This window comes from Sphingomonas phyllosphaerae FA2, from assembly GCF_000427645.1.
Taxonomy (GTDB): Bacteria; Pseudomonadota; Alphaproteobacteria; order Sphingomonadales; family Sphingomonadaceae; genus Sphingomonas; species Sphingomonas phyllosphaerae.
In genome coordinates, this window is sequence record NZ_KE386571.1 from 981,676 (window position 1) to 1,039,346 (window position 57,671).

Annotated in this window: 43 protein-coding genes and 1 pseudogene (1 of these 44 running past the window's edge); 23 read left to right on the forward strand and 21 right to left on the reverse strand. The window is 65.4% G+C overall.

Translation table 11 applies throughout. From position 1 onward, the window contains the following. Positions 1–18 precede the first annotated feature (18 nt). Positions 19–1,184 (reverse strand): IS3 family transposase gene (locus SPHPH_RS0105140; protein ID WP_420329280.1). Its coding sequence is split into 2 segments (ribosomal slippage): positions 19–923 and positions 923–1,184, totalling 1,167 coding nucleotides; the frame shifts between segments, so codons are not numbered across the junction. Positions 1,185–1,248: 64 nt separating this feature from the next. On the opposite strand from SPHPH_RS0105140, the pseudogene SPHPH_RS21765 reads away from it, so the two are divergent. From SPHPH_RS21765 to SPHPH_RS0105155, 3 genes and pseudogenes are all read left to right on the forward strand, one after another. Continuing rightward, positions 1,249–1,353: pseudogene (locus tag SPHPH_RS21765) on the forward strand (cytochrome c oxidase assembly protein); the annotation flags it as partial. A 28-nt stretch (positions 1,354–1,381) separates the two neighbouring features. After that, positions 1,382–1,639, forward strand: a complete 258-nt coding sequence (locus SPHPH_RS20405; RefSeq protein ID WP_028965729.1) for a cytochrome c oxidase assembly protein — start codon at positions 1,382–1,384, stop codon at positions 1,637–1,639. Next, positions 1,629–2,036, forward strand: coding sequence for a c-type cytochrome (locus SPHPH_RS0105155; RefSeq protein ID WP_028965730.1), 408 nt, complete (start codon positions 1,629–1,631; stop codon positions 2,034–2,036). Before SPHPH_RS20405 ends, SPHPH_RS0105155 begins: the two co-directional genes overlap by 11 nt. A gap of 76 nt (positions 2,037–2,112) precedes the next feature. Here the strand turns inward: SPHPH_RS0105155 and mgrA are convergent, their stop codons facing one another. Then, positions 2,113–3,192: an L-glyceraldehyde 3-phosphate reductase gene (gene mgrA / locus SPHPH_RS0105160; protein ID WP_037488124.1), complete on the reverse strand. Its 1,080-nt coding sequence runs from the start codon at positions 3,190–3,192 to the stop codon at positions 2,113–2,115. A gap of 289 nt (positions 3,193–3,481) precedes the next feature. On the opposite strand from mgrA, the gene SPHPH_RS0105165 reads away from it, so the two are divergent. Further along, entirely contained in the window at positions 3,482–8,554 is a 5,073-nt protein-coding gene (locus SPHPH_RS0105165; RefSeq protein WP_028965732.1) for a M10 family metallopeptidase C-terminal domain-containing protein, read from the forward strand. Between the two features lie 509 nt (positions 8,555–9,063). Here SPHPH_RS0105165 and SPHPH_RS21530 read toward each other — a convergent pair. The 3 genes from SPHPH_RS21530 to SPHPH_RS0105180 all read right to left on the reverse strand — a co-directional run bounded on the left by SPHPH_RS21530 (position 9,064) and on the right by SPHPH_RS0105180 (position 13,741). Then, positions 9,064–9,603: a PEPxxWA-CTERM sorting domain-containing protein gene (locus tag SPHPH_RS21530; protein ID WP_238302906.1), complete on the reverse strand. Its 540-nt coding sequence runs from the start codon at positions 9,601–9,603 to the stop codon at positions 9,064–9,066. Positions 9,604–9,761: 158 nt separating this feature from the next. Beyond that, positions 9,762–11,870, reverse strand: coding sequence for a putative bifunctional diguanylate cyclase/phosphodiesterase (locus SPHPH_RS18970; RefSeq protein WP_051272844.1), 2,109 nt, complete (start codon positions 11,868–11,870; stop codon positions 9,762–9,764). A 590-nt stretch (positions 11,871–12,460) separates the two neighbouring features. Further along, positions 12,461–13,741 (reverse strand): MFS transporter, encoded by a 1,281-nt coding sequence (locus SPHPH_RS0105180; protein WP_028965734.1) that lies wholly within the window; start codon positions 13,739–13,741, stop codon positions 12,461–12,463. A gap of 95 nt (positions 13,742–13,836) precedes the next feature. Between SPHPH_RS0105180 and SPHPH_RS18975 the strand changes: the two genes are divergently transcribed. From SPHPH_RS18975 to SPHPH_RS0105200, 4 genes are all read left to right on the forward strand, one after another. Continuing rightward, on the forward strand, positions 13,837–14,949 hold the full coding sequence (locus SPHPH_RS18975) for an ROK family transcriptional regulator (RefSeq protein WP_238302909.1): 1,113 nt from the start codon (positions 13,837–13,839) through the stop codon (positions 14,947–14,949). 72 nt (positions 14,950–15,021) lie between these two features. After that, a complete protein-coding gene (locus SPHPH_RS0105190) occupies positions 15,022–17,532 on the forward strand; it encodes a TonB-dependent receptor (RefSeq protein WP_238302911.1) in 2,511 nt (836 codons plus the stop codon). Positions 17,533–17,618: 86 nt separating this feature from the next. Beyond that, positions 17,619–18,557 (forward strand): glycerophosphodiester phosphodiesterase family protein, encoded by a 939-nt coding sequence (locus tag SPHPH_RS0105195; protein ID WP_028965736.1) that lies wholly within the window; start codon positions 17,619–17,621, stop codon positions 18,555–18,557. Between the two features lie 406 nt (positions 18,558–18,963). Continuing rightward, positions 18,964–20,151 carry a DUF2252 family protein gene (locus SPHPH_RS0105200; protein WP_028965737.1) on the forward strand — a complete coding sequence of 396 codons (1,188 nt, stop codon included), beginning with the start codon at positions 18,964–18,966 and terminating at the stop codon, positions 20,149–20,151. Between the two features lie 34 nt (positions 20,152–20,185). On the opposite strand, the gene SPHPH_RS0105205 is transcribed toward SPHPH_RS0105200, so the two are convergent. Together SPHPH_RS0105205 and SPHPH_RS0105210 are read right to left on the reverse strand one after the other, a co-directional pair. Continuing rightward, a complete protein-coding gene (locus SPHPH_RS0105205; protein ID WP_028965738.1) occupies positions 20,186–21,037 on the reverse strand; it encodes an MBL fold metallo-hydrolase in 852 nt (283 codons plus the stop codon). A 67-nt stretch (positions 21,038–21,104) separates the two neighbouring features. Continuing rightward, positions 21,105–21,959, reverse strand: coding sequence for a manganese catalase family protein (locus SPHPH_RS0105210; RefSeq protein WP_028965739.1), 855 nt, complete (start codon positions 21,957–21,959; stop codon positions 21,105–21,107). 269 nt (positions 21,960–22,228) lie between these two features. Here SPHPH_RS0105210 and SPHPH_RS0105215 point away from each other — a divergent pair, with 269 nt between their 5' ends. Beyond that, complete coding sequence (locus tag SPHPH_RS0105215) at positions 22,229–23,314, forward strand: SPL family radical SAM protein (RefSeq protein ID WP_051272846.1); 1,086 nt, start codon at positions 22,229–22,231, stop codon at positions 23,312–23,314. A gap of 12 nt (positions 23,315–23,326) precedes the next feature. Here the strand turns inward: SPHPH_RS0105215 and SPHPH_RS0105220 are convergent, their stop codons facing one another. Further along, positions 23,327–23,992: an HAD family hydrolase gene (locus SPHPH_RS0105220; RefSeq protein WP_051272847.1), complete on the reverse strand. Its 666-nt coding sequence runs from the start codon at positions 23,990–23,992 to the stop codon at positions 23,327–23,329. Between the two features lie 146 nt (positions 23,993–24,138). On the opposite strand from SPHPH_RS0105220, the gene SPHPH_RS0105225 reads away from it, so the two are divergent. The 4 genes from SPHPH_RS0105225 to SPHPH_RS0105240 all read left to right on the forward strand — a co-directional run bounded on the left by SPHPH_RS0105225 (position 24,139) and on the right by SPHPH_RS0105240 (position 26,607). Further along, positions 24,139–24,459: a hypothetical protein gene (locus SPHPH_RS0105225; RefSeq protein ID WP_028965742.1), complete on the forward strand. Its 321-nt coding sequence runs from the start codon at positions 24,139–24,141 to the stop codon at positions 24,457–24,459. Between the two features lie 130 nt (positions 24,460–24,589). Continuing rightward, on the forward strand, positions 24,590–25,150 hold the full coding sequence (locus SPHPH_RS0105230) for an alpha-ketoglutarate-dependent dioxygenase AlkB (protein ID WP_028965743.1): 561 nt from the start codon (positions 24,590–24,592) through the stop codon (positions 25,148–25,150). Then, positions 25,147–26,004 (forward strand): 3'-5' exonuclease, encoded by an 858-nt coding sequence (locus SPHPH_RS0105235; protein WP_028965744.1) that lies wholly within the window; start codon positions 25,147–25,149, stop codon positions 26,002–26,004. The genes SPHPH_RS0105230 and SPHPH_RS0105235 overlap by 4 nt, the downstream gene beginning before the upstream one ends. 99 nt (positions 26,005–26,103) lie before the next feature. Continuing rightward, a complete protein-coding gene (locus SPHPH_RS0105240) occupies positions 26,104–26,607 on the forward strand; it encodes a cupin domain-containing protein (RefSeq protein WP_028965745.1) in 504 nt (167 codons plus the stop codon). A 4-nt stretch (positions 26,608–26,611) separates the two neighbouring features. On the opposite strand, the gene SPHPH_RS18980 is transcribed toward SPHPH_RS0105240, so the two are convergent. The 4 genes from SPHPH_RS18980 to SPHPH_RS0105260 all read right to left on the reverse strand — a co-directional run bounded on the left by SPHPH_RS18980 (position 26,612) and on the right by SPHPH_RS0105260 (position 32,060). Then, on the reverse strand, positions 26,612–28,909 hold the full coding sequence (locus SPHPH_RS18980; RefSeq protein ID WP_051272848.1) for a putative bifunctional diguanylate cyclase/phosphodiesterase: 2,298 nt from the start codon (positions 28,907–28,909) through the stop codon (positions 26,612–26,614). A gap of 122 nt (positions 28,910–29,031) precedes the next feature. Continuing rightward, positions 29,032–29,868: a hydroxypyruvate isomerase family protein gene (locus SPHPH_RS0105250; protein WP_028965746.1), complete on the reverse strand. Its 837-nt coding sequence runs from the start codon at positions 29,866–29,868 to the stop codon at positions 29,032–29,034. 68 nt (positions 29,869–29,936) lie between these two features. Continuing rightward, positions 29,937–30,965: a hypothetical protein gene (locus SPHPH_RS0105255; RefSeq protein ID WP_028965747.1), complete on the reverse strand. Its 1,029-nt coding sequence runs from the start codon at positions 30,963–30,965 to the stop codon at positions 29,937–29,939. An 87-nt stretch (positions 30,966–31,052) separates the two neighbouring features. Further along, positions 31,053–32,060, reverse strand: a complete 1,008-nt coding sequence (locus tag SPHPH_RS0105260) for a zinc-dependent alcohol dehydrogenase family protein (protein WP_028965748.1) — start codon at positions 32,058–32,060, stop codon at positions 31,053–31,055. A gap of 243 nt (positions 32,061–32,303) precedes the next feature. Here SPHPH_RS0105260 and SPHPH_RS18985 point away from each other — a divergent pair, with 243 nt between their 5' ends. Together SPHPH_RS18985 and SPHPH_RS0105275 are read left to right on the forward strand one after the other, a co-directional pair. Continuing rightward, positions 32,304–33,122, forward strand: coding sequence for a peptidoglycan-binding protein (locus SPHPH_RS18985; RefSeq protein WP_051272849.1), 819 nt, complete (start codon positions 32,304–32,306; stop codon positions 33,120–33,122). Further along, entirely contained in the window at positions 33,119–34,624 is a 1,506-nt protein-coding gene (locus SPHPH_RS0105275; RefSeq protein WP_028965749.1) for a pYEATS domain-containing protein, read from the forward strand. The genes SPHPH_RS18985 and SPHPH_RS0105275 overlap by 4 nt, the downstream gene beginning before the upstream one ends. 53 nt (positions 34,625–34,677) lie before the next feature. On the opposite strand, the gene SPHPH_RS0105280 is transcribed toward SPHPH_RS0105275, so the two are convergent. Together SPHPH_RS0105280 and SPHPH_RS0105285 are read right to left on the reverse strand one after the other, a co-directional pair. Further along, entirely contained in the window at positions 34,678–35,439 is a 762-nt protein-coding gene (locus SPHPH_RS0105280) for a porin family protein (RefSeq protein WP_028965750.1), read from the reverse strand. Between the two features lie 73 nt (positions 35,440–35,512). Next, the gene (locus SPHPH_RS0105285) at positions 35,513–37,540 is read right to left on the reverse strand and encodes a M13 family metallopeptidase (protein ID WP_028965751.1); all 2,028 of its coding nucleotides are present in this window, start codon (positions 37,538–37,540) and stop codon (positions 35,513–35,515) included. A 262-nt stretch (positions 37,541–37,802) separates the two neighbouring features. Here SPHPH_RS0105285 and SPHPH_RS0105290 point away from each other — a divergent pair, with 262 nt between their 5' ends. Next, complete coding sequence (locus tag SPHPH_RS0105290) at positions 37,803–39,962, forward strand: prolyl oligopeptidase family serine peptidase (RefSeq protein WP_037488135.1); 2,160 nt, start codon at positions 37,803–37,805, stop codon at positions 39,960–39,962. Between the two features lie 3 nt (positions 39,963–39,965). Here the strand turns inward: SPHPH_RS0105290 and SPHPH_RS0105295 are convergent, their stop codons facing one another. Continuing rightward, complete coding sequence (locus SPHPH_RS0105295; protein WP_202900641.1) at positions 39,966–40,667, reverse strand: helix-turn-helix transcriptional regulator; 702 nt, start codon at positions 40,665–40,667, stop codon at positions 39,966–39,968. 91 nt (positions 40,668–40,758) lie between these two features. Between SPHPH_RS0105295 and SPHPH_RS0105300 the strand changes: the two genes are divergently transcribed. Then, positions 40,759–41,331 carry a glutathione S-transferase family protein gene (locus SPHPH_RS0105300; RefSeq protein ID WP_028965754.1) on the forward strand — a complete coding sequence of 191 codons (573 nt, stop codon included), beginning with the start codon at positions 40,759–40,761 and terminating at the stop codon, positions 41,329–41,331. Positions 41,332–41,376: 45 nt separating this feature from the next. Here SPHPH_RS0105300 and SPHPH_RS0105305 read toward each other — a convergent pair whose 3' ends face one another. Together SPHPH_RS0105305 and SPHPH_RS0105310 are read right to left on the reverse strand one after the other, a co-directional pair. Next, positions 41,377–43,905, reverse strand: a complete 2,529-nt coding sequence (locus SPHPH_RS0105305) for a TonB-dependent receptor (protein ID WP_028965755.1) — start codon at positions 43,903–43,905, stop codon at positions 41,377–41,379. Positions 43,906–44,014: 109 nt separating this feature from the next. Further along, positions 44,015–45,607: a tetratricopeptide repeat-containing sulfotransferase family protein gene (locus SPHPH_RS0105310; RefSeq protein ID WP_028965756.1), complete on the reverse strand. Its 1,593-nt coding sequence runs from the start codon at positions 45,605–45,607 to the stop codon at positions 44,015–44,017. Between the two features lie 49 nt (positions 45,608–45,656). Between SPHPH_RS0105310 and SPHPH_RS0105315 the strand changes: the two genes are divergently transcribed. After that, positions 45,657–46,937, forward strand: a complete 1,281-nt coding sequence (locus SPHPH_RS0105315) for an amino acid permease (protein WP_028965757.1) — start codon at positions 45,657–45,659, stop codon at positions 46,935–46,937. Here the strand turns inward: SPHPH_RS0105315 and SPHPH_RS0105320 are convergent. Continuing rightward, positions 46,909–48,522, reverse strand: a complete 1,614-nt coding sequence (locus tag SPHPH_RS0105320) for a phytoene desaturase family protein (protein WP_028965758.1) — start codon at positions 48,520–48,522, stop codon at positions 46,909–46,911. The genes SPHPH_RS0105315 and SPHPH_RS0105320 overlap by 29 nt on opposite strands. A 143-nt stretch (positions 48,523–48,665) precedes the next feature. Next, positions 48,666–49,841, reverse strand: coding sequence for an aromatic ring-hydroxylating oxygenase subunit alpha (locus SPHPH_RS0105325; protein WP_028965759.1), 1,176 nt, complete (start codon positions 49,839–49,841; stop codon positions 48,666–48,668). Positions 49,842–49,883: 42 nt separating this feature from the next. Between SPHPH_RS0105325 and SPHPH_RS18990 the strand changes: the two genes are divergently transcribed. Beyond that, entirely contained in the window at positions 49,884–50,507 is a 624-nt protein-coding gene (locus tag SPHPH_RS18990; RefSeq protein ID WP_156025840.1) for a TetR family transcriptional regulator C-terminal domain-containing protein, read from the forward strand. An 85-nt stretch (positions 50,508–50,592) separates the two neighbouring features. Here SPHPH_RS18990 and SPHPH_RS0105335 read toward each other — a convergent pair whose 3' ends face one another. After that, positions 50,593–51,978 (reverse strand): M20/M25/M40 family metallo-hydrolase, encoded by a 1,386-nt coding sequence (locus tag SPHPH_RS0105335; protein WP_081668725.1) that lies wholly within the window; start codon positions 51,976–51,978, stop codon positions 50,593–50,595. Positions 51,979–52,042: 64 nt separating this feature from the next. Next, positions 52,043–53,065 carry an oxidoreductase gene (locus tag SPHPH_RS0105340; protein ID WP_028965761.1) on the reverse strand — a complete coding sequence of 341 codons (1,023 nt, stop codon included), beginning with the start codon at positions 53,063–53,065 and terminating at the stop codon, positions 52,043–52,045. 100 nt (positions 53,066–53,165) lie between these two features. Between SPHPH_RS0105340 and SPHPH_RS0105345 the strand changes: the two genes are divergently transcribed. The 4 genes from SPHPH_RS0105345 to SPHPH_RS0105360 all read left to right on the forward strand — a co-directional run. Continuing rightward, positions 53,166–54,299, forward strand: a complete 1,134-nt coding sequence (locus tag SPHPH_RS0105345; RefSeq protein ID WP_028965762.1) for a Gfo/Idh/MocA family protein — start codon at positions 53,166–53,168, stop codon at positions 54,297–54,299. Positions 54,300–54,328: 29 nt separating this feature from the next. Then, complete coding sequence (locus SPHPH_RS0105350) at positions 54,329–55,141, forward strand: glucose 1-dehydrogenase (RefSeq protein WP_037488140.1); 813 nt, start codon at positions 54,329–54,331, stop codon at positions 55,139–55,141. Next, entirely contained in the window at positions 55,134–56,945 is a 1,812-nt protein-coding gene (locus tag SPHPH_RS0105355) for a glycoside hydrolase family 15 protein (protein ID WP_028965764.1), read from the forward strand. Before SPHPH_RS0105350 ends, SPHPH_RS0105355 begins: the two co-directional genes overlap by 8 nt. 134 nt (positions 56,946–57,079) lie before the next feature. Continuing rightward, a protein-coding gene (locus tag SPHPH_RS0105360) for a GntP family permease (RefSeq protein ID WP_028965765.1) crosses the window boundary here: on the forward strand, positions 57,080–57,671 show its 5' end (the start). It continues 728 nt past the right edge of the window; only the first 592 of its 1,320 coding nucleotides appear in the window; the start codon lies at positions 57,080–57,082; its stop codon lies beyond the right edge, outside the window.

Below are 57,671 nucleotides of genomic sequence, written 5' to 3' on the forward strand. Positions count from 1 at the left end.
TGACGTGACCCCAGTCTTTCATCCAGCGGCAACCAGAGACCGACCGGTGTTGTTGCGCATGAGCGCAGGTGAAGCAACGGACGGGGTTAACCCCGTCCGTTGCTGTTCGAGCCCGGCAGCGAACGCAGCCGGGGTAGCGTAGCCGAGCGACGAGTGCAGCCGCTCGGTGTTGTAGTCGTCGACCCAGCGCGCCAGGATCGAGCGGGCCTGACCGATGGTGAAGAACAGCGTCTCGTTGAGCAGTTCGTCGCGCATGCGACCATTGAAGCTCTCGACGAACCCGTTCTGCGTCGGCTTGCCCGGCGCGATGTAATGCCACTCGACGCCAACCTCACCGGACCAGGCGAGCACCGCGTTCGACGTCAGCTCGGTCCCGTTGTCGCTGACGATCATCGTCGGTTTGCCACGCTCGGCGATCAGAGCGGTCAACTCGCGCACGACCCGCCGGCCTGAGATCGACGTATCGGCCACCGCCCGGAGGCATTCGCGCGTCACGTCGTCGACGATGTTGAGCACGCGGAAGCGCCGGCCGGTGACGAGCTGGTCGTGCACGAAGTCCAGGCTCCAGCGCTGATTGGGGAGCGCCAGCACCGGCGCGGGCGCCCGTGCGCCAACCGCTCGCCTTCGCCCCTTCCGACGCCTGACCGTCAGCCCTTCCTCGCGATAGAGCCGCTGGGTCTTCTTGCGGTTGATCGTGATGCCATCCCGGCGAAGCAGGATGTGCAGCCGACGATAGCCGAACCGCCGGCGCTGCTGCGCCAGCTCACGCAAACGCGACCGCAGGTCGCCATCATCCGCCCGGCACGAGCGATACCGCATGCTCGTGCGGTTCGCTCCGATGACCATGCACGCCCGCCGCTCGCTCATCCCCAGCGTCGCCTGGAGATGGGCGACCGCTTGCCGCTTCGCGGCGGGCGTCACCACTTTTTTGACAGCAGGTCTTTCAACCCCGCATTGTCCAGCATCGTGTCCGCGAGCAGCCGCTTCAGTCGAGCATTCTCCTCCTCGAGCGACCGCAGACGCTTCGCGTCGGATACCTCCAGGCCGCCGAACTTCGCCTTCCAGGCATAGTACGTCGCGCTCGACATACCGTGCTTGCGGCAAAGCTCCGTCACCACTGCACCCGCCTCGGCCTCCTTCAGGATGCCGATGATCTGCTCTTCCAAAAACTGCTTCCGCTTCATTCCGTCCGTCCCTTCAAGGGCCGGTCTCTAGCTCCAACTGGATGAAGAAACGGGGGTCACGTCACTGTGGCACGCCCCCGCGCTATTCAACCGCGCACTTGCGAAGGAAGGATGGCACGTGGCGCAGCACCTGTCCTTCCTCATCGCGGCGCTGCTGTTCTGGACCGCGATGCTGCATCGGCGCACGCCGGGGGGGTGTGGCGGCATTGTGCCTCGTCGCGACCGCCATCGTGTCGGGCGCGCTGGGGGCGTTGATGGCGTTCGCTACCAGCCCTTGGTACGATGGCTATGCCAGCATGGGAATGGCGCCGTTTGGACTGACGCCGGCCGAGGACCAGCAATTCGCCGGGCTGTTGATGTGGGTGCCGGGCGGGCTGGTTCATGCCGGCGCGGCGCTGGTGCTGTTGCGCCGATTGCTCATCGACCAGGCAGCAGGCGCACGCCATGCCGGCTAGCCTCAAGTGGCTCGCTTTGCTGTTCGGCGCCACCGCGCTGGCGGCGCTTATCGCGGGCATTGCGATGTATGCCGAAACGCGCACCCGCAGCCGGATCATGGCGGAGCAGGTGAGCGGCGGCGACAGTAAGGCGGGCCGCCTCGCGATCGCCGCCTATGGCTGCGGAAGCTGCCACGTCATTCCGGGCGTCCCCGGCGCGACGGGGGTCGTGGGGCCGAGTCTCGACAAGCTGGCGATACGCGCGACGATCGCTGGGCGGCTTCCCAATGCTCCTGCGGCGATGGAGCACTGGCTGCGCCATCCGCAGACGGTGGTGCCCGGCAACGGCATGCCCGAGCAGGATGTCACGGCGCGGGACGCCCGAGACATGACTGCGTATCTCTACACGCTCGACTGAACCGGCGTGAGGTGCCCGGAGGTGACCGGCTCTTGCGGCGCCGATCACCTGGCGTGGACGTGTTGATCGATCGGTCCTACGAAGCTGGCACACCCTGCGCCGCGGGCAGTGTGACGATATCGGAGGATTCTGCCCAGAGGTTGATCCCGCCATCCGCGGCCGCCTTGTCAATGGCGAAGAGTTCGTCGGTGGAGAAGTCGAGGGTCCGCACCGCGTCGAGCGAGTCGTCGAGCTGCTCGACAGTGCGCGCGCCGATCAGCGCCGACGTGACGCGCGAATCCCGCAATACCCACGCGATCGCCATCTGCGCCAGCGTTTGGCCACGCGCATTCGCAATTTCGTTGAGCGCCCGAATGGCGGCGAGGTTCTGCTCGGTGAGCATCGTCGTCGACAGCGATCCGCCGCGACCGGCGCGCGTACCCTCGGGTACGCCGTTCAGGTACTTGTCGGTCAGCATGCCCTGCGCCAGCGGAGAAAAGGCGATGCAGCCGGTGCCAAGATCTTCCAGCGTGGCGAGCAGCTCGCGTTCGATCCAGCGGTTCAGGATCGAATAACTGGGCTGGTGGATAAACAGCGGCACCTTCTCGGCAGCGAGGATTTGCGCCGCCTCGCGGGTCAGCCCGGGTTCGTAGGACGAAATGCCGACGTACAGCGCCTTCCCCTGCCGGTGTAACTGTACCAGCGCGCCCATCGTCTCTTCGAGCGGAGTATCCGGATCGACGCGGTGCGAATAGAAAATGTCGACATAGTCGAGCCCCATGCGCTTCAGGCTCTGGTCGCAACTGGCAATCAGATATTTTCGCGACGATCCGATGTCACCGTAGGGGCCAGGCCACATGTCCCATCCCGCCTTGGTCGAAATAATCAGCTCGTCACGGTGCGTGCGAAAATCGGTGGCGAGCACGCGACCGAAGTTTTCCTCGGCCGATCCGTAGGGCGGGCCATAGTTGTTGGCGAGATCGAAGTGGGTGACGCCACGATCAAACGCACGACGCAGGATCGCACGCCCGGTCTCGAACACGTCGCTGCCGCCGAAATTCTGCCAAAGGCCGAGACTGACGGCCGGAAGCCGCAGACCGCTTCGGCCCGTGCGTCGGTAGGGCATCTGGTCATCGTATCGTTGGGGCGAGGCGACATAGGGAGGATTGGACGGCATGAACGCTCCTTTCGTGCCCGTCCAACGCGTGACGATCGCAGCGTTTCATTTCCGCGGGGCGAACTCGTTATCTTGTGTGCATCAGCCGGCGCGGTCCGGTGCAACCAGCCCGTGTAAGCTTCGAGCGTCTGAGCGATCCGGCTGTAACCAACTCGTCTCAATTTGGATCATTTAACGGGCGCCCATCGTGGCCGTGGCTTAACCCTGTTTGACAAGGCATTAGCCTTGTTACAAACTAACACTAATACGGCAATAACAGGTCGCCGCTGCATGCGGTTGGGGGACAACGATGAGCAACGTGACGATCACCGACAATCTGACGAACTTCGGTACGGCCGGGACGACCGACGCCGTGACGGGTTGCGGATGCGCCTTCTGTGCGGCGATGGCGGGTAGCGGGTCCTCGACACCACACGTCACGAGCGACGCGGCGATCGCGCGCAGCGGCGCGGAAATGCTCACCCAGCATTATTCGGACCAGGGCTTCTATTACTACAGCGGCGACCGGAACATCGACGCGGTCCTGATCGGCTCGCGCTGGACCGCGACCACGCTCACCTTCTCGTTCCCTGGCAGCGGCGACGTGTACGGCGCCAATTACGATGCGGGGGAGAATACCCGGCATCTGCCGTTCAACGCCGCCCAGCAGGCGGCGGCGCGGCAGGCGTTCGATCTCGTTTCGGGCTATACCGGGCTGAAGTTCGTCGAGGTGGCGGCCGACGGCCCGGAGCGGCCGACCTTCCGCCTGTCGTCTACAGCGTCGGCCGGCGTCGGATCGGCGATGGGCTATTTCCCGCACACCGTCGACAACCTTGGCGGCGACATCTGGTTCGGGCGAACGGCTCAGCCTTATTACGAGGCGCCGCAACGCGGCAACTGGGGCTTCGTCACGATCATGCACGAGATCGGGCACACGCTCGGCCTCAAGCATGGTCATTCGGATTACACCGACGAGGATCTCGGCTCGTTCTTCGGTCTCGACGAAGCGTTCCACGGCACCCGCGCGCTGGAATATGATCGCGACGGACAGCCTTGGTCGATCATGTCGTACACGACCTCGCCCAACACCACCTCGACCTTCAACGGCGATCAGCAGAACCAGGCGCAGACGTACATGATGTACGACATCGCCGCGCTCCAATATCTCTACGGCGCCAATTACGCGACCAACGCCGGCGACACCGTCTACCGTTGGGACCCGAATACCGGGGCGCTGTCGGTGAACGGCGTGTGGCGCGATGCGCCTGCTGGCAACAAGGTGCTGGAGACCGTCTGGGACGGCGGCGGCAACGACACCTACGACTTCAGCAACTACACCGGCGACCTGTCGATCGACCTGCGGCCGGGCGGCTTTTCAACGCTGTCGAGCGCGCAGGTGGCCAACGCGCTCGCTTATGTGGATGGCGACGCGCCGATGATCGGCAACGTCGCCAATGCCCTCTTGTATCAAGGCAATACGGCGTCGTTGATTGAAAATGCGATCGGCGGCACCGGGAACGACCGGATCGTCGGCAACCAGGCCAACAACCGGCTGGAAGGCGGCGCGGGCGACGATCTGCTCGCCGGTGGCGCGGGCAGCGATATGCTGATCGGCGGCGCGGGCAACGACGTCGCCGATTTTTCGGATGCCAAGTCCGCGATCAGCATCACCTTCAACAACAACACCGCCGACATCATCGTCGCGAATGGTGACGATCGCGACGTGCTGCGTCAGGTTGAGGGCGCGATCGGCACCGCGTTCACCGATACGCTGATCGGCGATCGTTCGGACAATTTCCTGTCGGGCGGCAGCGGCGGTCGCGACTATCTGAACGGCGGCGCGGGCAACGATACGCTGGTCGGCGGCGGTGATACGATCGTCTATACCGATCGTCCCGACCTGATCGAGACGACGCCGTGGAATAACCAGTCGGCTGCGGGGGCGGTCAAGCTCGACGGCTCGTTCGATCTGGTGCGTTCGAACATCGTCACGCAATCGACCGAACTGCCGCACGCGACGGTGCGTGCGACCGGGCCCGGCGGCGGCGCGGATTACTACAGCTTCACCGCCGCTGCAGGCTCGAAGCTGATCCTCGACCTCGACAACGTGCCGCCGTCGATGACCGCAATCGAGCTGATCGATGCGCGCGGCAACGTGCTCGCGAGCAACTTCGGCGTTGATCGCACCGACGCCGGCAGCCGCTCTGGCGGAGCGCCGTGGCTGGAAGCGCTGATCCCGGCCGACGGCGTCTACTACGTGCACGTCGGCGGGATCTACGTCAGCTATGACGATCAGGGCGTGCCGGCCGATGCCTTGGGCGGCTTCGCCTACGACATGCCCTATATCCTCAATGTCTCATTAGAAAATGCGGCAGTACCGAGCGACGTTACGGCGGTCGGCTCGGCGCGCCTCTACGGCGGCGAAGGCGACGACCTGATGGTCGCGGCGAGCGGCGATGACCTGATCTCGGGCGGCGCCGGCAATGACACCCTGTCCTATGCCAAGGCCCGTGCCGGCGTGTCGGTCGACCTGACCGTCACAAAGGCGCAGAACACGGGTGGTTCGGGTACCGACACGATCAACGGCGTCGAAAACCTGATCGGGTCGCATTTCAACGATGTCCTGACCGGCACCGGGGGCGACAACGTAATCGCCGGCGGCGGTGGACACGATATCCTGAACGGTGGCGCAGGGCGCGATACCATTTCCTTCGCCGGGCTGGACCGCGGCGTGTCGTTCAGCCTCGGCGCGCAGGCGCGCGACCAATTCCTCCAGCCGGGATCGTCGGTGCTGGCGACCGGGTTCGAGGACATTCTGGGCAGCGCGGGCAACGACACGCTGATGGGCGACGCGAAGGCGAACGCGATCAGGGGCGGTGCGGGCGACGACGTGCTGATCGACAGCGCCAACGGCCAGTCGAACGGCACCGATACGATCGATGGCGGCGCGGGCTTCGACACGGTCAGCTTCTACACCCATGACACCGGCGTCTGGGCACGCTTGACCGGGCAGGGCAGCGGCGTGGTGACCGCGCGGGCGGACGGCGCGACGCTGGCGACCTTCAGCAATGTCGAGGCGGTCGAAGGCGGCTACGGCGACGACATGCTGATCGGCGATGCCGGGAACAACGCCTTCAGTGGTCGCGAAGGCTCCGATCTGCTGGTCGGCGGCGCTGGCGACGACACGCTGGACGGCGGCTTCGGCGACGACGTCATCGACGGCGGCACGGGCAACGACACCGCTGTTTTCGGCGGCAACGTCAGCCACTTCGTGGATCTGACTCGGACCGATCCCTACGATACCGGCGAGGGGACCGACCTGCTGTTCGGCATCGAGAACCTGCGCGGCGGAGCCGCCGACGACAGCTTCTTCGGCGACGCCAACGACAACATCTTCTACGATGCGGGTGGCGACGATCTCTACGTGGGACGCGGCGGTAGCGACACCGTCGATTACGCAAAGACTGGGGGTCTGCTGAGAGTCGATCTGACCGTCACGTCGCAGCAGAATACAGGGAGCGGCGGCTACGATCTGTTCGACGGGATCGAGAATGTCGTCGGCGGTGATCACGGCAACGTCCTGTCCGGCACCACCGCTGCCAACCGCTTGATCGGCGGCAGCGATGTCGACGTGCTGGTCGGCGGGCAAGGCGACGACTGGCTGGAGGGCGGCGACGGGGACGATATGCTGGTCGGCGACGAGAAGCTGCGGATCTCCAACGCCGTCGCGACGTCGAACAACGATACGCTGATCGGCGGGCGCGGCGCGGACCGGCTGATCGGCGGTGAGGGGGACGACCTGCTGCTCGGTGGCTCGGGTAACGACGTCCTGATCGGCGGATCAGCGATCGTTTCTCAATATGGCGACCATTTCGTCATCGATGGTCTGGTGCTGATGGACGGCGGGTTCGACACGCTGGACGGCGGCGAGGGCAACGACCTGGGCGTGCTCTATTATGACGGCCGCCGTGAGGCGATCCATCTCAACATGCAGGATCCGCAAGCGACGAACGTCGTCTACGCCGATGGCGTAGCGCACGGATCGGTGACCAGCATCGAGGCTTTGCGCTTCTACGGCGGCAATGGCGACGATTGGGTCGAAACCGCCGACGGCTATGACGTGCTGCAAGGCGGGGCGGGCAACGATCACCTGTCGGCGGGCGCCGGCGACGACATCGTGAGCGGCGGCGCGGGGGATGACTGGCTTGACGGCGGGATCGGCAACGACACCGTCAGCTACGCCAGCGCGACCTCCGGCGTGACCGTCGCCCTGCGGCGCACCGATGCGCAGGACACCGGCGGTGCCGGGATCGATACGATCCGCAACTTCGAAAACGTGACCACCAGCGCCTTCAGCGACACGATCTACGGCAACGATCAGGCCAATCTGATCCGCGACGGACTTGGCGGCGATGATCGCATCTATGGCTTCGGCGGCGATGACATTCTCGGTGTCGCGCGCACTTATGGTCAGGCACCGCAGATGGTGTATGTCGATGGTGGCGAGGGCAACGACCTGGTCGAATATTTCTCGATCCCGACCTTCAGCCGCTTCGTCGCGCCGCGTTTCTATCGCCAGACCGATACCGTGACGCTGATTGGCGGCATTGGTGACGATCGGATCAATATCGTCGGGCAGAAGACCGGCCACGTCGATGCGGGGGCGGGAGACGACATCGTCGCGATCGGGATCGGCGGTCTCAATCCGTCGACGCTGGAAGTGACGCTGGGGGCAGGGCGCGACACGCTGTCGATCCTCTACGCGGACAACTTCACCGGCGAGTTGGACCGGACGAACATCATCCACGATTTCGAGGCGGGTGCCGGCGGTGACAAGGTCGATCTGTCGTATATCCTCGGTGGCTGGTTCACCGGGCTCAATCCGTTCTCGATCGATCAGATGAAGCTGGTGCAGGACGGAACGAGCGTGCAGCTTCAGGTCGACATGGATCGGGCCGGAACGTACTTCCAGTGGCGCACGATGCTGACCTTCGAAAACACGAAGGTCGAGGATTTCACCGCCGACAATTTCTACCGCGTCGATGGCGACGGTGTGTTCACGCCGATCGTCGTGACCCCGTATGATCCGAAGGGTGGAGCGGCGACGCCGATCACCGGCGCGACCGACATCGTGCCGTTGTCGAACGCCATTCCCGATCTCTGGACGTCCGCCGATACGCTGGAGGGGCAGGCGGCAACGAGGCAGACCGACGCGGCACCGGTGACGGGCGCGGCCTTGACCGATCCGTGGATCGACGCTTCTGCCGTCACGCAGGCGACCCCGGCGGCGGCCTCGCCCGACTATGGTCTGGTCGCGGAAACCTTCGACCCGACGCAGCATTGGGCGCGCTTCGCAATGGATGCGCACCTGCATATCGCTTAAGGGTGAGCGGCCCCGGCATCACGCCGGGGCCGCCTTACATGTGGCGGCAGTGGCAACTGATTGGTGGGTGATCGGTGATCGCGCTCGTACCGGACGGTGCGCCAGAGCAGCATTTGCGACAGATCCCTGAACAAGGCCCGCCGAGTGCTCGCTCGCCCCGATGCCAATTGGGTGAGCTATCGCCCGTTCTACAGCCTAGTTGCCCGCTCGACCTGCAAGGCCGAGGTTCAGCTGTACTTACCGAGACGAGCGCGATGGCCTCGCCGGCAGGAAACGCCTATCTCGAGTTCAGTGGGGCGGGTGCGCGTTCACCGCTGGCCAGCGGTGGGCAGATGAAATGCAAGTGAGTGCCCAAGCAAACGGCCGCGAGTGGTCGCTTAAGCTAGTTTGAGCCGGGAGCGGTTAGTCGCGGTGTCGCCATTTGCTGTCCGCCCCGACAAAATCGCCTGTAATAGAAAAGGGATCGCGCGCAATGCCTGCGCGCGATCCCTTTCTTGTCTTACCGGTGATCAGGCGTGCTGCGCCTGCGGTGCTGCGCGACGGCGGGAGCGTAGCGCGGCGCCGGCCATGCCAAACCCCACGATCATCATCGCCCAAGTCGCCGGCTCCGGCACTGCCGCCGCCGTCGAGATCGTCAGCCGTGACGGCGTGCCGCCGGACACGGGCGTCAGGTCGAAGTTGCCGGTGTTGAAACGGATCGCGCTGCCCGCGATGCTGTACAGTGTCGCGCCGGAGAAAGCCGAGATGTCGCCCGAGTCGGCGTCGGTCAAACGCAGGCCACCGTTCTTCGAATCTGAAAAGAAGTCGATGTCAAAGGTCGGGCCGGTCGTACCTGACTGAAGCGAAGCGATGCCCGCATACACCAAGCCATCAGTGTCGTTCTGGTAAGGCGCGTCATCGCTGTCGATCGACCAGGAATAGTCACCGAACTGGAAGTCGAACTGCGCTGCCTCGGCCGGGATCGCCGCCAGGCTCGCCAGCGCGGCGACGCTTATCATCTGCCACTTTGTCATTACAAACCCCCCATTTCCATCAGCCCCTTCGATCAAGGCGCTAGAGTTATTATCTCAATATAACACCTCCGCACCGGTCAAGCATGATGCTGCCTTCCGTGGCGCTTTAATCGACGAACTGTCCGGTTTTGAGACGCGACGTTGTTTGCACGCAGCGTCGCTGCCTCATCCTCGCGATGAGGCCCGCGGTCCCATCAAGTCGGCCAAAAATTGGCGGACGGAAGCCGATCGTCCTTCATGGTTCCGACCGAGGGCGGATCGACATGGACGACCACCGGATGAGGCTTGAGCGACATGATCTTGCGTGTTTGCTCAGGATCGGCGAGCGACCGTGAAGGCTTGCCGATAAGATATCCCTGGATGGCGGAGCATCCCTCGCGCGCGACGATCGCCAATTGTGCCGGTTCCTCGATCCCCTCCGCGAGCACCGACATGTTCAGTGTGAGGCCCAGCGTCGCGACCGATCGTAGAATGGAGACGGCCTGCTCGTCGTGCTCGATCTCCGCAACGAACGAGGCGTCGAGCTTTATGCGGTCGAACGGGAACGACCGCAGCACATCAAGTGATGAATACCCGACCCCGAAGTCGTCGAGCGCGATGCCGATACCCATCGCTTTCAACGCCTTCAATTGCTCGAGCGCGAGGCGACGGTCATGGATGATCGCGCTTTCGGTCAGTTCGAGCGACAGTCGTTCCGGTGCAAGGCCGCTGTCGGCGAGGGCGGCGCGGACCGTCTCGATCAGGCGTGGGTCCGCCAGATGCATGGGGGACAGGTTGACGGCAACCGGATGCGTGTTCGGCCACAACGCCGCCTCGAAGCATACCCGTCGCAAGATCCAGATGCTCAACGCGACGATATCGCCGCTCTCTTCCGCCAGCGGGATGAACAATCCGGGCGGCACCATGCCTCGTGTCGGATGATGCCAGCGAACCAGCGCTTCATAGCCGGTAATGTCGCCTGACGGGATCGCTGCCTGAACCTGATAATGCATCTCGAACGCCGCAGCATCAAGCGCATGGCGCAGGTCTGCGATCAACTCGCGTCGTTCGCGAACCGCATCATCCATCTGTGGGTCGTAAAAACAGGGTTGCGACAAATGCGCGGACTTCGCCCGGTACATGGCGAGATCGGCCTTGGCGAGCAGCGCATCGGCGTCCCTACCATCGCAAATGGTCAGCGCGACGCCGATGTTCGCGCGGATGGATGCGGTAAAACGGTCGAGTTCGAACGGTTCGACGAAGGCGTGGCTGAGCCGGGCGAGAAAGTGCGTGAGGTGATCGGGATCGTCGTACGACATGACGGCGGCGAACTCGTCTCCACCGAGCCGTGCTACGAGCGCTCGGTCGTCCAGGATCGTACCCAGTCGCGCGGCCAAGGCGACGAGCAGCCGGTCGCCTGCTTGATGGCCATAGGTGTCGTTCACGACCTTGAACCGCGAAAGATCCAGCATCACCACTGCCATGCGAGGGTACCCGCCCTCCACCAGCAGCCGCCGCTCAAGTTCTTCGATGAAGCTCGTTCGGTTTGGCAGGTCCGTCAGTCCGTCGTGCATCGCCATCTGGCGAAGACGACGATAGGACTCGCTTTGCGTGTGTCCGTCGATCAGCGCGCTGATCGCGGCACAGCCGACGATGATGCAGGTGGCAACGGCAGTGGTGACCGCCAGCGCCTCCATCGTCAGGTCCGACAATCCGCTGCCAAGCTTCAATACCGTGATGTGCATCGCGGCCATGCCGGTGAAATGTAGCGCTGCGACGGCCAGGCTGAGCAGGCCGACCGCCCGGATGTTGGCCGCGCGCGTCGATGAGGTGAGGCTGTGGAAAGCGGCTGCGGTAAGCCCGCAGGAAAGCGCCACCGAGGCGGCGATGTAGCGCCCGTCCCAGGCGACGATACCATCCACCCGGTATGCCGCCATGCCGATATAGTGCATGAGCGCGATGCCGCCGCCGATCACAAAGCCGCCCAGCGCGCCGGACCATGAACAATGTCGCGCTGCGAGCGCGATCCCGGGTATGGCAAGGCACATGACCGCCAGCAGCGAAGCCAACGTCAATAAGGGATCAAGCACCACTGGCGCTGTCGCGCGGTAGGCCATCATCGCAACGAAATGGGTCGCCCAGACCATCGTTGCAGCACTGACGGCCGCGAGGATCACCCACCCAAGGCGGCTGTGGCCCGATGCGGCCCGCACGCGGCTGAACAATTGCACCGACGCAGCGGAGCCGATCAGGCAGATCAGCAGCGCCAACGCCACCAGCCGCAGATCGTGCTCCCGCGCGATACAAAGTGCGACGCTCGTCATCGAAGATCGTCCCGGGTCAATTGTTTCGTCCCACGAGGCAACGCAATGAATGCGCGTCGCGCCGAAGCCGTACGGCGCATTGCCTTGGCATTTAATGGTTTGCTAGTTCGAACGAACATGCAAAATTACAAAGACTTACAGACTATAATCTGCAAGGGAGGGAAGCTCTGCGCTACTTTGTTTGCCACACATTGCGCTCCTAATATGACGTGTGGGTCACCAGCAAGGCAAAGAGTTCGGCGGGCTGTTGTAAAAAATAGCTATAATAAAATGTGTTCTGCTGTCTAGACGTGATGAAGGCGTCGACTACATTGTTGTTTTCGTTGGCAATATCTTCCTCTGATCACCGGCAATGCTTGAGTTGAAGAACGCTTAGGATGGATGGTAAACGTCAATACTTTAGTAATTGATCCATGTTTTGCACACGAAGTGCGGCCGTGCGCGTGTCCGCCTTGGGTGGTGTGAAAGGGCTCGCGTTGATGACGGGTGCGGGTAAGGTCGGCGACCGGGTTTCCTGCACGAAGCGCGGCAAGGTGAGGTAGGGGCAGAGGACACGCACCACCTTTGCGTAAGCCGGTGTGCCGACGGCTTTACATCTCGTTGCGGAGCAGAAGTAGCGCAGCACAGCAGCCGAGCAGCGGCAGCAAGGTCGCACTTAGCGGAAGCAGTGGCCAGTCGGCGACGATCGCTCCAGAAGAGCGATCCACTCCCAGCGCGACCACGCTGGCCCACAACAAATTTCCGAGCGCCGCGGCGCTCTTCAGCACTGCCAGGAACAAACCGACCGGCGTGGCCTCTCCGTCTGCTGCGCCGGACAGTTCCCGATGTACCGTTTCGGTCAGTAGGGCCCAGATCGCAAGGTTCATCCCGGCCAGCCCGACACCGAAGATCGCTATCATGATCGTGCCCGCCGTCCCGATCGAAGCGATCGTCAGGCCAGCCATTCCGATGATTGCCATTGCGTAAGCCATGATCGCGATAGTGCGCGATGGCCGGCGTCGCGCGATCGCCATCCAGCCGGGCAGCGCCAGCGATTGGGCCAGGGTCAGCGTCAACAGCGCGGGTCCGGCCCAGCCAGCATCGGCGCGTACCGCCTGCCCATAGAAGGGCAAGGCACGTTGGAAGATCGGCACGAAACTCGCCTGGATTGCGATCAGCAGCAGCAGGCGGCGGAACGGCGGATTGCGCCAGCAGACCGAAAGGGGGCGTGCGGATACACGCCGCGGCGGGTCATCGACGCTCACCGGCAGGTGGCGCGTGGCGAGCAGCGATAGCAACAACGTCGTGACGTAGAGCAGTCCACCCCCTAGCGCACCCGCCGCCAACGATTGGCGCTGCATGGCCAGCGCCGTCAGCGAAAGGCTGGACCCCGACACCAGCGCCAGCAGCGCCACGCCTGCTGCGCTGAACAAAAGGCGAAGACCCGACACCCGCGCCGCGGCTCCAGGTGCACGCGCGACGCGGAGCAGCAAAGTATTGTGACCTACATCGCACAACGAATAGCCAATCCGGCAGATGATGATCGCCGCCGCGATCGCCCATGAGCCCTGGAGGATGAAGATCAGCCAGAAGCCGACGCCGCAGAGCGGCGCGCCGACGATCACGAGCGCTGCCAACTCGTTCGCATGGCCACGCCGGTCGCTCCAACAGGCGACGATCAGGTCGAACGCGGCATCCCACAACAGCGCTGCAGCCAGGATCAGCCCGGCCGTCATCGCGTCGAAGCCGGCCATCGACACCAGGAAGAACAGCATCATGCTCTCGAAGCTGTTCCACACCACGCTTTTGCCGAGATTTCCGGCACTATAGCCCCATTGCACCGCCAGCGAGGCGGGACGAGGGGCGGGGCTGGGCGAGCGGATGAAGATCATGGCCGTAGGAACCTAGCGGAGGTCACTTTCATTTATTTGACGCAGCGAAAATATATTGGCCCACTATGTTGCGCAGCCACCGGCCACAGATCCTGTTGAACGAACCGCAGCGGCGCTTGCTGATGCAGTTACGGATCGAGGGCGCGGCATCGCGCACTCGACTGGCTGAACTGCTGGGCATGAACGGCGCGACGATGACGCGGCTGACCCAGTCGTTGCTCGCACTCGACCTGATCGAAGAGCGAAGTACGAACGAGGCCGTGGCGCGCGGCCGCCCGACGGTGCCGCTGAGCGTGTCGGGGCGCGGCGGCTGGGCGATCGGCGCGACCCCGCATCCGGGCTGGCTCGAACTGGTGATCGTCGATTTCCGCGGCACGCCGCTCGTCCATGACGCGACTTCGTTCGACAGCCCCGATCCTCGGGTGTTCGCGCAAGCCGTCGAGCGGCGATTGCAGGTACTGGCGGCGGCGCACGGCTTCATGCAAGGCAAGTTTCTGGGCATGGGGGTCGCGGTGCCCGGCTATGCGCTGCCGGGCGACCGCAGCCGCCGGATCGTCGTCGACCGGATCGCGGGCTGGAACGGCGTGCCGCTGGCCGAGCTGATCGGTGACGTGCTGGGCATGCCCGTCTGGACCGAGAACGATGCCAGCGCGGCGGCGCTCGCCGAATTTTATCAGGATGGGGTAATCGGTCGTTACCGATCGGTGCTGACGCTGTTTCTGGGGCACGGCATCGGCGGCGGGCTGATCGCGGAGCGCGACCTGTTCCTGGGCGAGCACGGCAATTCGGGGGAGGTCGGCCGGCTTTTTCCCGCGCAGCGCGAGCGGCCGTCCGGCATCGATCTGATCCGCGTGCTGCGGGAGGCCGGCGTTGCGATCGACTCGCTTGCCGAGATCGAGGGATTGCTCGACAAACAGGCGCCGCTGATCGCCACCTGGATCGCGCGGGTGGTCGAACAATTACATCTCGCTGTGATGAGCGGGATCGTGTGGCTCGATCCCGGCGCGGTGGTCATCTCGGGCGCGCTGCCGCTTACGATTATCCGGGAAATCGCCAGTGGCATTAGCGATATGCTGCAAGATCGCACCGACGGGTATCGCTCGACACTGCCTGCGGTTCGCGCCTCGGCTATCGGCAGCCGCGCGGTAGTCGTCGGCGCGGCGATGATCCCGATTCATGCGATCACCTCGCGCTCCTCGACCATTTAATTTCATGTAAGAAAATAAAGCTGTCATTAATCTTGATCATGGGGCCGCCATCGAATGAACAAGGGGGCACGTATGAAGACCAGGTTGTTGATGAGCGCGGCCATGTGCGCCATCCCGATGATCGCAGCGCCGACGATGGCGCAGGCGCAGGCCGCACCGACCGCAACGACGTCGGCACCCGACACCGGGGCGGAAGAGAACGTACCCTCCGACATCATCGTCACTGGCTCCGCACGTCAGCAGCGTCGTTTCGACGTGTCCTATGCCGTCAACTCACTGTCGCAGGCCGACATCCAGAAGCTCGCGCCCAAGAGCACGACCGACTTGATCGGCACCCTGCCGGGTATTCACGCGGAGGCGACCGGCGGCGAGGTGCAGAACATCACCCGCGTGCGCGGCATTCCTACCGATCGTGGCTTCCTGTATTATCAGCAGGACGGGCTGCCGCTGTTCCAGGAACTGGACGGCTGGTTCTTCAATCAGGGCGACGGCATGAACCGGGTCGACCTGATGACCGACCGGATCGAGGTGGTGCGTGGCGGCCCGGCGCCGATTTACGCCAGCACCGCCGCGGCGATCGCCAACGTCATCACCGTGACTGGCACCGACACGACACGCGGCAAGGTGCAGGCGACGATCGGCGACACCGGCTATTACCGGCTCGACGCCTATCAGGCGGGGCCGCTGAGTCAGGACACCTATTATGCGGTCGGCGGGTTCCTGCGCTATGACGACGGCTATCGCAATTCCGGCTTCCCCAGCGACAAGGGCGGGCAGATCCGCGCCAATATCAAGCATGATTTCGACAACGGCTGGATCAAGCTGTCGGGGCAGTATACCGACGACCACAACCTGTTCTATCTGTCGATCCCGACCAACGATCCGCGCGATCCTTCGGTCAGCCTGAACCGCTACATCGACTATTTCACCGGCACGCTGAACACGCCGGCGCTGCGATCGGTGAACATCAAATATCGCGACGGTGCGGGTGTGATCCAGAACCGGCGCGGCGATCTGGCCAACGGACGCCACATGCGCTTTCGGAATGTCGCGCTCGATTACGAAGGCGATTTCGGCGACTGGCATGTCGCCACCAAGGGCGGGGTGACCGCGGGTAAGGTCGATTTCGACGCTTTCTATTCGACATCCAATCCCGTCGACGCGACGACCTTCGCCAGCAACTACCGCGCCGCCGCCACGACCGCGTTCGGCAGCGGGGTAACGCGGCTCGGCTACAGCGTCGCCGGTACCGGCGGTCAGACCGCCTATGATCCCGCGACCGACTCCGGGCTGGTGATGCAGGCGCAATATCGCTCGATCTCCACCGACTTCCATGCGGTGCAGGGCGACCTGTCGGTGACGCGGAAGTTCGAGGGCGGGCTCGGCACGCATGACGTGCGGGTCGGCGTCTATGGCTCGCTATGGGGCCAGACGATGTTCACCGCCTATCAGAATTACCTGATCCAAGTGCGATCGCGCCCCGCGGTGCTGGATCTTGCCGCCTATTCGTCGAGCGGAGCGGTGCTGGGGTACGTCACCGACAATGGCGCGCTCAACGACGCCGCCTCGCTCAATGCGGGTAGCGTCGACGGGCAAGTGCTGTCGCTGTACGGCACCGATAGCTGGGACATCACCGACCGGCTGCGGCTCGACGGCGGCTTTCGCCACGAATGGTATAGCTACAGCGGCTACGGGCGGCCGACTGCGGCCTATAATCTTGGCGATCCGACAACGCTGGCCGATAACGCGACGCGCGGCTTCACCGGTGCGACCAGCACGCTCAAGCTGAAGCAGACGGCGACGAACTGGACGGTCGGCGCCAATTACGACGTCACCGGCCAGACCGGCGTCTATCTGCGTGCCTCGCAACTGGAGGTGCCCGCCAATACCACCATCGCCTTCTCCTATCCCACCCCCGCGGTCGTCGCGACCAAGGCCAAATTGTACGAGGCGGGCGCGAAGTTTGCGGTGGGTGGCTCGTACCTTTACATCACCGGCTTCTACACCAAGTTCGATCCGCTGAACGCCAGCTTCGCGGGCTTCAACCCTGCGACCGGCCGCGCCGACGTCACGACCAACTTCATCGGCACCGCCGAGACGAAGGGGATGGAGGCGGACGGCCGCCTGCGCCTGCCCGGGCCCTTCTCGCTGGCCGGGTCGGCGACGTTCCAGAAGCCACGCTACCTGAATTTCAGCAGCAACACCGGGCTGGACGGCAGCCGCGCGAACGGCAAGCAGATCATCCGCGAGCCCAAGCTGTTCCTGAACATTCGTCCCACCGCCGACTTCGACATCGGGGCGGCGCAGGTCAGCATCTACGGCCGTTATGACTATGTCGGACGACGCTACACCGACTTCTTCAACTCCACCGCATTGCCCGCCTACGGCTCGTTCGGCCTCGGCGGGACGGTAACGACCGGCGCATGGCAATTCCAAGTGGTCGGCGACAACATCACCAACGCGCACGGCTTTACCGAAGGAAACACCGCCGGCGACCGGTTCGGGCAGGGCGTGCCGACCGCGATCTTCGGCCGCCCGCTGTTCGGGCGCAACGTCCGCCTGATCGTCAGCCGCAAATGGTGAGCCGCCGCTGATTGCGGCGACGCATCGATGGCGGGACGGTCACACACAACCGTCCCGCCGCTCTCCCAGACAGTCGGACCTTGCTTATGACCCCCCGTCTTCTTCTTGCCGCCACGGCATGTCTTGTTTGTAGCGCGGCGCACGCTGCGCCCGTCGACACGCTGCGCCGTATTCGCGATCCGCGCGGCGGGCTGATCGTCATCGCGCATCGCGGCTGTCACGAGCGCGCGCCGGTGCGGGGGCTTGGCCCCACGCCCGAGAACTCCGCCGCCGCGCTGGTGCAATGCGCGACGCTGGGTGCCGACGTCATGGAGACCGACGTGCGCCGCAGTCGGGACGGCTATCTCGTCATCATGCATGACGACAGCGTCGACCGGACCACCAGCGGGACCGGCAAGGTCGCCGACCTGACGCTCGCGAAGTTGAAGGCGTTGCGGCTGCGTCAGGACGAGGGTGGGGCGGATGCGGCTCTGACCGATCAAGCCGTGCTGACGCTCGATGAACTTCTGACGCTGGCGAAGGACCGGGTCGTCCTGAACCTCGACGTCAAGGATGCGATCTACGGCGAGGTGGTCGACGCAGTCCGCCGGGCGGGTGCGCAGGATCGGGTGATCGTGAAGACCTTCGCGGGACGCGCATCGGTGCCGTTGGCCGCGATCACCCCCTATGATCAGGTGCCATTCGTCGTAATTCCGCTCGCCGCCACGCCGGATGCCTCGGACGTACCGGCCATTGTTGATCGGCAGACCGACGCCCCGATCAAGCCGCTGGCCATCGAACTTCCGGTCTTGCCGCTTTCGGCACTGCCGGCGGTGATGGCGCGCGCGCAGGCGCGGGGCGTGCCGGTCTGGATCAACACGTTGTTCAAGGGCTTCGTGATCGGCATGGGCGGCGACCCCGAGGCGCGTCGCCAACCGACGGCGGTCTGGGGGCGTCTCGCCGACATGGGAGCGCGGCTATTCCAGACAGACGCGGTGGAGGCATTGGTCCTTTACCGGAGCGAGCGAGTGCGGGGCGGCAAGTGAGGGTGCCGGTTCGGAAGGAAGGGCAGAACGACCGATCTTCCGAGCTGGCGCCGACAACGCGATAGGGGGAGGCGCTTGGTTGGACGGGAAGCAACCGGGTGCCACACGGCTAAGACAACGTCCTCTCGACTTGCCTAGATGCTGTCGATGGCTGATCCTTTCCCGGATGCCCATCGCGATATCGATCCACCTGCGGGATCAAGCGGCGCACCGAAACGCCGCCGCGCGGGTTTCATCACCTTCATGCGAGACCATCGCGCGTAAACCGTTGGTGCCGACTGCTGGCTACGCCCTCGCTGCTCGACGGCGATGATGACCGTCCTAACGTGGGTCAGCAGCAATCTTTTGTCACCAAGAATGGTGGGGCGCGTTAATGACGACAAATTGCGACTGAGGTTCCTTGTTAATGCCGTTACCCGCCGATCGTCACGCCATCCTCGAAGCCAATCGAACCCTGAAGATGGCCCGCTCCGCCCACGCCTATGTTCGCGGCAACACGGCAAAGTTTTACGAGTGGCTGGCGGCTTCGCCGATCGCCGCCCGCGTGCCGGTCGGGCCGGCGATCTGGATCTGCGGCGATTGTCATCTCGGGAACCTCGGCCCCTTGGCGAATGGAGATGGCCGCATCGAGGTGCAGATCCGCGATCTCGATCAGGCCGTTATCGGCAATCCAGCGCACGATCTGATCCGGCTCGGCCTGTCACTGGCGACCGCGGCGCGCGGCTCCGACTTGCCGGGCGTTACGACGGCCCGAATGATGGAAGGGATGGTTGAAGGCTATGCCGCAGCAATCCACGATCCGACCAGCGGCGATGCCGGCGTCGAACCCGATGTCGTGCGCAGCATCAAGCGCGCGGCGATCGGGCGTCGCTGGCGTCATCTGGCCAAGGAACGGCTCGACGCGGTCGAGCCCTGCATCCCGCTCGGCAAGAAGTTCTGGGCCTTGGCGGACGAGGAGCGTGCGGCGCTGAAGGCGTTGTTCGAGGATCCGCAGGTCGTGCAATTGGTGCTGTCGTTGAAGGGCAAACCCGCTGACCGCGAAGTGCGCCTTGTCGACGCCGCCTATTGGATGAAGGGCTGCAGTTCGTTGGGGTTGATGCGCTATGCCGCGATCGTCGGCGTGAAAACCAGCAAGGGGCGCTGGTCCTATGCGCTCGTCGATCTGAAGGAAGCAGTCGCGCCCATCGCGCCGAGTGCCTCGGGCGCCACGATGCCTTCCGACAACGGCGACCGCGTCGTGGCGGCCGCGCGCGCGCTGTCACCGCATCTTGGCAGCCGCATGTTGGCCGTGCGGATGCTGAAACGCTCGCTGTTCATCCGCGAGTTGGCGCCGCAGGATCTGAAGCTGGAAATCGAGCAGTTCAGCCATGCCGAGGCGGTGCGATCGGCACGTTATCTGGCCTTCGTCGTCGGCAAGGCGCATGCCCGTCAGATGGACTCGTCGACCCGCGAGGCGTGGTGCGACGTTCTGGAGGCCGACCGGCGTAGTGCGATCGATACGCCCTCGTGGCTGTGGGAGAGCGTCGTGTCGCTCGCCGCCAGCCACGAAGCCGGCTATCTCGACCATTGTCGCCGCTACGCGCTCGCGGCTTGATCGATGCGCGGGCGCCGCTCGGCGGCTTACACGCCTACAGCGGGCAGCCGCTCTGGCAACGCTCCAGTTCGACCGGATCGTGCGTGCAGGTGACGGTAATCTCGTCGCGCCGTTCGACCGACAATCGCCGCAGGCGCGCCTGATTGTCCAGGCGACTGGTGACATCAACTTCCATCAGCCGCTGATAGGCCCGCAAACCCGGCGTGCAGCGACGACGCGCACCGCGCATCTCGCCACGGTAGAAATAGGCGTCGCCCGCGTGGAGCAGCCAGCCATCTTTGCGCCGCACCGCCACGCCGGCGTGGCCCCATGTGTGTCCCGGTAGCGGCACAAGCAGGATGTCGGGCGGCAGTCCGTCGAGATCGCGCACGGCGTCGAAACCGAACCACGGTTCACCCGACGCACCATAACGGCGCCACTGCGCAACATCGTTCAACTGGCGCGTGCGCCAGCGGTTGCGCGCAACGATCCCTTCGCGTGGCCCGGTTGCGTCATCATACTCGCGCTGCATGACGTGAACCTTGGCCTGTGGAAAGTCCTCGAGCCCGCCCGCATGATCGAAGTCGAGGTGGGTCGCGATGATGTGCCGCACGTCGCTCGCCCGGTAGCCGAGCGCCTCTACCTGGCGGATCGCGGTGTCGCGCTCATGCAGCCGGATGTTGAGCATCATCCGCCACGGCAGCGTTATGCGTGGCTGCGGATGCTCGTGGGGGTGCGCGACATCGCGCAGCCCGTATCCGGTATCGACCAGCACCAGTCCGTGCGCTCGGGTCTCGATCAACAGACAGTGGCAAACGATGCGCCCGAGCGGCCCCAAGCTACGGCCATCGAACAAGGCCCCGCCGATCGGGCAATCGGTGCCGCAATTCAAATGGTGGATCTTCACGATCCCTCCTTTTCCCTGAAAGCAAAAAGGCGGGATCGTCGCATGTACGGTCCCGCCGATTGCGCGTTCAGCCGATCTGCTTATCCTGCGCTGCACTATCCGGACGTGCCGGTCCGAGGATCGGCTCCTCGCCGAGCGGACGATTCGGGAAGATCGTAAATTCGCCACGACCGTCGATCGACGGACCGCTCGTCCACCGACCCTCGGGAACCGTGCCGTCCGCGGCGGTGGCATAGAAATTGTAGTTGTTCTCCTGATCCTCCAGTTCCTGCGGGAAGGAGTTCGGGATCGGAAGGTTGGCCGAGGGCCCGCCGAGTTCTTCGAGTACGGCCAGCCATTGCTGCTGATGCATCGTGTCACGCGCGATCATGTAGTGCAGCATCTTCTTCATGCCGTCGTCATCGGTTGCATTGAACAGGCGCACCGCCAACACACGGCCGGTGCTCTCCGCGGCGACGTTGCAATACATATCCGCCGCCACATTGCCGCTGGCATAGATGTGACTCATGTTGAACGGCACGCCATCAGAATCCATCGGCATCGCCGCAAGGCCGCCTGACAGCAGGTTCTTGTGGATCAGCCCCTCGATCGAGGCCTTGGCGCTGCCGCCGCCCATCACGGCGCCAACGATCGAGTCGGCCGCGCCCTCTTCCTGCGCGGATGACGGCGCGGTTTCGAGGTTCAGTGCGACGGCGGTCGCCAGCATCTCGATATGGCCGATCTCCTCGGTCGCGGTATGCAACAGCATGTCGCGGTACTTTGGCGTCGGCGCACGGTTGCCCCACGCCTGGAAGAAATATTGCATGCACACGCGGATTTCGCCTTCGACGCCGCCGATCGCCTGCTGCAGCATCCGTGCGAAGCCTGGATTGGGCGTGTCGACCACAACTGGATATTGCAGCCGCTTGTCATGATAATACATAGATCAACCTTCTGTTGGAGAGGTGGATTGACAAGTCTCGAACAGATCACGCGGCGCAAAGTGTTCTTGTTGATGGGTGGAAAGTGTATGATCTGGCTCAATGGTGCCGGCTGAGGCGAGTTGAAACAAGGCGACGAAGCCAAGGATCATAGAAGTTGCTGATGAATGTCGTTGATGCTTGATAGGGACATCGATCGTTGGCTAGCCTGGTGATCCAGCGATGTTGACGGGAGCCGGGTCGTTCGTGCCGTCTCGCTCGTTGACCAGCCATGTCGACCCAAGCGAACAAGCCAATCGGTGATCGTTCCATCTGGCTGCCACGGCGCCTTCTGGTGACGAGATCGGCGCTGCTGTTTCCGCATGGGCGCGCGATCGTCTCACGGGCCGAGGCACTTGGCGTCGACATCGTTCAGCTCGCCGGTGACCGCCTGTCGCTCGATTTGCCCGACGATCCGCGCCGGGTTTATGCCAACGCCAAGTCGACGCTCGCAGTCGTCGTCGCACCGCCCTCGAAGCGCCGGCTTCAGCCCATCGCCCCGAGTGCCGACTGGCGCATCGATCTGGCGGAGGGCTGCCCTGCGCATTGTAGCTACTGCTATCTCGCCGGTTCGCTGAAGGGCCCGCCGATCACGCGCACCTACGCCAACCTGGACGAAGTTCTCGCCGGCATTCCGGCCTACGAAGGGCAGGGCACGGTCACCTCCCACAGCCGGTACCGCGCGCATGAGGGGACGACGTTTGAGGCGTCCTGTTATACGGACCCGCTGGCGCTGGAGCCGATCACCGGTTCGCTGTCGGCGACAATTGAATGGTTTGGGCGGTGGGATGCACCGGTGCAGCTTCGCTTCACCAGCAAGTTCGCAAATATCGCTCCGTTGATCGACATCGATCATCAGCGGCGAACCCGAATGCGCGCGTCGATCAACCCGGTCATGTTCGCGCGCTTCGAGGGCGGCACCGCGCCAGTCGAGCAGCGGCTACGGGCACTTCGTGAGATGGCGCTCGCGGGCTATCCGGTCGGCCTGACGATTGCTCCCATCATCGCTGCCGAGGGATGGCAGGACGCCTATGGGAGCCTGCTGGCGCAGGCTGCGGCTATGCTCGCGGATGTGAGCGATGATTTGACGATCGAACTCATCACGCACCGCTTCAATGCAGGATCGAAGGCGGTGCTGCAGAGCTGGTACCCTGGCTCATCGCTGGACATGAGCCCGGTCAACCGCGTCACCAAGCGGACGAAATTCGGCACCGAGAAGGAGGTCTACGACGCCGTGACGATGCGCGCGTTGCGCAATTTCTTTGAGGAGCGGATCGCCGCGCTGCTGCCGGCGGCGCGCATTCTGTACTTTACGTGAGCGCCGGTAGCTTCATCGGTTGAGCGGCGAGTGTTCGAAGTCGCGCAACAACGCGGCGACATCGTCGTAGATCGCGAGCGCCCCGGCGCCGGTCAGCGCCTCGTCGCCGAACTTGCCCGACCGTACCGCGACCGCGCCGATACCGCATTTCGCCGCCGCCTCGACGTCATACGGCGTATCACCGACGACGATTACCTCGCTGGCGGTCAGCGGCGCCAGCTTACGCAACGCGACCGAGAAGATGTCGGGCGCGGGCTTGGTCTTCTCGACGTCGTCGGAGGTGGTCGATAGCGCCACGAATGGGCGGATATTTAGCAAGTCGAGATAATGGTCGCGTTCGCTTCCCGATGCCGAAGACGCGAGCACGACCTCTCGTCCGCTTTCCGCAACCTTCTCGATCAGAGCGCGCGCATCTCGGAACGGCGCAATCTCTTCGAGATAGCGCGACTTGAAGATATCACCGTGCAGCTTGCCCATCTTCTCGACATCTGCGGGATTGGCATCGGGAAGAAGTGTCGGCACGAGCATGTCGGTGCCCTTGCCGATCTGGTCGTGAACCCGCCGGTCGGTAAAGTGCGCGCCGACGTCGCGGAACACCGTTTGCCAAGCGGCAACATGTTCGTCGTTGCTGTCGACCAGCGTCCCGTCGATGTCGAACAAAACTGCCTTGATCTTCATGCGCTATCGCTCCCGTAAGAACCGCCAACGCGCCATGTCGTGTAACGGGGGCGTGAGGGTCGACGGCCGTCGTGCGATCGATCGGTCTGGTAAGGTGGACACGCACATCTGTGCCACGGCGCGCCGATCATGCTAAGATGGCATGCATGTCGAAATCCCTCAGCACTGCCGGCACCGTCGACGTCGATGGCGCCACGTACGATTGGCGCCTCCAGCGTGAACCTCACCTGTCGGATGACGAGGGCTGGAAGGGGATGACGATCGCTCTGCTGCAACGGAATGCCAAGCGCGAGGTGATGCTCGAGTTTCCGCCGCCGAAGCGCCTGCTGAAGGGCTTGCCGCGCGGGCGATTGCAGCTTGACGACGCCACGATCACGCGCTGCGTCCGCGCCGCGCTGTTGGCAGGCTGGGAGCCGACGTCGCGCGGGCGGCCGGTGGTGATGACAGTGGACGCGGAAGGCAATTAGGAAGCGTCGCCCCGATCCAGGTGGAAGCGGGATCGCGTGTTTTCATTCTGTTCCCACGGCCCTATATAGACAGCGATGACCTCGTCGACGCGCGCGATAGATGACCGGGCCCCGCCGAGGCGGTGGCGTAATGCTTGACCTCTTCGACGCTCCCCTCCTGCCGGGGCTTAGCATCCGCGATGACCTGATCGATGCCGACGAAGCACGAATGCTGATCGAACGCATCGACGCGACCGGCCTGACTCCGTTTCGGTTCCAGTGCTGGACCGGCAAACGTCTGACCACGTCTTTCGGATGGGACTACGATTTCACCGTCGGGCGGCCGACCCAGGCGCCCCCGCTGCCCGACTGGCTCCGTCCTTTTCGCGAGCGTGCCGCGACGTTCGCGGGGCTCGATCCCGGTGTCCTGATCCAGGCGTTGCTGATCCGCTACGACCCAGGGGCGGGGATCGGTTGGCACCGCGACCGGCCGATCTACGGACATATCCTCGGCCTCTCGCTCGGTGAGCCAGCTGTGATGCGATTTCGGCGGCGGCGCGCAGACGGGTTCGACCGCGCATCGGTCCCGCTCACGCCACGCGGCGCCTATCACATGAGCGGACCTGCGCGTCATGAATGGGAACATAGCATCGTCGAGATGGTGCGGCCGCGCTGGTCCATCACCTTTCGCAGTCTCGCGAACCAGGCATGACGGTCGAAACTGCTGGAGCGCCGCTAAGTCCTGACTTTGTTGTCCTCGACGTCGAAACTGCCTGTTCGCGCGTCAGCAGCATCTGCCAGGTCGGCATCGTCGGCTTCAAGGACGGGGTCGAGATTTTTGAATATGAGACGCTGATCGATCCGCTCGACGACTTCTCGCCGTTCAACACACGTGTCCACGGCCTCACGTGTGATCATGTCTTCGGCGCGCCCACGTTCGGCGATGTGCATGCCGCCATCGACGGGCACCTATCCGGCCGGATCACCGTCGCGCACTCCTTCTTCGACAAGGGCGCGTTGAGCGCAGCCTGCGCCACACACGGACGAGCGGCAATCGAGACGACGTGGCTCGACAGCGTCAGGGTCGCCAAGCGCGCGTGGCCCGAATTGCCCAGTCACAGGTTGAACGTGCTGTCGAAGTTTCTCGGCGTCCGGCACAAGCATCATGACGCGCTGAGCGACGCGCGCGCCGCCGGAATGGTGATCGTACGCGCGATCGAGCACACCGGGATCGGGCTCGCCGGATGGCTCGCATCGGCAAACGGGCGTCAGACGACCGCGCCCAAGCCCGCGGCGAGCGGGCCGCTGAAGGGCGAGCGCGTGGTGATCCTCGGTGCGGCGCGCGACGGCGAACTCGCACGAACCTTGGCGGCAGCTGGTGCGCGGATCATGGCGGCGGTCGGCACCACCACCACCAAGCTGGTCATCAGCAACGCGCAGCCGTTCGGCCGTTTCGTTACCGCCCATGCCGAGTATCGCCGCGCCGAGGCGCTGCGCAAAGGCGGCACCTTGATCGAGATCGTGGCCGAAGAAGAGCTTCGTCGCGGGATCGATCCGGGCATTTAATGACAAGACTCGCGGAAACTCCAGGAATTACAACGATCTGTGTTGCGATCAGCGTCGACGGCTGCGACGATGCACTTCTTTCAGTCAGGCAGGTTCACGATGCGGATGATCGACGTGAGAAACGCGCTTGCAACGGCCATCATGTTCGTTACCGCCGCGGGGCCAACCCACGCCGCGGCACAAGCCGCGCCGCCGCCTGACCGTCGCGACTTCGCCAGCGCGAGAGAGGTACAGGCGCAGGTCGCCGCCATGCTTGCCGGTATGAAAGCGGGGCAGGGCTTTGCGTGGCGCCCGCTTGTCGAGGATGCATCGCATTCGGTCGCCATCGAGATCTGGAAGAAGCCCGGTCGGCCGGCGGTTCATCCTGCAGAGGCCGAATATGCCGTGGTGCTCGAAGGCGCCGGCACGTTGATATCGGGTGGCACATTGATCGCACCGGCGACACGTCGCGAAGGATTGGTGGAAGGCGAGCGCATCGAGGGCGGAGCGACCCGGGCGCTGCGCAAAGGCGACGTGCTCCTGATCCCGGCCGGGGTGCCGCATTGGTTCGGCATCAATGGCGAACGGCTCGTCCTGCTCGGCACGAAGCTGCCCGCCCGCTGACCGGCTACGCCGCCTTCTCCAATCGCCCGAGCAACCGCCCCAGCCCGGCGACCGGCACCGCTTCCGAAAACAGGAAGCCTTGAAGCTCGTTGCAGCCGGCATGTTCGAGGAAGGTGCGCTGCATTCCGGTTTCGACCCCCTCGGCGGTGACCAGCAACCCCATTGCATGGCCCAGCCGGACCACCGCATGGATGATCGCCGCCGCGTCGTCCGCTTCGCCCAGTCGCCGGATGAAGCTGCGGTCGATCTTGATCTTGTCCACCTCGAATTTGCTCAGGTAGCTCAGGCTCGAATAGCCGGTGCCGAAGTCGTCGAGCGCGATCCGGAAGCCGGCCCGGCGCAGCGCCGTCAAGGTCGCGCGCACCACCTCGTCATTATCCAGCAGAACGCTTTCGGTCACTTCGAGTTCGATCTGCTGCGCGCGTGCGCCGGTTTCGCGAATGATCGCGATCAGCTCGGCCGCCAGCGTGCGCGAGCGGAACTGCACCGGCGAGATGTTTACCGCGACCGACAGGCCCGGCCACGTCATCGCCACGCCGCACGCGTCACGCAGGACGCGTCGGGTCAGCGCGCCGATCAATCCGCTTTCCTCCGCCACGCTGACGAAGGCGGCGGGGGCAAGCCAACCACGGCGCGGATGCTGCCAGCGCAGTAACGCCTCGACACCGATCACGCGCGTGCCGGTGCCGTCCATCTGCGGTTGATAATGGACGCACAATTCGCCCTCGCGGGTGATCGCCACGCGCAGGTCGTCCTCGATTTCGCGGCGCAGCTTGACGCTCTCGTCCATATCGGCTGCGAAGAAGCGATAGCGATTCCGTCCATCGGCCTTCGCCCGGTACATCGCGATGTCGGCGGTGCGCAGCAACTCGGTGCGTTCGCCTTGCGCGTCGCGGAAACAGGTGATGCCGATGCTCGCGCCGATATGGACGTTGGCGCCCAGCACGACGAACGGCTCGCGCAGCGCGCTCACCATTGCGCTCGCAAGGGCCCCGATCGCTGCTTCGTCGGCGCGGGCGGTTAGCAGCACGGCAAATTCGTCACCACCCAACCGCGCGACAAGATCGCCGGGCATGACCAGCGCATCCAGCCGGATCGCCACCTGTCGGATCAGATGATCGCCACCCAGATGGCCCAGCGTATCGTTGACCTGCTTGAAGCGATCGAGATCGATGAGCAGCACCGCGTTCACGCCAGCCGCGGCCCCGGTGCCGAGCATATCATCCAGCGTGGTGACCAGTCGCGCGCGGTTGGCCAATCCGGTCAGCGTGTCGTGATAGGCGAGGCGGTGCGCCTGCGCTTCCTTGGCCTGCAGCTCGAGATGCGCGACCTTGAGCTGGTCGAGCGAGGCTGCATCCCGGCGCATCAGGCGCCCGACCCCGACGAGCAGCGCCGCGACCGTCGCCAGCAGACCGGCGAGAACCGCCCCGGCCGTCGGCACCATCGCCTTCCACACCGCTTCGCCCGGCCGATCCGGTTGCCATGCCAGCGTGCCGATCCGCTTGCCGATATTGCTGGTCAGCGGCACGCTCGCCTCGCCCTCACGCGGTGCGCCGGTGGTGGCGCGCGCGCCAGCCAGCAGACGAACCGAAGCGAGCCGCTGCGCGAACGAACGATCGAGATAGCGGACGCTTAGCAACAGCGGCGCCGGTCCTTTCGGGGCTGGCCCGTCACTGCCGTCCGGGACGATCCGCATGACGCTGACCGCTGCGGGGCGATTGCCGATCCGTGCGATGCCGGTCGCATGAACCGACACCGGCGAGGTGCGGACGCTCGCATCGTCTGCGATTGGCTGTCCTGGCAGACGATCGTGGCGGCCGGGTGTCAGGCGCCTCCGCTCGCGAACCGCGTCGATCAACGACAAGGCGGCGCGCGTGTAGACGATCGAGTCCTGTGGGGGCGCCGCCACACGCACCCCGTCTCGCATCATGTAAACGGCGGTATCGCGGGGCGACAGGATGACGTCAACATCGTGCGCGAACACGAAGTTCAGCCACGTTCCTGCATTGACGTCGACCCAGTCCCAGTTCGGTCGCGGCTTGTAGAGTTCACGCAATAACGGGCTCCACACCGCGACGCCATTCTGGCTTTGCGCAAGCTCGTCGACGACGTCGTCGACCGCCAGCCGCGCCGCTTGGCCTTGCCGCAAGAGCGACACCCGATCGGCCTGGTTCGCCGCGGTGTTCAGCGCGTAGAAGACGGTTGCCGTCAGGCCGAGCGCCAGCATGGCCACGGGCGCGGCGACCGCGGCGATGAACCGCCTGCGCGCCTGCGCTCCCGTATGTTCCCGAATGCTGCGCACGGCGTTGAAATCCCCCCGCTTTTCTCATGGGGAATATTCGTCACCAAAAGGTTAACGTCGTACGGGGAATGCGCGTATGTCGGCTTTTGCACGCCAGAACGAGCGTGCCGGGCGGCCGAAGGCTAGACGGTACAGGTCTTCACGGCCTGTGCCAGCGCGGTCAGCGGATCGCCGACAGGTACGAATTCGTGCGCGAAATAGCCCTGAAATTTGAGGTCGGCGACACTGCGCGCAACTGCTTGCCAGTTGACCTCTTGCGTATCATCGAGGTTGTGACGCCCCGGCACCCCGCCGGTGTGGAAGTGACCAATCCATTTGATGTTCTTCCTGATCGTCGCGATCAGGTCGCCCTCCATGATCTGCATATGATAGATGTCGTAGAGCAGCTTGACGTGCGGGGAGGCGACTTCTTGCGCGACCCGCACGCCCCAGGCGGTGTGATCGGCCATATAGTCGGCGTGATCGACCTTGCTGTTCAGCAGCTCGATGCAGATGGTGACATCGTTGTCCTCGGCGATCCGTTTGATCCGGTTCAGTCCGATGACGGCGTTCGCGGCACCTTCCTCGTCGGACATGCCACGGCGATTGCCGGAGAAGGCGATGACGTTCGGCACCCCGGCTTTCGCGGCTTGCGGAATGCCGACGCGGAACGCCTTTTCGATCGCGTCATGATTCTCGCGGCGATTGAGCCCATTGGGAATCGTCATGTTGTCCGCAGCATAGCCCATCGTGCAGCGTAGGCCGTGCCGGCGCGGCGTCTCGTACTCGCCGGGCTGCAACAGGTCGATGCCCTGCAACCCCATGCGTGCCGCTGCAGCGCACAGGTCATCGAGGGGGATGTTCTGATAGCACCAGCGGCTGACCGACTGTTTGAGGCGGCCGGCCCGCGTGGGAGCAGCGCCCAGGCCCGCGGTGGCGGAAAGGGCGAGAGAAGAAGCGAGCACATTGCGCCGGGTCATCATTCGTACCTGATACGTCAGAAGTCGGTCGCGGCAAAGTGGCGTCCGGTGCGCAAATCGCGAGAATGCTACAGCGCAGACGGATCGAGCGTCACCTGGCCCGATTTGGCGGTCCCTAACGTCTTACCGGAGCCGAGCAGATCCCAGACCTGTCTGGGCGTCGGCATCGCGGCGAAGGAGGGGAGCGCCGACACCTTGCCGTCGACGTCCACCAAGGTCACCGAATAGGCGCCGGTCTTCTCGACCTGACCCATCAGGGAAGGGGCGACGTTCATGACCCGCCCGGCATCGTGCAGCGCGAGCGAATAGCCGGATCGCTCATCGTCGGCGCGATACACGCCATAGTCGGGCGTCCCCGCGCCGTCGCGGCACCACGCGACACGCGGGCGCGGCGGCGAGTCCTTGTCGCCCTCCTTTGATCGCGCGACCGCACCGCCGATCAGTGACAGGAGCAGGTCCGAGCCGTTCGGTTTCACCTGCTTGGCCTTTTTAAAGGTGAGCGGCGCCGTGCAGGGCTTGACCGGCGCGATGCTGGCCGCGGCCGTCCCGGTCGGGATGGGCCAGCGGATCGCCTTCACCATGTCGAGCAACTGCGTATCGAGTTGCTGCGACGTGAGCGCGCGAGCGGTCATCCGGATCGTGGCGATCCATTCGCCCACCGGCACGACGACGAGGGCGGTGCTGCGAAACGGGCCGCCGGCGATCGCATAGTCCTGCCGCAGCGCATTGGCGGCGCCGTTGCCATATGCCGTGAAGCTGACGGGGTCGGCGGTGGCGGGCGCCGCGCTGCGAAACATGTCGCGGCTCTCGAGCGTGGCGCGCGCTCGATCGAACCAGATACCCGCATCAGGGATCGCGGGATGGAAGATGTAGATCGTCGCGCTGACGCTGCCGTCCGCCGCGGCGAATTGTGCCGTCACGTCATGCTCGCTCTGCGTTGCGTCGGTAAGGTCGGTGCGCGGCAGTCCGGCGAGCTGCGGCGAGAGGATGATGCCCGTCTCGGCGTGCTTCCAGCCCTTGTCTGCCGGCACCACCAGGTCCCTGGCGGACAACGAAGCCCCGCTGGTCAGCGCCAGCGCGCACAGCAACCACTTCATCTCGGCGTCCCCTTTCGGGGAAGCATGAGCGATCGCGGCGCCGAGGACAAGCTCGGCGCCGGACCGGTCAGCGCGACATCACGCGGGTCACCACTCGACGCCGATCTTGCCGAAGTGCGACGCCCCCATTTCATAGCGGAAGGCATCGGCAAGCGCGTCGAGCGCGAAGCGGCGGTCGATGACCGGGCGCAGCCCGCCCTGTTCGATCGCGCGGACAAAGTCCTGTTGCTCGGCGCGGCTCCCGACGATCAGGCCCTGCAGACGTGCCTGCTTGCTCATCAGCGCCGCGGTCGGCACCTCGCCGCTGGCACCGGTCAACACGCCAATCAATGAAATGTGACCGCCGACCCGCACCGCCTCGATCGACTGCGCCAGCGTTCCCGGCCCGCCGACCTCGACGACATGGTCGACGCCGCGATCGTCGCTCCACGCGCGGATCGCCTTTCCCCACTCGGTCTGGCTTCGATAGTTGAGCACATAGTCCGCGCCTAGCGTGCGGGCCCGCTCCAGCTTCTCGTCCGACGAGGAGGTGATCGCGACGCGCGCGCCCATCAGCTTGGCGATCTGCAACGCCCAGATCGAAACGCCGCCTGTCCCGAGCAGCAACACGGTATCGCCGGCTTTCAGCTTGCCATCGACCACCAGAGCGCGCCACGCGGTCAGCCCGGCGGTGGTGATCGTCGCCGCCTCGACATGGTCCAGCCCCTTGGGCGCACGGGTGAAGGCGGTGGCGGGGCGCACGGCATATTCCTGCGCAAAGCCATCGATGCCGTCGCCGGGGGTGCGCCGGAAATCGCCAATCGTCGGTGCGCCATTCTGCCAGTCGGGGAAGAAGCACGACACGACGTGATCGCCCTCCGCGAATTCGCTGACCTCGGCACCGACCGCCTCGACGACGCCCGCGCCGTCCGCCAGCGGCACCAGGCCATCGGCGGCACCCATCCGGCCGGTGACGACGCCCAGATCGTGGAAGTTGAGCGAGCTGCCGTGCAGCTTCACCCGGATCTCGCCCGGCCCCGGCGCACCCGGATCGGGGCGATCCTCCAGCCGCAGGGTCTCTAGCGCTGCGGGTGCGTGAACGACCATTGCCTTCATCGAAATGTCTCCATCATCGCTGCTCCAACGCGGCGCCGTCGAAGACTATCCCGCCGCGCCCCGCATCGACGGCGAGGCCCGCGCCCGCTGCGGTGAGCCGCCAGACGCGCGCGAACGGCTGATCAATCCCGCCAAAAACAGCAGGAAGCTACGCTAAACGGATTATTGACAACAACCGGCCGTGAGCGCCTAAATTCGTACAAACACAAGGTCGCTGTGCTGCATTCATCGAGGGGGAAGTCGATGATCACCAGTGATAAGCTCGCATCATTGTATCCGCGTGCGCCGAAGGATCGGCTCGACAGCTTCGTGAACGACGGACCGGGCGTGCTCAAACAGGCCGGGATTACCGATACGCCCAATCGACTGTTTTTCTTTCTCGCACAGCTGGGTCACGAGTCGGGTGGCCTGACGATCGTCGAGGAAAATCTGAATTATTCGGCGAAGCGGTTGATGGTGGTGTTTCCAAAGCGCTTTCCGACGCCAGAGGCGGCGGCCTGTGCGGGCAATCCCGAGGCGCTGGGATGCCAGGTTTATGGCGGGCGGCTGGGTAATGCGAAGCTGCCCAGCAAGGACGGCTATCTATTTAGAGGGCGCGGTTACATTCAGCTGACCGGGCGCGCCAATTACACAATCGTCGGTGACAAGGCAGGAATTAAGGATCTGCCCTCCAATCCCGATCGCGCCGCGACACCGGCCAACGCGCTGGCGCTGGCCGCGGCGTTCTGGACGTTGAAGAACATCAACGAGACGGCCGACGCCGACGACTTTGTCGACTGTACGCGCCGGGTGAACGGCGGGCTGATCGGTATCGCCGAGCGGCGCGCGTGGCTGAACAAGGTACGCCGGGTGTTCGCCGATCCGCCCGCGAACCAGCCCGACGCCGCCACCGTGCTCGGGGTGCAGAAACGGCTGGTGAAGCTGGGCTACACCGAAGTGGGGGCGCCCGACGGCGACATCGGACGCCACACGACCTCGGCGATCGCGCGCTTCCGGCAGAAGAACGGGCTTTCGCCGGGCATGATCGACGACCAGCTGCTGACCGCGCTGGGACTGTCGTGAAGCTCACCCTCGGCAGCGCGACGTCGGACCAGACCGAACGCGCGATGGCCGGACAATTGCTGTTCGGCTTCGTCTGTCTGATCCTGCTGGTGCTGTTCGCCGCCGGCTCGGTCGTCTGGGGGCATTTCATCGGCTGGGTGGTGATGACGGTGTGCTGCTCGGCACTCGTCGGCGCGCTGCTGGGGCTGCATTTCGGGCTGCCGATCCACCGTGTCGACGTCACCAACGCGATCAGCCGGGTAAAGGTTACCGCTGCCGAGGTGGCTAAGACCAAGGCTACGACGTCTGTTGCTGACGCGAAGGATGACGAAGTTGAAATTGGTGATGAGGCCCCCGCTACGACTGAGCCGATAGTTGTTCCTTACGCGGAGAGCAGCAGTTTAGAGCAGGTCGCAGACTGGCTAACGAAAATTATCATCGGCGTCACGCTTACGCAGTATGCGAGTTGGGAGCAACGCTTCTTCGAGTTGGCGGTAGACGTCACCGCTAATCTGAACGGGACCCAAGCGCTGCTTGGGCGCTGCATGGCGGATCGCTACAGCGTGGGCCTGTCGCCTGAGCAAGCCAAATCGCTTTTCCCTTTGTGCGCGCGCGCCAGCGGTGGAGCAATCCCTGGTGGCTTGCTGATGGTGACGTTCGCGACGCTGGGATTTTTAATCGCCTATCTCTGGATGCGTAGGTATTTCATCATCGAAATGGTCGTCGCGCGAAACGAGGCGGTCGAGACATTGCGCCAAACGCAACGGCTCCGCAATTTGGCTATTGAGACTATGGGTCGGACCCAGCGCGTAGGGGGGGAAATTGAACTCGCCCGCGTCCGCCAATCGCTCGAGCAATTAAGGGTCGAGGCGGCGGCGGCGAAGCTGAAGTCCGACGCGGATTTTGAGCGTGCGGTTCGCCAGGCCGAGGAGATCAAGGCAGAACTGGCACGCGAACGCGCCTCCTCGCGCGACGACGACAAGCGCAAGCGCGCGGAGAGTCTCGGGACGCTGCAACTGAACGAGAGCACCAACCCGGCCGCCGACGTATTGGCCTATGCCGAAGGCGTGCTGGCGCGTGCACAGCAATTGTTGCCTAACAGCGAGCGCGCGCAGAGCGACATTGCGACGATGCTCGCGCAACTGCCGACGCTGATCCGTTACCCGGACGATCCGTGGCGCGGGCTGTTCGGGGGCAGCATGGAATCACTGGCGGATTCGGTGATGCTGCGTGCATCGGTGAAGCCGCTGGCGCTCAATCCGAACGAGTTCGAAGTGACGCTGACGGTGGAACCGCTCGACCCCGATCGCGTGACGTTGTCGGGGCAGAAGGCATTGTTCTTCCTGCACCCGACCTTCGGGCGCGATCCGCGCGCGGTCTCGTTCGGGCCGGACGGGCGCGCGGTGCTGCCGTTGATCGCGTATGGCGCGTTCACGGTCGGCGTGCTGCTGGAAAGCGGCGAGAAGCTGGAGCTGAACCTCGCCGAAGTGGCGGACGCGCCGCCGATGTTCCGGGTGACCTGATCGAACGGCGTGCATCGAGCTCTCGTCCGATGCACGCCGCCGACCGGGTCAGGTCAGAAGTTGAAGCTCGCGCCCGCGCTGAAGTTGCGGCCGACGAGCCCGGCGTAATGCCAGCTGCTCAGATAGTTCGGGTTGCTGGTATAGGCCGCCGACGCGAGCGGTGCGCGCGCATTGGTCAGGTTCTGGACGTTGAAGAAGAACCGGAAGTCATCGTTCACGCGCAGCGCGACGTTCAGATCGGTGTAGATGAACGGGCGGATGTAGCAGTGATTGGCGGGGTCGCTGCCCGCGACGATCGGCGCCAGCGTGTTCTTGCACGATAGGTCGATCTCGCCGTTCACCGGCGTGATCCGGTCCGCCGCAACCTGCTTGATACTACCGACGTAATAGGTGGTCGCGGTGAGCGAGAAGTTGCCAACCTCCAGCGCGTTCTGCCAGTTGCCGCGGATGCGCGGCGTGCCGCCACCCGACGACAGCTCGTACGGCCCGAGCGTCCCGGCATATTTCTGCACCACGCCCTCCGGCGTGACCAGATCGAGCCGCAGCACACGGATCACGTCGACGCGACTGATGAAGCGGACCTCGTCCCGCAGCTTGACGTTGGCGGTCGCCTGCATGTCGATGCCCGAGCTGACCTGATAATTGGCGTTGACGTAGGGCACGTCGAACACCAGCGGGCGCGGCAGCGCATTCGGGTTTGACGGATCGGGCGCGTCGACGACGTTGCACTTGTAGACTGGGCCGACCGCCGCCAGTGCCGCGCAACCGTCGGTCGCGCTGCTCTTGCTGTAATAGGCGTCGATGGCCGTGCACACCGCGGGTCGCTGACGATCGGCGCCGACTTCTTGATGATGTACTAGTCGGCGCTGGTCCAGCCCGCCCTGCGCTTTATTGCCAGATGCTCACCCGCTGTTCGGGCGGCAGATACATGGCGTCGCCCGGCTTTACGCCGAACGCATTGTACCAAGGCGCGAAATTGCGGACAATGCCGTTGACGCGATATTTGTCGGGCGAATGCGGATCGCTGAGCAATTGCTGCCGCTCCGCCTCTTCGCGCCGCTTGCCCTGCCATGCCTGCGCATAGGCGAGGAAGAAGCGCTGGTCGCCCGTCATGCCGTCCAGCACCGGCGGCTCGCCATGCCGGGCGACATAGCGGCGATACGCGGCGTAAGCAGTTTCCAGTCCACCCAGGTCGGCGAGATTTTCGCCCAGCGTCAGGCGTCCCTTGATCTTGACGCCGGCGATCGGTTCGTACTGGTCGAACTGGTTGGCCAGTCGATCGGCCTGCACATTGTATTTGGCGGCGGTGTCCTTGCTCCACCAGTCGCGCAGGCGACCCTTCTCGTCGAACTGGCGCCCTTGATCATCGAAGCCGTGCCCCATTTCATGCCCGATCGTCGAAGCGCCCGTCTCGGCGTAATTGACCGCAGGATCGGCATTGGCATCGAAGAACGGCGGCTGAAGGATCGCCGCCGGTAGCGTGATCTGGTTCATCGTCGGATCGTAATAGGCGTTCACCGTCTGCGGGGTCATGTACCACAGCCCGCGATCGACCGGCTTCGGAAAACGCTGGAGTTGCAGCCGCCATTGGAAGTCCTGCGCGGCAAGGCTGTTCGCCAGCGGATCGGTGCGGCTGACCTTCAGCGGCGAATAATCGATCCACTTCCTAGGATGGCCGACGCGCGGGTCGAAGGTGGCGAGCTTGGCCAGCGCTGCGGTGCGGGTGGCCGCATCCATCCACGTCGCCGCGTCGATCTTCTCCTTATAGGCGGCCTGCATGTCGGTGACGAGTTCGTCGGCCTTGGCCTGCGTTGCCGGCGACCAGTAACGCTGGACGTAGATTGCGCCGACCGCCTCCCCCAGCGCATCGTCGATCAGCCCCATGCCGCGCTTCCAGCGTGCGCGCTGTTCGGGCACGCCGCGCAGCGTCTTCGAATAGAAGTCGAAATTCGCCTGGTCGAAGGCATGGGGCAGAAAGGGCGCGGCGCTGGAGACGAATTGCGCGGTCATCCATTCCTTCCAGGTCGACAGCGGCACGTCGCCCAGCCGCTTCGACGCCGCCGCCACCGCGCTCGGCTCGGAGACGTTGACCCTGGTGGCGGCGGCAAGCCCCATCGACGCCAGCGTCGGGGTCCAGTCCAGATCCGGCGCGAGCCGCGTCAGTTCGGCGCGCGTCATCGGATTGTGAGTCTTCACCGGATCGCGGCGCTGTTCCGGCGTCCATTGGTCCTGGCTCAGCCGCGTCTCCAGCGCGATAATCCGGTCGGCCTTGGCCGCCGCATCGGCGATGCCCGCCAGTTCCTGGATCTTGATCAGGTACGCGCGATAGGCACGGCGGATCGTGTCGTATTTTTCGCCCGTCAGCAGGTAGTAATCGCGCGTCGGCAAACCCAGACGTGCCTGGCCGCCATCGACCATGTAGCGGGTCGGATCGTCGGCGTCGGTGGAGATGCCGATGTTCACCGGCGAGGAGAAGCCCGGGCGCATCATCAGCTGGACCAGTTGCGGCCGCGTTTGCACCGCATCGATCTGCGCCAGCCACGGCGTGAGCGGTGCCAGCCCGCGTGCCTCGATCGCCTGCTCGTCCATCCATGCGGCGTAGAAGTCGCCGACCTTCCGCGCGGTCGGCGTCGTCGGTGAGGCAGCGGCTTCCTCGACGATCCGGCGAACCTGCCCCTCGATCTCGTCGGGCAGGTCGTAATTATAGCCAGCGCCGACCTTGTCCGCGGGGATCGGGTGATCGCGCAGCCACGTCCCCAGCGCATAGGCGTAGAAGTCGTCGCCCGCCTTCACCTGCCTGTCCATGTTCTGAAGCTCCAGCCCCCACGGCTGGTAACGCGGCTTGCCGTCCTGCGCGGCGAGCAACGTGGGTATGGAGACAAGCGCAAGGGCGAGCAGGGCGGAACGACGCATCATCAACTCCAGAGCGAGGCAGCAACCGACAGCTTAGGCGTGCGCGCGAACCCTCGCCAGCCCAAGCTGAGCCTCATCGAACGGCAAGGTCGGCAGGCATTGCGGCGCATGCCGACGGGATGAAGAACAACTTCTTCCAATTTGCAGTGTTTCGAACACGATTCTATCGACTCCCCGACGCCATTATGTCAGCCTCACGCAGAGTGGAGAGAGATGTCGCGAGCGATCGTCAGTCGTGCGGCATCGGCATGCTGGGGGGCTGCACATGGATCGTCGTGATTTCGTCTTATCGTTGACTGCGACCACGTTCCTGTCCTTTTCGTACAAAGCGCATGCGCAAACAACGAAGCCGCCGGTCGCCAAGCAGGTCGACGCGGTTGATGCCCGGCTCGGGTATACGTTGCGCGATCCGTATCGCTGGATGGAGAACCCCAAGGACCCCGATTGGGAGCCGTGGATGCGCGCGCAGGGGGACTATGCGCGGCGCGCGCTCGACGCACTGCCCGATCATGACGCGCTGCTGCGGCGGATCGGGGAGCTGACCGGCGATCTGCCTCTGGCGTCACGGTTGCAACGCACCGGCAATGCGACGTTCTTGGAGTTTCGCCCCAGCGGTGCGAGCGTCGCCAAGCTCTACGTCATTGAACGACCCGGGGCCGAGAAGAAGCTGCTCGTCGATCCCGAGTCGGCGAAGGACGCCAGCGGCGCCCATATGAGCCTGGACTGGTGGCGCGCCTCCGACGACGGTACGCTGGTCGCCTATGGCATGTCGCCGGCCGGCTCGGAGGAGTCGGTCGCGCGGATCATGCGTGTTGCCGACGGTACGCACTTTCCCGAAGCGATCGATCGCGCGCGTTTCGCCAGCCCGCAGTGGCTGCCCGACGGGTCGGGCTTCTTCTACACGCGCGGTCGCGAAGGGGCGGTGCGGGGTGCGGCGGACTATCTGCTCAACACCGTCTCGTGGCTGCACCGGCTTGGCACCGATCCGAAGCAGGACGTGCGGATCGCGGGCGGTGGCGACACGGTCGACGGTTATACGTTGCTGCCGATCGACTTCCCGTTCGTGGTCGTCACGCCGGGATCGGATATCGCGCTGCTGCTGCCGTTTGGCGGCGTCCGGCGCGAGAACCCGCTGTTCGCCGCGCCGCTGGCGGAGGTGATGACGGGCAAGCCGCGCTGGCAGGCGGTGGCGCGGATGGAGGATCGCGCCACCAGCTTCGCGCTGCGTGGGCGTGACGTTTATGTCGTGTCGGAAAAGGACGCACCATTGGGGCGCATTCTTCGTACCTCGGCGACCGCTCCCGATCTCGCCCGCGCGACCGTGGTCGTGCCGGAGGCGAAGACGCCGATCGAGACCTCCGACGCGGGGTTGGTCGCGACGCGGGACGGCGTCTATTTCGCACGCCAGAACGGTGGGCCGATGACGTTGCATCGCATCACGCCGGGCGGGCAGGTGACCGACATTCCGATGCCGTTCGACGCCGGCATCTACGCGTTGTTCGGATCGACCGATCAGGACGGCGTCGATGTCCGCATGTCAGGCTGGGTGGAGCCGGCCGGACTCTATCGATACCGACCGGGCGGGCGGCTGGTCGATACCGGGTTGAGCCCGCGCCCGACCTTCTCGACCACGCCCTATGAATCGATGCGCCTGATCGCGACCGCGCGCGACGGAACCAAGGTGCCGGTGTCGATCATCGCGAAAAAGGGGCTGAAGCGCGTCGGTTCCGCGCCGGCGCTCGGACAATGCTATTCGAGCTACGGCATCTCGGCCGCGCCGTATTTCTCGCCGCGCTCGATCGCGTTCCTCGAGCGCGGCGGTGTGTTGTTCGAGGTCCATGCGCGCGGCGGTGGCGAATTCGGCTCGCCGTGGTGGCGTGCCGGGCAGAAGGCGAACAAGCCCAATACCTGGCGCGACTTCATCGACGGGTGCGAGGCGGTGGTGAAGGCAGGGTGGACCTCGCCGAAACGGCTGACGATCATGGGCACGTCGGCGGGCGGGATCGCGGTCGGCAATGCATTGGTCGAGCGGCCGGACCTGTTCGCCGGCGCGATCGACAACGTCGGCTGGACCAACACCTCGCGGGCCGGGGTGGAGCAGAACAGCGCGCCCAACTTCCCCGAATTCGGCGATCCGTCGAACGAGGCCGAATATCGCGGGCTCGTGGCGATGGACGCCTATCAGAAGGTCAAGGACGGGACGCACTATCCGGCGGTGCTGGCGATGACGGGGATGACCGATCCGCGGGTCGCGCCCTGGCATCCCGCAAAGATGGCCGCCCGGTTGCAACATGCGTCGACCGGCGGGCCGGTGCTGCTGAGGGTCGATTTCGACGCCGGGCACGGCCTGGGGTCGACGCGCCAGCAGACCGACGCGCAATGGGCCGACGTGTTCGCCTTCGTGTTGGCGCAGGGGCGCGCCTGAGCATCACGCGGGTGGAGGCGCGGCCTGTTCCTTGCGCTTCCACTCGGCGGTACGCAGCGTGACGTAATCGCGCAGCAACTGCACCCGACGCGGGCGGAAGCTGGTACCACCGCGCGACAACGCCGCAATCCGCGGTACCTCGAACGTGCGATAGCCGTCGCGCAACTGGCACCAGGCGACCAGCATCAGCGTCCGCGGGCTGTACGACATGCCGAGCGGCAGGATCTCGCGCTCGGTCATCCGCTCGCGCGCATCGCGGTAGGTGATGCAGACGCTGCACTCGTCCCAGCAGGCCTCGCGCAACAGGTCGAGATCGATGGTGATCGCGGCGCGCGGTTCGGGTGGCCGCCACGACCGGATCGTCGCATGCGCGGCCTGCCGCGCCTGCCGGTCGGGGAGCGTGGCGACGATCCGCGCCAGCGCGTTGCGCCCCGCCACTGCCAGCGCGGCATCACCGAAGTCGCCAAGGCTGGCGACGCCGAGCATCAGCGCCTCGATCTCCAGCCGGGTGAAGCTCTGCGGCGGCAGCGTCGGATCCTCGGTCAGCGTATAGCCAAAGCCCGCGGCGCCATCGATCAGCGCGCCGCCGGCCCGCAGCGTCGCGATGTCGCGGTAGAGCTGGCGCGGAGAAATCTCGGTTTCGGCCGCGAGGCGCGCAGCGGTCACCGGCTTGGGCAGCCGGCGCAGCGCCTCCAGCAAACGCATCAATCGATCCGACCGCGCCATCGCTGCTGCCCGAAATTGTCAGGAGGCGCTGCGTAGACCGGCCGCGTCATTCAACGCAAGGAGCACAAGGATGCGCACCCTCTATTACTCGCCCAATTCTCGGTCCGACACGATCGTCACGTTGGTGCGGATGCTGTCCGCCGACGTCACGCTGCACGAGGTGACGATCGTGCGACAGGACGGCTCGGGCGTGCGCGATCCCGCCAATCCGCATCCCGAAGGCAAGGTGCCGTACCTGACCGACGGCGACGATGCGGTGCGCGAACGTGGAGCGATCGTCCTGTACCTGACCGATGCGTATCCCGATGCCGGGTTGGGGCCGCTCGCCGGGGAAGCGGGGCGGGGCGCCTATCTGTCGTGGCTGTCCTATTATCAGGGCGTCATGGAGCCGCTGTTGATCCTGAAATGGGCGGGCGTCGAGCATCCGGCGATCAATGCGGGGCTGCGCGACTACGATACAATGATCGAGCGACTGGCAGAGCCGCTGCGGCATGGCCCGTGGTTGCTCGGCGAGCGCTTTTCGGCGGCGGACATGCTGTGCAGCTCGCCCTTCCTGTGGTTCACGGCGATGCTGCCCGAGGAGCCGGCGATCCGCGACTGGGTGGAGCGCTGCAAGGAGCGGATCAGCGTCGTCGCCGCCTGACCCAATCGTCGCCCCGGGTTTGACGCCGGGGCGACGACACGCCCGCTAGAACTTGGCGCCGGCGCGGATGCCGATCATGCGTGGCGGGACCGACACGATGTACGGGCGTTGGTCGCACGCGCCGCATTGCTGGAAGCGCGAGATCTGGCCGCGTTCATCCCACAAATTTCGCACGAAGATCTCGAACGTATAGTTCGACAGCTCACCACCGATCGACAGGTTCGCGCTGGTATAGGGTTGCAACCGGCCCAGCGCGTCGGCCTTTTCCACCCGCAGGTCCGACGAGGCGGAACTCTGATGCGCGACAAGCCCTTGAATATAGGCGCGCACTGTGCCGATCGGCACCGAGTAGCGCGCGGTACCGCTCAGCTTGAAGCGCGGCGTGATCGGCAGGCGGGTGCCTGCGGGGGCAAGAATTTTTGCTCCCGTCGTACTGCAATCGACGGAATCGCACAGGTCGGTGCGGGTCTTCGCGTTGGTGTAGGAGCCCGCGGCGGTCAGCGAGAGGGCGCCCACGGTCACGTTGGTGTCCATTTCGATGCCGCGGATGCGCGCGTCGGGGCCGTTCTGGATCACGGTGAAGCTGTTTTCACCAAGGAACGAGAACTGAAATTGATCCCAATTCTGCTGATATACCGCCCCGTTGAAGCGGACGGTGCCGCCCGGTAGCGTGGTTTTCCAACCGACCTCGTAATTGGTCAGGAAGTCGGCGGCATAGTCGCCGACGTCGCCGCGGCGGTTGATCCCGCCGGGGCGGAAACCGCGCGAGGCGGTAGCGTAGAGAAGGACCTGGTCGGTCGGCTTCCACGTCGCGTTGAAGCGATAGGTGACGCCCTGACCGTCGGCGCGCTTGGGCACCACGCGGCTGCCGTCGGGGACGCCGAGATTGACGCACGGGATCGCGCCGACGTCGGGTGTGGTGAGGAAGTTGGTGGTGTCGCCGCCGTTCAGATAGGCGTCGCGCAACGTGCCCCCGCCGGCCATGTAGCAACTCGCCACACCGGTGCGCGAACTGCCCGCGGCGTTGAAGGGGCTGGCGCTGTAGGGACGGCCATCATCCGGGTCGATGCCGGGATTGCGGCCGAAGCCGAAGAAACCGACCAGCGAATTGTCGTAGATGAAGACGCGCCCGCCCGCGGTCAGCGTCAGCTTCGGCGTCAGGTCGTAGCTTGCCTCGCCGAAGATTGCGTAATCCTTGTCGACGCGGTGCTGGCGCGTCAGCCAGAGCGTGCCCGGATAGCCGTTGACCGATACCTGCGATCCGAGGTTCGGGATCTGGTAATCCTGGAAGATCAGGTTGCTTTGCCGCTGGTAGAAGGCGCCCGCGACCACCCGGAACGGCTGGTCGGCCGGCGAGGCTACACGCACCTCCTGGCTGAGCTTCTTGAAATGATCGCGGCCGATCACGCGCTGGCGCGGGTCGATCGTGTTGCCGTTGTTGTCCTGATAGTAGAAATACCCGGCCAGCCCGCCGACCGCCGAATACAGCGAGTCATAGGCTTCGGAATAATCGGTGTAGTCGCTCGACTGCACGGCGCGGCGATCGAGCAGCGCGCCGGCGTAGGTGACGTCCCAATTGCCCAGCTTGCCCTCGATCGTCAGCGCCGCCTGCGCGAAGCGGTCGCGGCGATATTCGGGGTAGAAGCGCTGCACCTCGAGGTCGCCGACCCGGGGATCGTAGCCATAGCTGCCGTGGCTGTTCTGTTCCTGATAGAGCAGCGTCGGCGTCGCGGTCCAATTGTCGTCGAGATCGATCTTGAGCGCGGCACGACCGCCGTAGGTTTCGGTGTCGTTATAGTCTTTCTTGACGAAGGCAGCATTGTCGACGCTGATCCCGCCGGGCTGTGGCAGGAAGCTGCGCGTGCCGGGCACGTTGTCGATGAAGCCGGCGTCCTTCTGGTAGAAGCCGACCACGCGCAGCGCGACCCGTTCGCCGAAGGGGATGTTGAGCATCCCTTCGCTGACATAGCCGATGCCGCCCGAGTGCAGCATGTTCACCTCGCCATCGACGCGGCCGTAGAAGCCGGCGGTGTCGGGCTTGTTGGTGATGATACGGATCGTGCCCGCCTCGCTCGACGCGCCGTACAGCGTACCCTGCGGCCCGGCGAGGCTTTCGATCCGCGCGATGTCATAGATGTGGATGTCGAGCGTGCCGCCGATCGTGGTGACCGGTTGTTCGTCGAGGTATACGCCGACCGAGGGCAGGGAGCCCGAGTGATTGCCGTCGCCGCCCGACGCGACGCCGCGCATATAAACGGTGGTGACGCCGGGTTGCGACGACTGGAACGCGACCGAGGGCAGAAGCTGCGTATAATCGACGAAGTTGGAGACGTTCAGCTGGTCGAGCCGGCGGGTGCCGATCGCCTGGATGCTGATCGGGACGTTCTGGATGCTTTCGTCCCGTTTCTGCGCGGTGACGATGATGTCGCCGTCGGTGGTGGTGGCGGTCGGTTGCTGCGAGGGCGTGTCGGCGGTCGTGGTTTGACCGGAGCCGGTTTGCGCCCCGGCGGGGACGGCGAACGCCGCAGAGGCCAGCAACGGAACGAGCACGCGACGACGGAAGCTGACCACCACAACAATCCCCTTTGTTGCGACTATGTGACGTCATGCTGCAGCGCGGCAGCGGCACGGTCAATCCGATCAAGAAACAATTTATCGTAAAAGGGTTAGCGTGACGAAATTGTCACGCTGCGGGGGTGAAGCTCGGCGCAAGAGGATAACAATCGATCACGTCGCCGAGCGCGTGCTCAAGTGGCTTCAAGTGGGCGGCGAAAGGCCGCCATGCGCGGTCGCCGCCGCGGAAGATCGGCTGGCGTACCTGTTCGGACGAGGCGGTACGCACCGCCCGCTCGGTGCGGTGCGACGACAGGCAGGCGGCATCGAAGGGCAGGCCGCACGCGTCCAGCAGCGCACGGATATGCGGCTCTGGTGCGTCGACCAGTTCCTCGTGGATCACGCGATGGACTCGGCCGGGCTGCACCGCATCGATGTGCGCCATCATCCGCACATAGTCGCGGTAATAGCGCCCCATGTCGTCGAGCGCATAGCTGAAGCCCTGACCGCGCGCGAAATGCTGCTTGAAGTTCGAGAAGCAGCAGGCACGCGGATCGCGGCGCGCGTCGATGATCGTGGCGTTGGGGAGGATCAGCCGGATCAGTGCGACATGCGCCCAATTGTTCGGCAGCTTGTCGACGAAGAACGGACGGTCGGTGCGGCGCTGGACCGCCGCGCGGCGGAGATAATCCTCGCCCAGTTCGCGAGCGCGCTCGGCGGTGAGGTTGGAGAGGCCGGCGGGGTACTCCGCGATCCGGCGCGCGAGCGCGGGCATGTCGGGCAATTCGGTCGTGCCCTCGACCAGCGGGTGGCTGGCAAGGATCTGTTCGATCAGCGTCGATCCCGCACGCGGCATACCGAGCACGAAGATCGGATCGGGCGCGGGGCAGCCCCAGCCGGCGCGGCCCGCGAAGAACTCTTCGCTGGCGGTCGTGACAATCGTGTCGACGAAGCGCGTCGTCTCGCCGGCGTCATAGTCGATCTGCGTCCGGCGCAGCGCGTTGCCGGCGGCGTAATGCGCGTAGGCGCGATCGGCGTCGCCGCGTTCCTCCCACGCCTTGCCGAGCGCGAAGTCGAGATGGAAGCGATCTTCGGTCGTGATCGCCGGATCGGCGAGCGCAGCGGTCATCGCCGCGACATCGGCATCGTCGAAGCGCACGGTCTTGAGGTTGGCGAGGCTCCACCATGCCTCGCCCAGTTCCGGCCGCAGCGCGATGGCGTGGCGATATGCGGCGACCCCGTCCGCCTGTCGCCCAACCGTCTTGAGCATATGGCCGTAGCTCATCCACACCTTCGGCTGTGCGGGCGCGGCGGCGAGCACGCGTTCGTAGAGCGCAATCGCTTCCTCGAACCCGCCGAGCCGGCCGAGCGCGGCGGCCTTGAGGTTGGCGTGGCCGAGATGCTCGGGCTCGACGGCAAGCAGCGTGTCGAGTTCGGCGAGCGCATCGACGGCGCGATTCTGTCGGTAGAGCACGATCGCGAGATTGGCGCGCGCGGCGGTGAAGCCGGGCGCGAGTTCGAGCGCGCGGCGCAACAGCGTCTCGGCATCGCGATTGCGGCCGATGCGACCGGCCAGTTCGGCGAGCATGCGGATCGCGCGCGCGTCGAACGGCTCGCGTTTCAAATAGGTGCGCAGCAACGGCTCGGCGACGTCGAGCCGATTGTCGTGGAGCGCCAGCGCGGCGTCGACTAGCAAGGCAGGGAAACGGGCAGGGTTTGGCATGGACGAACGAGCAGACCACGGCAGCGCGACCGGATCAAGCGACAGGTCCTTGAAAGACAAGGGTGCGCTCGGCTTCTGGGGCGCGCTGGCGCTGGTGATGGGCAATCTGATCGGCTCGGGCATCTACCTTTTGCCCGCGACACTGGCGCCGTTCGGGGCGAATGCGACGGCAGGCTGGGTGGTGACGATCGCGGGGGCGATGGCGCTGGCGTTCGTCTTCGCGCGGCTGTCGGCGGCGGTGCCGCAGGCGGGCGGGCCGTATGCCTATGCCGATGCGGCGTTCGGGCCGGTGGTCGGGTTCGCGACGGCGTGGAGTTACTGGACGCTGATCTGGGCGGGCAATGGCGCGGTGGCGGTCGCGGCGGTCAGTGCGTTGAGCGTGGCCATCCCCGCACTCGCGCCGCATGCCGCAGTCGCTGCGGTGGTGATGGTATGGGTGTTCGTCGGCGTGAACATCCGCGGCGTCGCGGCGGCGGCGCGGGTGCAGATGGTGACGATGGTGCTGAAACTGGTGCCGCTCGCCGCGGTCGCGCTGCTTGCCGCTTGGCTGCTCTTGACCAAAGGCGGCGCGGCGGTGGTGCAGGATGCGCCGGTGCCGCTGGCGGCGGGGACGATCGCGGGCGCGGCGGCGCTGACCTTCTGGGGGTTTCTGGGGGTCGAGTCCGCGACGGTGCCCGCCGACCGGATGCAGAACCCGGCGCGGACGGTGCCGCGCGCGACGTTGATCGGGACCGCGGCGGTCGGGGTGATCTATCTGATCGTGTCGGGCGCGATCACCGCGCTGATGCCGCGCGCTTCGGTCGCCGCGTCGCCCGCGCCGATTGCGGATTTTCTGGGCGGCGCGATGGGCGGCGCGACCGCGCAGGTGGTGGCGCTGTTCGCGACGGTGAGCGCGCTGGGGACGCTGAACGGCTTCGTCCTGCTGCAAGGCGAGGTGCCGCGGGCGATGGCGCGTGGCGGGGTGTTCCCGCGCTGGTTCGGGCGCGAGAATGACGCGGGCGTGCCGGTGCGCGCGCATGTCCTGGCGGGCCTGTTGGTAACGGGCGTGACGCTGGCCAACTACACGCGCGGGATGGGCGACCTGTTCGCGTTCGTCGCCGCGGTGTCGCTGGCGGCGGGGATGCTCGCCTATTTCGTCAGCGCGCTGGCCGGCGTGGCGTTGCTGCGCGGCGATGCGGCCGGACGGGTCGCGGGCGTCGCGTCGGCCGCCTTCGTCGCTTGGCTGTCCTACGGGCTGGGGCTGGAGGCCAACGTCTGGGCGCTGGTGCTGCTGCTCGCGGGCGTGCCCGTTTATTGGTGGGTCAGGCGCGCCGCCGCCAGCGCGCGATGAGGCGGCGGTCGGCAAGGATCGCCTGCGCGGCATTGTGGCCCGGCGCACCGGTCACCCCGCCGCCGGGATGCGTGCCCGATCCGCACATGTAGAGGCCGTGGATCGGCGCGCGATAGTCGCCGTGCCCCAGCACCGGCCGCGCCGACCACAATTGGTCGAGGCTCATGCGGCCGTGGAAGATGTCGCCGTCGATCAGCCCGAACTTGCGTTCGAGATCGAGCGGCGAGTGGATCTGGCGCGCGATCACCGACTTCTTGAAGTTGGGCGCGTGGCGGTCGACGGTGTCGATGATCAGATCGGCAACCTCCTCGCGTGCGTCGTCCCAGCTGCGGCCATCGGGCAGCTGCGGGGCGAATTGCTGGCAGAACAGGCTGGCGATGTGCATCCCCGGTGGCGCGAGGCTGTCGTCGACCGTCGTGGGGAGCTTCATCTCGACGATCGGTTCCTTCGACCAGCCGTGAACCTTTGCGTCATCGAACGCGCGATCCATGTAATCGAGGCCGGGCGCGATGATGATGCCGGCGGTGTGATGCTCGGCGCGCTCCTTGCCAGGTAGGACGGTGAAGTCGGGCAATTCACTGAGCGCGACGTTCATGCGGAACGTGCCCGAGCCGGTCTTGAACCCGGCGACGCGGCGGCGGAAATCCTCCGGCATGTCGCTGGCGTCGACCATCTGGCGGTACAGCATTGCCGGGCCGACGTTGGCGGCGACGATCGGCGCGGCAATCTCCTCGCCGCTGTCCAGCACCACGCCCGCCGCCTTGCCGCCGTCGACCAGCACGCGCGCGACGGGAGCGTCGAGGCTGATCTCGACTCCGGCATCGAGACATGCCGCCTGCATCGCCTGCGTGATCGCGCCCATCCCGCCGACCGAATGGCCCCATGCGCCGAACTTGCCGTTCACCTCGCCGAAGACGTGGTGAAGCAGGACATAGGCCGAGCCGGGGGTCGAGACGCCCGCGAAATTGCCGACCACCGCGTCGAACGCGAACGCCGACTTGACGTGATCGTCCTCGAACCAGCCGTCGAGGAAGTCGCGCGCGGACTTGGTGAAGACGTCGAGCAGGTCGCGTTGTGCGGCGATGTCGAGTTTGGCGAGCGGCCAGCCTTGGCGCGCGGCGGAGACCACCTCCGCCAGACCGCCGCCGGCGTTGGGCGGGATCTTGAGTGCGAGATCGCGCAGCACCTGCGCGACGCGTTCCAGCGCGGCGTCGTAGCGTGGATAGGCCTCGGCATCGCGGCGGCTGAAGCGCGCGAACTGCTCCTGCGTGCGCTGTATTCCGCCGCCGAGCGTCAGATAGGTGTCGGGGAAGGGGAAGAAGTTGCTGATCGTCCGCTCGATGATGCGGAAGCCGCGGTCGTGCAGCTTCATGTCCGCGATCACCTTCGGGCGCAGCAGGCTGACGGTGTAGCTGGCGGTGGAGTTGCGGAAACCGGGATGGAATTCCTCGGTCACCGCCGCGCCGCCGACGACGTGGCGGCGTTCGAGCACGCGGACCTTCAGCCCGGCGCGCGCGAGGTAGAAGGCGCAGACCAGCCCGTTGTGGCCGCCGCCGATGATGAGTGCGTCGTAGCGCCTGGTCATGTTCCGTATCCCCCGTGTACGTTCACCCGCGCCCAATTCGTCGTCCCGGACTTGATCCGGGACCCCGCTTCTTCCTTTCCGTCACGGAGAGAAAAGCGGGGCCCCGGGTCGAGCCCGGGGCGACGGGAATGGTTGGCCAAATTTCATCCCGTTCGATGCCGCTGCGACCAGCCCGGCGGCGGCGCGCGGTGGAGGCGGGCCTCCGGGATGCGCGCGCGGATCTTGGCGGCGAAGCTGCGGAGGCACACCTCGCTCGCGCCAATCGGGCCAGCGGTGTAGCTGGACGAGGCCATGCCCTGTTGCACGCGCTCGATCAGCCACGTGTCCTCGGCATTGACGGTGCGGTTGATCCGCCAGTTGGCGTAGCGGACCAGCTTCATCTCTCGGCGCGCGTCGGGCAGCGCGAACGTCATCTCGCGCAGCACGCAGGTCGTCGGCGTCAGCGGCAGCCATTGCATGAAGTCGATCTGGTCGGCGTAGATGTCGAACGCCATGTTCGGCCACAGCTTGTAATAGAGCCACAGCCGCTGGTTGGCGGCCGGCAAGTGATCGACGGGCGGCAGATGCGTCTGGTAGAAACGCTCCCACACGTCGTCCGACGGCCGGTCGACGAGCTGCCCCGACATCTTGTCGACCCAGCCCGCTGCCTCGATCGCATAGCTCTTGCCGAACAAGCGGGTCAGCCCGTCGTGCGCGACCGGGATGTGGAGGTTGTCGGAATAATTGTCGCCGACATTCTTCCAGTTCACCGCTCGCTCGCGATGACGCACGTCGCCGATCCGGCGCATGTCGGCGAAGCGATAGGGTGCGATCTCATGATCGTAGGGCGCCATCATCTCCGCGACGCGCGGGCCGCCATCATCCTCGAGTCGGACGAACACGAAGCCGCGCCAGCGGTCGATGTCGACCGGGATCAGCCCGGTCGCCGCCATGTCGAGCGCGGGATAGTCGCGGCGCATCGGCACGCCGCTCAACCGCCCGTTCAGTTCATAGGCCCAGGCATGATAGGGGCACACTAGCTTGCGCGCGCAGCCCGCGTCGCCCTCGACCAGCCGCATCGCGCGGTGACGGCAGACGTTGTGGAAGGCGCGAATCTCGCCATCGGCCCCGCGCACGACGACGACGTTCTCGCCCAGATACGACAGTGTTCGCCATGCGCCGGGCTGGTCCAGATCGCTTTCGTGGCACACGATCTGCCACGACGGGCGGATGATACGCGCGCATTCGAGCGCGAAATATTCGGGATCGGTGTACAACCAACCGGGCAGGCTCCAGTCGGCGTCGGGGTCACGATCGTGCAACTCGGCCGGTTGGAGCATAGGAGGTTCTCGCGTGCTTGTTGCACGAACGTATAACAGGGTGTGCGGTTGAGCAAGCGGGCAAATCCCGAGGATCGTCGCCGCGACCTGATCGAAGCGGCGGTGCGCGTGCTCGCGGAGCGCGGCGCGGCGGGCGCGTCGGTGCGGACGATCGCCGCGGCGGCGAACGTGTCGCCGGGGCTGGTGACGCATCATTTCGGCGGGGTCGACCGGCTGGTGGCGGCTTCCTACGACCATGTCGCGGCACAGGTCGCGGCGGCGCTGGAAGCGGCGGTCGCGGCGGCGGGGAGTTCACCGCCTGCGCGACTAGGCGCGTTCGTCGCCGCCAATTTCACCGCGCCGATCGCCGATCCCGCGCTGCTGGCGACGTGGCTGGCGCTATGGAGCCTTGCGCGCGGCGATCCGGCGATGCTGGCGCGTCACGAACATCATTATGCGGGATTTCGGGTGCGGCTGGAGGTGTTGCTCGCCGAGTGCGGGGTTGCGCCCGCGCGGGTGCGGCTGGCCGCGATCGGGGTCACCGCGCTGGTCGATGGCTTGTGGCTGGAACTGTGCCTGTCGCCCGACAGCTTCTCCGCCGACGAGGCGCGACGGATCGCGACGGCGTATTTGGCGGGATTGCGAGGGGGGGATAGCCCTCTCCCCTCCGGGGAGAGGGTTGGGTGAGGGGCTGTGTCTCACCGAGGCCGACCTCTCTGCGAGACACCTACCCCTCACCCCGACCCTCTCCCCGGAGGGGAGAGGGAGAATGCTATTTCGACAGATCGATGAACAACGACTGATAGTACGCGATGCCCGGCGCGATGTTGTCGATCGGCGTGCGCTCGTTCAGCCCGTGGCTGAAATCGTCCGATTCCTTGATGAAGGTCGGGCTCGCGCCATAGCTGGGGACGTGGTGATAGCGGAACCACATGCTGTCGCTCGCCCCCGCCGACATGCTCGGGAAGACCGGGACGCCGGGGCGGGTCTTGCCGATCGCCTTCGTCACCGCGGCAACGAAATCGGGGCGCATCGGCGAGGCGTCGTTGGGGACCGAGCCCTCGCTGACGTCGCGGATCGTGAGCTTCGGTTCGGCGGCGACCTGCTTGAGCGTCGCCATCACGTCGGCGGGCTTCACACCGGGGAAGATGCGGCAGTTGATGTTCGCGGTCGCGCGCTGCGGCAGCGCATTGAGCGCATGACCACCGCTGACCATCGTCGACACGCAGGTGGTGCCGATCTGGCCGACATAGGCGGGGTCGGCGGCGAGCGTCGCGATCGCCTGCTCGTCCTTCGGATTGGCCGCGAAGGCGCGCATCGCGGCGGCGAGGGCACCGGTCTTCTGCTTGGCGGCTTCCTCGAAGAACTTCTTCGTGAGGTCGGACAGTTGCGGCGTGAAGCGGTAGTTGCCGATCCGCACCAGCGCGGCGGACAATTGATTGATCGCGTTTTCGGGGCGCGGGGCGGAACTGTGTCCGCCGGGGTTGGTGACGGTCAGCTCGAAATCGGCATAGGTCTTTTCCGCGCCATTCCACGTAAAGAATTGCGCGCGGCCGTCCTCACCCAGCCGCCCGCCGCCGCCATCGATGTTGATGACCAGCTCGGCGTTCTTCAGTTGTTTGGCGATCAGCGCGCTGGTCTTCATGCGCGTCTCTTCATCGCCGGAAAATTCGAGTACGATATCGCGGCGGGGGCGGTAGCCGTCGCGCTTCATCTGCAACAGTGCGGCGATCGTGACCGCGGCGTCGAGCTTCATGTCGGTCGCGCCGCGGCCGTACAGATAGCCGTTCTCGATCACCGGGGTGAACGGATCGCGCTGCCAGTCCGCAGGTTTCGCCTCGACGACGTCGATATGGCCGGAGATCACCAGCGGCTTGGCGGCGCGATTGGTGCCCGGCCAGCGCGCGATCAGATAGGCGGTGTCGTCGACCGGGGTGACGGTGACGTCGGTGATCCCGCCTTCGACCAGCACCGACTTCAGATAGGCGGCGAGCTGCGGCGTCTGGTTGCCCGGACCGGCGACGCTGCGGAACGCGATCGCGCGCTTGGCGATGTCGAGCGCCTGCGCCTCGCTGCGTGGTTCGGCGTGGAGCGTCGAAACCGGCGTCGCGCACAGCAGGGCAGAGATCAGACCCGAACGAACCCTGTTGCGCTTCATCATGCTTTCCCCTTGGCGACGGTCCGACGACGCTAGGCCGCTGGAAGGAAAAGGCAACTGCGCGCTACAGCAGCACCTCCGCCCGGGAGGATGCACTGCGCTCACCGGCGTCGAGCACTTCCATCACCGCCAGCGCCTCGTGCGGCGGCACCGGGTTCGCGCCGGTGCCGCGGATCGCGGCGACCACGGCGGACCAAAAGAGCCGATAGTCGCCGCGCAGCGTCGGGATGTGCTGCACCATTCCCGACGCGTCGGTGAGCAGGCCGTCGTCGGGGTCGAGCCCCCAACCGTCGCCGCCCGGCGCGTGCCCGCTGACGGTCGCCGCCTCCTGCGGGTCGATACCGTGCTTGATCCAGCTACCATTCGTGCCGTGGACCGCGAAGCGTAGACGATGGTCGGCGACGAGCTTGCTCGAATGGAGCACGATCCGTTTGTCGCGGTAGCGGAGCGTCGCGTGGAAATAATCCGGGGCCGGGGCCCCGATGCGCAGCGTGGCGATATCGGCCGTGATGCCGAGCGGCCGTCCGAACAGCACCAGCGCCTGATCGACCAGATGTGGCCCGAGATCGAACCACGATCCGCCGACTCGCGCCTCCTTCCATGTCGCGGCGGCGACCGGTCGCCAGCGATCGAAGTGGCTCTCGAACGTCGCGATCGCGCCCAGCCGGTCCTCGGCCAGCAGCGCACGCAGCGTCAGGAAATCGGCATCCCAGCGCCGGTTGTGGAATACCGTCAGCAGCCGGCCGGCACGCTCACCAGCCGCGACCAACCGGCGCGCATCGGCGAGCGAGGTCGCGAACGGCTTGTCGACGAGGACATGCTTGCCCGCCGCCAGGGCGGCAAGCGCATGGTCGGCATGCAGCGCATCGGGGCTGGAGACGATCACCAGATCGATGCCGGGTGTGGCAAGCAGCGTTTCGATATCGGCAACGACCGTTGCGGCGGGCAGGTCGGCATGGACCTTCGCGGCGTCGCGCGAGACGATGCCGCGCAGCGCCAGCCCCGGCGTTGCAACCACATAGGGCGCATGAAAGGCGCGTCCACCGAGCCCGTAACCGACCAGGCCGACACCGATTTCATCGCTCATTCGCCGTCCCTCGTTTCAGCGTGCGGTCTGCCGCATCGTGGAACCATTACCCGCCGCGAAGCGGTTGCGGCATTCAATCGATCATCACGCGAGATTTTTCATGAGCATTGCATCGGCATTGGGGTTGGGCGGCCAAAAGGTCCGTTACGCAATCGTCGGGCTGGGCGACATCTCGCAAGAGGCGTTGATGCCGGGCGTCGCCCACACCGGCAATTCGGAGATGACCGCGCTGGTCTCGGGCGATGCCGAGAAGCTCGAAGCGCTCGGCAAGCGGTACGACATCGCCGATCGTTATTCCTACGAGCAGTTCCCCGAGTTGCTGCGCTCAGGGACGATCGACGCCATCTACCTCGCCACGCCGAACTGGCGTCATGCCGAATTCGCGATCCCGGCGCTCGAGGCCGGCATCCACGTCTTGTGCGAAAAGCCGCTCGACGTCTCGGCGGAGAAGGCGCGCGCGATCATCGCCGCGGGCCAGCGCGGCAAGGCGAAGCTGATGACCGCCTATCGCCTGCATTTCGAGCCCGCCACGCTCGACGCAATCCGCCGCATCCGCGCGGGCGAGCTGGGCGATCTGATCGCCTTCACCGCCTGCTTCACGCAAATGGTGGACCCTGCCAATCACCGCGCGACCAACGGAATCGAGGCCGGGCCGCTGTTCGACATGGGCGCCTATCCGATCAACGCGATCCGCTACCTGTTCGGGGCCGAGCCGCTGGAGGTCGTCTCGGCGGTCGGTGTGCGCCATGCCGAGTCCGGGTTCGGCGACTTCGACGATACGATTGCGGTGACGCTGCGGCTGCCGGGCGACCGGCTCGCGCAATTCACGGTCAGCTATTACGCCAACAACGTCGACAGCCTGACGATCGCGGGCACCAAGGGCTCGATCGAGATGAACCCGGCTTTCGGCTTCGGGCAGGGGCTGGAGCATCATCGCCAGATCGGCGAGAAGCAGTCGCAAGAAACCTACAAGGCCACCGACCAGTTCGGTGGTGAGTTGCGCTACTTCTCCGATTGCATCCTCAAGGATCGCGACCCGGAGCCGGACGGCGAGGAAGGGCTGGCCGACCTGCTGGTGATCGAGGCGATCGTCGCGGCGCTGAAATCCGGCGGCGCCGTGCCGGTCGAGCCGCTCGCGCGGGCGCGCCGCATCGACCCGGATGCCCAGGAGCAGACGTTGCGCGCAGTGTCCGCGCCCGAGCCGGTCAACGCCGCGCCGCCGACGGGCGCCTGACCCTTCACCCGATCGCGCAGGAGATACCGATGTCCAATCCTTCCCAGCCGCTCGCCGGCCATGTCGCGGTGGTGACCGGGGCCAGTTCGGGCATCGGGCTGGGGGTGGCCGAGGGGCTGGCAGCGGCCGGCGCCGCGGTGGTCGTCAACTATCATTCCGACGCCGACGCCGCCGAGGAATTGGTGGCCCGCGTGCGGGCGGATGGCGGACGCGCGATTGCGGTCGGTGCCAACGTTTCGGAGGAGCAGGAGGTCGTCAAACTGTTCGACACGGCGGCCAGTGCTTTCGGCCGGGTCGACGTGCTGGTCGCCAATTCGGGCGTGCAGAAGGATGCGGCGATCGCCGACATGTCGCTCGCGGACTGGAACACCGTGATCGAGGTCAACCTGACCGGCCAGTTCCTGTGCGCGCGCGAAGCGGTGCGGCGCTTCCGCGCGCAAGCCAAGGAAGGGCGACCCGCCCGCAGCGCCGGTGCGATCATCACGATGAGTTCGGTGCATGAGGTGATCCCCTGGGCCGGGCACGTCAATTATGCGGCCTCGAAGGGCGGCAGCCGGATGCTCACCCGTTCGCTGGCGCAGGAGGTGGCGGTCGACGGCATTCGCGTGAACGCGATCGCCCCCGGCGCGATCCGCACCCCGATCAACAAGGAAGCGTGGGACAGCGAGGCGGCGCTGGAAAGGCTGTTGCGGCTGATCCCTTACGGCCGGATCGGCGAGCCCGAGGATGTCGCGCGCGCCGCGGTGTGGCTGGCGTCCGATCAGGCCGATTACGTGACGGGCACCACTCTGTTCATCGACGGCGGCATGACCTTGTATCCCGAGTTCCGCGACAATGGTTGAGCCGCTGCGTACGATCGGCGAGCATGGCATCATCGGTGATCTGGAGACGGCGGCGCTGATCGCGCGGGATGCGACGATCGACTATCTGTGCTGGCCGTCGCTCGACAGTCCGACGATCTTCGCCGATCTGCTCGACGCGGGGAAGGGCGGGGCGTTCACGCTCCAGCCGAACCTCGACCGGCTCGAGCACCTGCAACTTTACGTGCCCGATACCAATGTGCTGCTGACCCGCTGGATGGCGGAGGACGGCAGCGCCGAGGTGCGTGACCTGATGCCGCTCGCCGCCGCGCGCGTCCATCCCGATCATGCCGCGCGCTGCCTGATCCGCCGCGTGACCGTGACGCGCGGCACGGTGACCTTCACGATGCGTTGCGGGCCTCGGTTTGATTACGCCCGCGAGCAGCCCGCGGTGGAGGCGGTCGATGACGGCATCCGGTTCGTTGGGCGCGATCTTTCGCTGCGGCTGTTCGCTTCCGTCGCGCTTACGGCGGACGCGGACGCCGCCACCGCGCATTTCACGCTGACGTCGGGGCAGAGCGCGTGGTTCGTACTGGGCGCCGACCATCTGCTTCTTCCCGACGATCGGACGATCGACGAGGATGTCGCCGCGACGACCCAGGTATGGCGAAGTTGGGCGAACCGCTCGTCCTATAAAGGGCGCTGGCGCGAAGCGATGACCCGGTCGGCGCTCGCGCTCAAATTGCTGACGTCCGAGCGGCACGGATCGATCGCAGCCGCCGCCACCTTCTCCTTGCCCGAGGCGACCGGCGCGGGGCGGAACTGGGACTATCGCGCGACGTGGATCCGCGACGCCTCGTTCACCGTCTACGCCTTTCTGCGGCTCGGCTTCGTCGACGAGGCAGAGCATTTCAATCGTTGGGCGGCGAAGCGCGTGATGGCCGCCGATCCGGAGCATCCGATCCGCATCATGTACGCGATCGACGGCACCGAGGCGGCCGACGAGCAGGAATTGCCGCATCTCGCCGGCTATGACGACAGCCGCCCGGTGCGGATCGGCAACGCCGCGCACGGACAGACGCAGCTCGACATCTTCGGCGAGCTGCTCGACAGCGTGTACCTTTCGAACAAATACGGCCATGCGATCAGCCACGAAGGCTGGCAGCATGTCCGCGGCATCGTCGACCATGTCATCGCGCACTGGCAGGAACCCGACGCCGGCATCTGGGAGATGCGCGGCGCGCCGCGGCACTTCCTTCATTCGCGGGTGATGTGCTGGGTCGCGCTCGACCGCGCGATCCGGCTGGCGCACCAGCGGTCGTTGCCTGCGCCGGTGGTCGAGTGGGCGACAGCGCGCGACGCGATCGTAGAAGACGTGTGGGCGAACTTCCGCCACCCCGAACACGGTTATTTCGTGCAGGAACGGGGCGGGCGCGAACTCGACGCCGCGGCACTGATGATGCCGCTGGTCCGCTTCGTGTCGTCGACCGATCCGGTGTGGCTCAAGACGCTGGACGCGATCGGCGCGCAGTTACGCGACGATGGTCTGGTCTATCGCTATCGCAATGCCGACGGGCTGGAAGGCGGGGAGGGGGCGTTCACGACCTGCACCTTCTGGTACGCCGAGTGCCTGGCGCGCGCCGGGCGGATGGACGAGGCGCAGATGATACTGGCCAAGGGAATGGCCTATGCCAATTCGCTCGGCCTGTTTTCCGAGGAAGTCGATCGTCGCGGGCTGGCGCTCGGCAATTTTCCGCAGGCGCTGACGCACCTCGCCTTCATCAGCGCGGCCTATTTCATCGATCGGCGGCTCGACCCAAGTTATCATCCGAACTGGCAGCCGTAGGGCTGATTCGTTCGTTCCGCGAACGACGGTGCGCCAAAGGTCGGAATTGACGCGGTCGCGCAAAGTGCGTTGTCTGCGACGATGAACGATCCTCGCTCTGCCAGACCCGCATCGCCGCTTCGAGCCGCGCGCGCATGATCCTGTTGTCGATCGTCGTGGCGCTGGCGGTGCTGATCGGACTGGTCGCGCTACGTGCACCGCCGTTCCTCGCCTTCGTCGTGTCGGCGCTGGTCGCCGCGCTGCTGCTCGGCGTGCCGCTCGCGCGCCTGCCCACCGCGATCGAGAAAGGCATCGGTGATACGATCGGCCCGGTCGTCATCACGATCGTGCTCGGCGCGTTCCTCGGCAAGCTGATCGCTGACAGCGGTGCGGCGCAGCGGATTGCGGACACGCTGATCGGCTGGTTTGGCCCGGCGCGGCTGCCGATCGCGATGGCAGCGACCGGCTTTCTGGTCGGCATCCCGCTATTCTATAATGTCGGTTTCGTGCTGATGGTGCCGCTGATCTTCTCGATCGTGCTGCGCTCGGGCCTGCCCGCGGTGCATGTCGGCATTCCGTTGCTGGCCGGATTGTCGATCGCACATGGCTTCCTGCCGCCGCACCCGTCGCCGACCGCGGTGGTGGCGCAGCTCGGCGCGGATTTGGGCGTCACGCTGATCTACGGGCTGATCGTCGGCATCCCGACTCTCGCGATTGCCGGCCCGCTGTTCGCGACGACGCTGAAGG

Excerpts from the sequence above, each read along its gene's own strand:
- SPHPH_RS0105240 (WP_028965745.1), top strand. The coding sequence starts at position 26,104 with ATGCGGATGATCGACGTGAGAAACGCGCTTGCAACGGCCATCATGTTC.
- SPHPH_RS0105220 (WP_051272847.1), bottom strand. The coding sequence starts at position 23,992 with ATGAAGATCAAGGCAGTTTTGTTCGACATCGACGGGACGCTGGTCGAC.
- SPHPH_RS0105335 (WP_081668725.1), bottom strand. The coding sequence starts at position 51,978 with ATGAAGCGCAACAGGGTTCGTTCGGGTCTGATCTCTGCCCTGCTGTGC.
- SPHPH_RS0105235 (WP_028965744.1), top strand. The coding sequence starts at position 25,147 with ATGACGGTCGAAACTGCTGGAGCGCCGCTAAGTCCTGACTTTGTTGTC.
- SPHPH_RS0105355 (WP_028965764.1), top strand. The coding sequence starts at position 55,134 with ATGGTTGAGCCGCTGCGTACGATCGGCGAGCATGGCATCATCGGTGAT.
- SPHPH_RS0105295 (WP_202900641.1), bottom strand. The coding sequence starts at position 40,667 with ATGCGTTTGCTGGAGGCGCTGCGCCGGCTGCCCAAGCCGGTGACCGCT.
- SPHPH_RS0105320 (WP_028965758.1), bottom strand. The coding sequence starts at position 48,522 with ATGACCAGGCGCTACGACGCACTCATCATCGGCGGCGGCCACAACGGG.
- SPHPH_RS0105285 (WP_028965751.1), bottom strand. The coding sequence starts at position 37,540 with ATGATGCGTCGTTCCGCCCTGCTCGCCCTTGCGCTTGTCTCCATACCC.
- SPHPH_RS0105340 (WP_028965761.1), bottom strand. The coding sequence starts at position 53,065 with ATGAGCGATGAAATCGGTGTCGGCCTGGTCGGTTACGGGCTCGGTGGA.
- SPHPH_RS0105325 (WP_028965759.1), bottom strand. The coding sequence starts at position 49,841 with ATGCTCCAACCGGCCGAGTTGCACGATCGTGACCCCGACGCCGACTGG.
- SPHPH_RS0105255 (WP_028965747.1), bottom strand. The coding sequence starts at position 30,965 with ATGAAGTGGTTGCTGTGCGCGCTGGCGCTGACCAGCGGGGCTTCGTTG.
- SPHPH_RS0105230 (WP_028965743.1), top strand. The coding sequence starts at position 24,590 with ATGCTTGACCTCTTCGACGCTCCCCTCCTGCCGGGGCTTAGCATCCGC.
- SPHPH_RS0105250 (WP_028965746.1), bottom strand. The coding sequence starts at position 29,868 with ATGACCCGGCGCAATGTGCTCGCTTCTTCTCTCGCCCTTTCCGCCACC.
- SPHPH_RS18970 (WP_051272844.1), bottom strand. The coding sequence starts at position 11,870 with ATGACGAGCGTCGCACTTTGTATCGCGCGGGAGCACGATCTGCGGCTG.
- SPHPH_RS0105200 (WP_028965737.1), top strand. The coding sequence starts at position 18,964 with ATGCCGTTACCCGCCGATCGTCACGCCATCCTCGAAGCCAATCGAACC.
- SPHPH_RS0105345 (WP_028965762.1), top strand. The coding sequence starts at position 53,166 with ATGAGCATTGCATCGGCATTGGGGTTGGGCGGCCAAAAGGTCCGTTAC.
- SPHPH_RS0105210 (WP_028965739.1), bottom strand. The coding sequence starts at position 21,959 with ATGTATTATCATGACAAGCGGCTGCAATATCCAGTTGTGGTCGACACG.
- SPHPH_RS0105215 (WP_051272846.1), top strand. The coding sequence starts at position 22,229 with ATGTCGACCCAAGCGAACAAGCCAATCGGTGATCGTTCCATCTGGCTG.
- SPHPH_RS0105195 (WP_028965736.1), top strand. The coding sequence starts at position 17,619 with ATGACCCCCCGTCTTCTTCTTGCCGCCACGGCATGTCTTGTTTGTAGC.
- SPHPH_RS0105310 (WP_028965756.1), bottom strand. The coding sequence starts at position 45,607 with ATGCCAAACCCTGCCCGTTTCCCTGCCTTGCTAGTCGACGCCGCGCTG.
- mgrA (WP_037488124.1), bottom strand. The coding sequence starts at position 3,192 with ATGCCGTCCAATCCTCCCTATGTCGCCTCGCCCCAACGATACGATGAC.
- SPHPH_RS0105155 (WP_028965730.1), top strand. The coding sequence starts at position 1,629 with ATGCCGGCTAGCCTCAAGTGGCTCGCTTTGCTGTTCGGCGCCACCGCG.
- SPHPH_RS18985 (WP_051272849.1), top strand. The coding sequence starts at position 32,304 with ATGATCACCAGTGATAAGCTCGCATCATTGTATCCGCGTGCGCCGAAG.
- SPHPH_RS0105290 (WP_037488135.1), top strand. The coding sequence starts at position 37,803 with ATGGATCGTCGTGATTTCGTCTTATCGTTGACTGCGACCACGTTCCTG.
- SPHPH_RS0105350 (WP_037488140.1), top strand. The coding sequence starts at position 54,329 with ATGTCCAATCCTTCCCAGCCGCTCGCCGGCCATGTCGCGGTGGTGACC.
- SPHPH_RS0105260 (WP_028965748.1), bottom strand. The coding sequence starts at position 32,060 with ATGAAGGCAATGGTCGTTCACGCACCCGCAGCGCTAGAGACCCTGCGG.
- SPHPH_RS0105180 (WP_028965734.1), bottom strand. The coding sequence starts at position 13,741 with ATGATCTTCATCCGCTCGCCCAGCCCCGCCCCTCGTCCCGCCTCGCTG.
- SPHPH_RS0105225 (WP_028965742.1), top strand. The coding sequence starts at position 24,139 with ATGTCGAAATCCCTCAGCACTGCCGGCACCGTCGACGTCGATGGCGCC.
- SPHPH_RS0105165 (WP_028965732.1), top strand. The coding sequence starts at position 3,482 with ATGAGCAACGTGACGATCACCGACAATCTGACGAACTTCGGTACGGCC.
- SPHPH_RS0105190 (WP_238302911.1), top strand. The coding sequence starts at position 15,022 with ATGAAGACCAGGTTGTTGATGAGCGCGGCCATGTGCGCCATCCCGATG.
- SPHPH_RS0105300 (WP_028965754.1), top strand. The coding sequence starts at position 40,759 with ATGCGCACCCTCTATTACTCGCCCAATTCTCGGTCCGACACGATCGTC.